Annotated in this window: 34 protein-coding genes; 9 read left to right on the top strand and 25 right to left on the bottom strand. The window is 44.5% G+C overall.

The features are described from left to right. Both QUB61_RS09735 and QUB61_RS09740 read right to left on the bottom strand, forming a co-directional pair. The coding region (locus QUB61_RS09735; protein WP_333189922.1) for a tetratricopeptide repeat protein at positions 1 to 458 on the bottom strand (458 nt) is incomplete at its 3' end. Between the two features lie 210 nt (positions 459 to 668). Further along, on the bottom strand, positions 669 to 1,553 hold the full coding sequence (locus QUB61_RS09740; protein ID WP_333127693.1) for a DUF4384 domain-containing protein: 885 nt from the start codon (positions 1,551 to 1,553) through the stop codon (positions 669 to 671). A 198-nt stretch (positions 1,554 to 1,751) separates the two neighbouring features. Here QUB61_RS09740 and QUB61_RS09745 point away from each other — a divergent pair, with 198 nt between their 5' ends. From QUB61_RS09745 to QUB61_RS09755, 3 genes are all read left to right on the top strand, one after another. After that, positions 1,752 to 1,904, top strand: a complete 153-nt coding sequence (locus QUB61_RS09745) for a hypothetical protein (protein ID WP_333127695.1) — start codon at positions 1,752 to 1,754, stop codon at positions 1,902 to 1,904. Positions 1,905 to 2,331: 427 nt separating this feature from the next. Then, entirely contained in the window at positions 2,332 to 3,324 is a 993-nt protein-coding gene (locus tag QUB61_RS09750; RefSeq protein WP_333127697.1) for a GTPase, read from the top strand. Positions 3,325 to 3,372: 48 nt separating this feature from the next. Then, positions 3,373 to 3,627 (top strand): hypothetical protein, encoded by a 255-nt coding sequence (locus QUB61_RS09755; RefSeq protein ID WP_333127699.1) that lies wholly within the window; start codon positions 3,373 to 3,375, stop codon positions 3,625 to 3,627. Between the two features lie 169 nt (positions 3,628 to 3,796). Here the strand turns inward: QUB61_RS09755 and holA are convergent, their stop codons facing one another. The 5 genes from holA to drmA all read right to left on the bottom strand — a co-directional run bounded on the left by holA (position 3,797) and on the right by drmA (position 13,632). After that, positions 3,797 to 4,771, bottom strand: coding sequence for a DNA polymerase III subunit delta (gene holA / locus QUB61_RS09760; RefSeq protein ID WP_333127701.1), 975 nt, complete (start codon positions 4,769 to 4,771; stop codon positions 3,797 to 3,799). Beyond that, complete coding sequence (dnaX, locus tag QUB61_RS09765; RefSeq protein WP_333127704.1) at positions 4,768 to 6,309, bottom strand: DNA polymerase III subunit gamma/tau; 1,542 nt, start codon at positions 6,307 to 6,309, stop codon at positions 4,768 to 4,770. The genes holA and dnaX overlap by 4 nt, the downstream gene beginning before the upstream one ends. Then, positions 6,309 to 7,739 carry a DNA polymerase III subunit beta gene (dnaN, locus tag QUB61_RS09770; protein ID WP_333127706.1) on the bottom strand — a complete coding sequence of 477 codons (1,431 nt, stop codon included), beginning with the start codon at positions 7,737 to 7,739 and terminating at the stop codon, positions 6,309 to 6,311. The genes dnaX and dnaN overlap by 1 nt, the downstream gene beginning before the upstream one ends. Before the next feature lie 95 nt (positions 7,740 to 7,834). After that, positions 7,835 to 9,700 (bottom strand): DUF1998 domain-containing protein, encoded by a 1,866-nt coding sequence (locus QUB61_RS09775; RefSeq protein WP_333127708.1) that lies wholly within the window; start codon positions 9,698 to 9,700, stop codon positions 7,835 to 7,837. A gap of 104 nt (positions 9,701 to 9,804) precedes the next feature. Further along, a complete protein-coding gene (gene drmA, locus QUB61_RS09780) occupies positions 9,805 to 13,632 on the bottom strand; it encodes a DISARM system helicase DrmA (protein ID WP_333189925.1) in 3,828 nt (1,275 codons plus the stop codon). A gap of 131 nt (positions 13,633 to 13,763) precedes the next feature. Between drmA and QUB61_RS09785 the strand changes: the two genes are divergently transcribed. Further along, positions 13,764 to 14,180, top strand: a complete 417-nt coding sequence (locus tag QUB61_RS09785) for an element excision factor XisH family protein (RefSeq protein WP_332968503.1) — start codon at positions 13,764 to 13,766, stop codon at positions 14,178 to 14,180. Then, positions 14,168 to 14,515, top strand: coding sequence for a XisI protein (locus QUB61_RS09790; RefSeq protein ID WP_015211713.1), 348 nt, complete (start codon positions 14,168 to 14,170; stop codon positions 14,513 to 14,515). The genes QUB61_RS09785 and QUB61_RS09790 overlap by 13 nt, the downstream gene beginning before the upstream one ends. 81 nt (positions 14,516 to 14,596) lie before the next feature. Here the strand turns inward: QUB61_RS09790 and QUB61_RS09795 are convergent, their stop codons facing one another. From QUB61_RS09795 to QUB61_RS09870, 16 genes are all read right to left on the bottom strand, one after another. After that, positions 14,597 to 18,643, bottom strand: a complete 4,047-nt coding sequence (locus tag QUB61_RS09795) for an Eco57I restriction-modification methylase domain-containing protein (RefSeq protein WP_333127713.1) — start codon at positions 18,641 to 18,643, stop codon at positions 14,597 to 14,599. Between the two features lie 80 nt (positions 18,644 to 18,723). Beyond that, positions 18,724 to 19,431 (bottom strand): hypothetical protein, encoded by a 708-nt coding sequence (locus QUB61_RS09800; RefSeq protein ID WP_333127714.1) that lies wholly within the window; start codon positions 19,429 to 19,431, stop codon positions 18,724 to 18,726. A gap of 81 nt (positions 19,432 to 19,512) precedes the next feature. Beyond that, positions 19,513 to 22,665 carry a DISARM system SNF2-like helicase DrmD gene (gene drmD, locus QUB61_RS09805; protein WP_333127716.1) on the bottom strand — a complete coding sequence of 1,051 codons (3,153 nt, stop codon included), beginning with the start codon at positions 22,663 to 22,665 and terminating at the stop codon, positions 19,513 to 19,515. A 344-nt stretch (positions 22,666 to 23,009) separates the two neighbouring features. Beyond that, positions 23,010 to 24,407 carry an AAA family ATPase gene (locus tag QUB61_RS09810; RefSeq protein WP_333127718.1) on the bottom strand — a complete coding sequence of 466 codons (1,398 nt, stop codon included), beginning with the start codon at positions 24,405 to 24,407 and terminating at the stop codon, positions 23,010 to 23,012. Positions 24,408 to 24,872: 465 nt separating this feature from the next. After that, positions 24,873 to 25,067: a hypothetical protein gene (locus QUB61_RS09815; RefSeq protein ID WP_015211718.1), complete on the bottom strand. Its 195-nt coding sequence runs from the start codon at positions 25,065 to 25,067 to the stop codon at positions 24,873 to 24,875. Between the two features lie 386 nt (positions 25,068 to 25,453). After that, entirely contained in the window at positions 25,454 to 25,768 is a 315-nt protein-coding gene (locus QUB61_RS09820) for a hypothetical protein (RefSeq protein ID WP_015211720.1), read from the bottom strand. After that, positions 25,740 to 26,087: a hypothetical protein gene (locus QUB61_RS09825; protein ID WP_333127720.1), complete on the bottom strand. Its 348-nt coding sequence runs from the start codon at positions 26,085 to 26,087 to the stop codon at positions 25,740 to 25,742. Before QUB61_RS09825 ends, QUB61_RS09820 begins: the two co-directional genes overlap by 29 nt. A gap of 100 nt (positions 26,088 to 26,187) precedes the next feature. Continuing rightward, a complete protein-coding gene (locus tag QUB61_RS09830) occupies positions 26,188 to 26,760 on the bottom strand; it encodes a hypothetical protein (protein WP_333127722.1) in 573 nt (190 codons plus the stop codon). Between the two features lie 104 nt (positions 26,761 to 26,864). Next, entirely contained in the window at positions 26,865 to 27,482 is a 618-nt protein-coding gene (locus QUB61_RS09835) for a hypothetical protein (protein ID WP_333127724.1), read from the bottom strand. 300 nt (positions 27,483 to 27,782) lie between these two features. Next, positions 27,783 to 27,911, bottom strand: a complete 129-nt coding sequence (locus QUB61_RS09840) for a hypothetical protein (protein ID WP_333127726.1) — start codon at positions 27,909 to 27,911, stop codon at positions 27,783 to 27,785. A 218-nt stretch (positions 27,912 to 28,129) separates the two neighbouring features. Next, positions 28,130 to 29,146, bottom strand: coding sequence for a transposase (locus QUB61_RS09845; protein ID WP_333127746.1), 1,017 nt, complete (start codon positions 29,144 to 29,146; stop codon positions 28,130 to 28,132). Between the two features lie 9 nt (positions 29,147 to 29,155). Further along, positions 29,156 to 29,449: a hypothetical protein gene (locus QUB61_RS09850; protein WP_333127728.1), complete on the bottom strand. Its 294-nt coding sequence runs from the start codon at positions 29,447 to 29,449 to the stop codon at positions 29,156 to 29,158. A gap of 838 nt (positions 29,450 to 30,287) precedes the next feature. Continuing rightward, complete coding sequence (locus tag QUB61_RS09855) at positions 30,288 to 30,833, bottom strand: tyrosine-type recombinase/integrase (protein WP_015211723.1); 546 nt, start codon at positions 30,831 to 30,833, stop codon at positions 30,288 to 30,290. Positions 30,834 to 31,328: 495 nt separating this feature from the next. Next, on the bottom strand, positions 31,329 to 31,574 hold the full coding sequence (locus QUB61_RS09860; RefSeq protein ID WP_333127730.1) for a hypothetical protein: 246 nt from the start codon (positions 31,572 to 31,574) through the stop codon (positions 31,329 to 31,331). Further along, positions 31,549 to 31,923, bottom strand: a complete 375-nt coding sequence (locus QUB61_RS09865) for a hypothetical protein (RefSeq protein ID WP_333127732.1) — start codon at positions 31,921 to 31,923, stop codon at positions 31,549 to 31,551. The genes QUB61_RS09860 and QUB61_RS09865 overlap by 26 nt, the downstream gene beginning before the upstream one ends. A gap of 606 nt (positions 31,924 to 32,529) precedes the next feature. After that, a complete protein-coding gene (locus tag QUB61_RS09870) occupies positions 32,530 to 36,306 on the bottom strand; it encodes a DUF3987 domain-containing protein (RefSeq protein ID WP_333127734.1) in 3,777 nt (1,258 codons plus the stop codon). Positions 36,307 to 37,116: 810 nt separating this feature from the next. On the opposite strand from QUB61_RS09870, the gene QUB61_RS09875 reads away from it, so the two are divergent. From QUB61_RS09875 to QUB61_RS09885, 3 genes are all read left to right on the top strand, one after another. Beyond that, positions 37,117 to 37,440, top strand: a complete 324-nt coding sequence (locus QUB61_RS09875; protein WP_333127736.1) for a helix-turn-helix transcriptional regulator — start codon at positions 37,117 to 37,119, stop codon at positions 37,438 to 37,440. Positions 37,441 to 37,592: 152 nt separating this feature from the next. After that, on the top strand, positions 37,593 to 37,868 hold the full coding sequence (locus tag QUB61_RS09880; protein WP_333127738.1) for a lipase: 276 nt from the start codon (positions 37,593 to 37,595) through the stop codon (positions 37,866 to 37,868). A gap of 305 nt (positions 37,869 to 38,173) precedes the next feature. Next, the gene (locus tag QUB61_RS09885; RefSeq protein WP_333127740.1) at positions 38,174 to 38,413 is read left to right on the top strand and encodes a hypothetical protein; all 240 of its coding nucleotides are present in this window, start codon (positions 38,174 to 38,176) and stop codon (positions 38,411 to 38,413) included. Between the two features lie 193 nt (positions 38,414 to 38,606). Here QUB61_RS09885 and QUB61_RS09890 read toward each other — a convergent pair whose 3' ends face one another. Both QUB61_RS09890 and QUB61_RS09895 read right to left on the bottom strand, forming a co-directional pair. Further along, positions 38,607 to 39,359 carry a hypothetical protein gene (locus tag QUB61_RS09890; RefSeq protein ID WP_333127742.1) on the bottom strand — a complete coding sequence of 251 codons (753 nt, stop codon included), beginning with the start codon at positions 39,357 to 39,359 and terminating at the stop codon, positions 38,607 to 38,609. Between the two features lie 126 nt (positions 39,360 to 39,485). Further along, on the bottom strand, positions 39,486 to 40,280 hold the full coding sequence (locus QUB61_RS09895; protein ID WP_333127744.1) for a hypothetical protein: 795 nt from the start codon (positions 40,278 to 40,280) through the stop codon (positions 39,486 to 39,488). Between the two features lie 304 nt (positions 40,281 to 40,584). On the opposite strand from QUB61_RS09895, the gene QUB61_RS09900 reads away from it, so the two are divergent. After that, positions 40,585 to 41,161 (top strand): transposase (locus QUB61_RS09900; RefSeq protein WP_333189927.1); only part of this gene is annotated, 577 nt, incomplete at its 3' end.

Raw genomic sequence — 41,161 nt, forward strand, 5'->3', positions numbered from 1 at the left:
AGATTATTTAAACTAGATGCTATCTCAATATGAGGACTAAAAAACAGACTTTTTCTCATCGCTAAAGCTTCTTGAAAGAGAGGTTCAGCTTCACTGTATTTGCCTAAACAATGGTAGATATTAGCTAGATTATTTAAACTAGATGCTATCTCAATATGAGGACTAAAAAACAGACTTTTTCTCATCGCTAAAGCTTCTTGAAAAAGAGGTTCAGCTTCGCTGTATTTCCCTTGAGCATGATATAAATAAGCTAGATTATTTAAGCTAGTAGCCACATTAGGATGTTCATCCCCCCAGATTCTTTTAGCTAAATATAAAGATTGTTTATTTAATTTAATAGCTATATCAAGTTTACCTTGTTCTTTTATTAGTGCCTCAATTCTTACTCTTAAATTATAATAAGTTAATTCGTCTCCTACAGTTGAAAAAAAATTACCTAACTTCTTTAAGAAATTCATTTTTTAGCTCCTTTTGTGTCATTTTTGATAAAGTGGTGAACACAGTCAAGTAGGATAGCTCAGACAAGATGGTTATAATTTTAATTATTTAGTGAAAATTCTGATGTACCCTAGAGGTTAATTCAAAGTGGCAAAAGCTTGTCATACTCGATCCACATCTAACCCTAAAATTCAATTCTCCGTTTTCATTGGCTATGATCTCCTAAATTTTTAGGATGTAATCAAATATTTGTATCGCATCACCTCACATTTGTTTTGATTGATATGATTTAGCAAATCTGCTAAATGCTCTGTTTGTAATTCTAACGGGTCATCCTCAGCTTGAGGTAGCCAATTGAGTTGAGGTTGATCTTGACTAAAAACAGCAAGGATTTCTTCATATCCCATAGGAGGTTGAACTGTAAAAACATCATTTTTAGGTAGAACCAATCTCCCCCAAGGCACCGGAAAAGCTGAACTTAACTTAGAAGGGGCAAGACAGTAAATTTCTCCAGATGCAAACTTTTCAGCCACAATTAAATAGCCTGGATTATTCAACTTCAACTGATACATGATTTGACTCCCAATCCGAAATGATGGCCAATCCGGTTGCAGATTCGGTTCAAATACTCCTATAACAGCTACTCCCAGATGGGGGATGTCATTTTTTGAGGAAGATTCTTCAATAGAAATATTACTATTATCCTCTGACTTTTCCCATAATTCTTGCCAAAGTTCAATGCTTGTTTGAGATTGAATCTTTTTTATGTATTCATGGAATATTTCCTCAAGCAACCATTTTCTTACACCCTCCCAACTTTTCTCATATTTTCCATTGGGATTATTATTTTTGTCTTTATAATCAAAACCATGTTTTTTTAAAACCGCATATATTTTAACCCAACAGTCTCTAAGGGTAACATTTGGTGCGGATGGGATATCACCTTTAACTCTAAAATATCCTTTAATTTCATCAGCTAATTGTTGATCGTTGAAATCAGAGTAGCAAAGTAATAGCCTATATTTAAAAGCAGTCTCGTCATTTCCAGAAAAACAAAACTTAATCACCATATCATTAAGAAATTGGCTTTCCCAGTCTTGATAAGATTTATTCATGGGTTTTAGTTTACTTAAATTAACTTGAAGTTAGCCTAACAAATTTACTAATTCAGTGTCAAGGAGGTTCTCCCAGAATTTAGATTTTCTTTATCTTTTTAATTCTACCAAATTCTCTGTACAGTCATTCAATCCTCTTGTTAATTTAAACATATACCAATTTACCCTAAACATTAATTCTTTTCCAAGGAGGGACTTATGGAATTTTTAGTGGGAGTCTGGATTTGTTGTGGGGTTTGCTGTGCGATTATTGCCGAAAAAAAATATCGAGATCAAACCTTATGGTTTTTCTTAGGTATTCTATTTGGTGTATTTGCTTTAATCGCGATCGCCTTATTACCCGCAGCTTAAGAATAACGGTCGGCTAGGCTTAGTCTAACACTGGTCATAAATTTTCTAGGTAGAGACGTTCTATAGAACATCTCTACTATTTTTATGAAACTTTAACTAAGCAGCAATTCGGTGAAACTTATTGTTGGTAATCATAGCAAAATTGCTAAGCTAATATCAAGGTATTTCTTCAAAAATCTATATTTTTCTATCTATCTAATTCTACATAATTCTCCTAATTATGTTTACAGTCATTCAATTAATTTGTTAACGTAAAAACATAGAGGTAGAACCATCTGGGAAATAGATGATATTTATTAGTGTTGATGAGGAGAGGAAAATTCTATTATTTTCTACAAGGCTCTACACAACATTAAATAAACCGATCTAGCATATAACCAGAGAAGAAAAATCTCTCCGAACCTTGAAAACTAAACAGGAGAAATCCATGCAAGCTTTGTCTCAGGAGCAAATTGAACGGCTCAAAAAAGAAGCGATTGAAAGCTTTATTAAGGCTGCCAATGCGCCCTTTATTGTCGCCGTCATTGGTCAAACTGGTGTTGGTAAAAGCTCGTTGATTAATGCGCTATTCAACACCAATTTAAAGACTGATCCAGTTAAGCCTTGTACGATGGCGATCGAAAAGGTTGTTGTTAAGGGAAATCAGGGTGAATTGTGGTTTTATGATTTACCCGGAATTGGTGAATCTGAGTCAGCGGATGCTCGGTATATTGAGGACTATAAACAAAAGCTTTTTGAAGCAGATGTTGTCCTCTGGTGTCTCCACTGTGATAGCCGTTCAGTGACTTTTGATGTTTCTGCCTTAAACAAGATTTTAGTTTCATTTAGTGCTGAAAAACAAGCACAATTAATGAGCAAAATCACATTTGTTTTGACCAAGGCTGATACACTCAGTCATCCGGCTTGGATTCTTGCCAAAATGGATAATACTTGGGGGATGTTTGCACCCAGTAAAGTCACTCGTGACATCTTGGACAAGAAAGCTCAGTATTATCAAGAAACCTTCTTATTTCCTTATCGTCATGGGATTGTTTCCCGTACCTATAACGATGGGAATTTCAAAATAGATGATCCTCGATTTTCTTGGGATACATATAGCATTGTCTTTCAAGGGTTTATGGACGAGCCAACTCTCTCTCAACTCAAAGGCAAATATCCCCACTACCAAGAGGTGTTTCAACGACTGTACCAAAACTATCAAGTTGTGCCTTGTTCATCTTCTTTTCGCTATAACTTAAACAAGTTAATGCTGGTGATTGTCAACAAAATGGGTAAGGAAGCGATCGCTCGTTTCAACAATTTCTTGAATGACCAATTAGATAAACTTCCTTTTGCAAAAGCGAAGGAATACTCCAATCTAATTGTCATCGATCCGAATAAAAATCGGAAGCTTTTTGACCTGACTGAAACTCGGATTTAACTAATCAAGGGTGGGCTTTGCCCACCCTACAAATTATGGAGGTTAACCATGAGCGAATTTGATGATATCTTCCAACAAATCAAGCAGAATAACCAAGAACGTGAACAGCTAAAGCACGCCGTGAAATCTGCAAACTTTGATGCTATCGGAGAGGTAATCTGGAAGGTGGCAGCGAAACTATTAGGTGAGCATATTTCTATTTTGAAAAAACGCCCCTGGTTGTGCTGGATCATTGAGGAGTTAGTGCCAGTGGTTTACCACTTTATGCGGGAGAATTGGACTGTTTTTTTCCCTTACTACTAGACTAGGCTTCTGACCGAAACAGGGCTGACGCAAATTATTGAGCTGAACAAGGGGTCTGTTCCCCCTTGTTTTTTAGCTTGAATAACATCAACTTGCGGAAGGTGAGAATATTTTTAAGCTAAGCCTTCGTTTAATTTTTTGAATTAGTTAAACGAAAGAGATGCGGCTCCTACTTTGTTAGCCTTGCTTTCTTAGGAGAAAACAGTTGGGCGATCGCCAGAATTGCAGGCAACATGGAATCCCCTTTACGCCCAAGCTTCAGCGAACCCTCTAAGTCAAGCAGCAGGGACATCGCAGCCGCAAGAGATGTTAGGGAAGCAGCAGCTACTTCTTTTCTCAGAAAGTACACTCGCTTTGGGTTGGCAATTTGACAAATCCGGGCAACTTCAGCATCTTGCTTAACTCCTCCAACTATCGCCGCTTTCACCCACAACCAAGTTCTAAATTGAGTAATCAGCGTTGCACAAATCGCCAGCGGGAAAGTTCCTATTGCCAAAAGTTCAAGCAGCAAATAAACTGCTCTCTTAGAGTTATTTTCCCTCAGCGCTTCGGCAAGCTGAAGGCTATTTTGAGTGGTTGAAGGAACCAGCGCTCGCACAGAGTTTAAAGTGAGGTTCGCGCCACTGCTGTAAGTCGCCAACTTGTGCAGTTCTGATTCAGCGCGAGCCGGATTGTTGCCGATCGCAACCGCCAAGTAATCAATAGCATTTGAGTTCAGCGACAGCCCTATTGCCAAAGCTTGAGTTCGGATCGATCGGGCAATGAGATCCGTTCGCCAGGGGGGAATAAGGTCGAACTCGAACAGCTTAGCTTGAGAAAGCAGGAATTTTGCCACCTTCAGGCGTTTGTCAATAGAAGGCGCTACAAAAACCAGGTGCGTCTTTTCCGGCACCTGCGGGAGCAACTGGAGAACCTCCAGCGCCTCTTCAGTAAACTGTTTGAAATTACACCCTTCTACCACCACTAACTTTGCTTTTTCCGTTCCCAAGGCGGGAGTTAAGGCGCAGTCAACCGCCTCATTCAATGCCGAAGCATCAAAGCGGTGATAATTGAAGCCTATCCAAGCGGGGTCGAGGTTCTTTTTAAAGGCAGAAAGCTTTTTGTGAATCGCGTGGAGGTCATCCCCTATCAGCAAGCTAATCATCCGTTCTTCTCCTCGAACGACACTTGATAGCGGACGCCCGTTGCAGCCAGAAATATCTTCTGCACCTTAGCCGCGTTCCGGTTGAACTTGTCCAGGTATTGGGCGGGCACGGCCAGCACCGCTTTCTTTTCCGTCAGTGCTACCAGGGAAGCGGCACAAAGTAAAGCGCGGTTCTTCTCAGAAGTTGCTGAGAGCACTTTTTCCCAAATGGCTCGCTCTTTGGAACGGGGCGATCGCAACTTGGAGGTACTGGGCAGCTTCTGGGTGCGATCGGGCTGCCTGGGGTTAGCAAGAGCGCCAAGAGCGACGTGGGGTTTTAATTGTGGCACCTTTGCCAATCCCAGCAAGCAGAGTTCCAGCCACAGCGTTGGGTGAGCGCTCTTGCTGAGCTGCCATTCCGAAGCCTGCAACTGTTCGAGGCCAGCAGCGATCGCATTGCAGTCCCAAGCAGAGGCAATTTCCATCAGGGCCGAGTGCGAAATGCCGCTAACTAGCATCAGCGAACAGTCCGGCACGCTCGTTGCAAGCAACAAGTCCCGGTAGCAGGCTAGCAGCGACGCCAGCAGCATTTTAGGGCTTTTCCCGCTGTCAATGAGTTCGCGGGACAGTTGCAGCAGCTTCAGCGCGTTGCCGGTGCGGGCCGATTTCAAAATTGCAACTAAATCCGACTCCGGTATCCGCCCCGACAGCTCCAATACGTGAGAGCTGGTAATTTCCTCTCCTAATAAGCTCAACTGGTCGAGCAACTGCAAGGCGTCCCTCATCCCGCCATTCGCGGCGCGGGCGATCGCAATTTTAGCTTCTTCGGCAATTGCAATTGACTCTTTCTGGGCTACCATTGTTAGCTGTTTGACAATGGCTGGGATTGGCAGCGATCGAAACAGAAACGTTTGGCAGCGGCTGTTAATTGTTGGCAGCACTTTGTGTTGCTCTGTTGTACACAAGATGAACACGAAGTGATGCGGAGGTTCTTCCAAACATTTTAGAAGAGCGTTAAAAGCTTGGGAACTCAGGCAGTGAACTTCATCTAAAATAAACACTCGGTAGCGGCTGATAACTGGTGCGAAGTGCGATCGCTCGATCGGGGCGCGAGCGTCATCCACGCCGTTGTGGGAAGCCGCGTCAATTTCAGCAACGTCTAAGCTGCTGCCTTTTTCAATCGAGCGGCAGGATTGGCACTTGCCGCACGGCTTTACTGTGGGTTTGTCTGCACTGGTGCAGTTGAGAGATTTAGCTAAAATGCGGGCCGTTGAAGTTTTGCCCGTTCCCCGTTCGCCGGCGAACAAGTAAGCCGGAGCAATTTTATTAGTTTTAACCGCATTGGAAAGTGTCCTTTGGATGTACTCCTGTCCTGCCAGTTCAGACAAGCTATGAGGGCGGTATTTTTGAGGCAATGCTGCGTACATGATTGAATGGTTAGGTGTAATTGTTTGCTGAGAATTAGAGTCATATTTGCGGAGTTTGCACTCAGAAGAAGAGAGAAGTAAAAAACTCAATATTTTTACTTCTGCCAAGCGAGCCTTTTTTGCAAAAGACATCAGTCTTTGAAAATCGGCATTAACAAGTATTTGGCATCCATTAGGATGTTGGGCTTGGAGCGGTTGCCAGCAGGAACTAAAATGGCGGGACCGTCGCGCTGAGTGAGGTGCATTTGGAGTTGGGAACTAGCGATCGCTTTTGCACCTTCCAACAGGTATTTTATGTTGAATGAAATTGACAAATTGCTGTCTGAGTTAACGTGCGCTGCCATCTGTTCCAAACCGTTTCCAAATTCTCTGAAAAGCGACAGTGACACTTGCTGTTCTTCGCTATTAATGCGGATGCTGAGCGTTTTTTCTTTCTGGTCGGCCAGCACAGCAATTCTCTCTATAGCTTTGATGAAAGGTGCTTTTTCCAGCGTTACCTGATGTTGGAAATCCTGCTGCAATAAATCGGGATAAGCTGGGTATGTGCCTTCTAAACAGCGCGTTACTAAGCGCTGCGCTCCCCACCGGAATTCTACCAGAGCGCTCTCAGTGCTGTAAGAAAGCTCTACTGGGTCAGCGGATGTCCTGCTCGATAAAATTCGCTCCAGTTCGGCAAGCGATTTAGCTGGGACTGTAAGCTCTAGAGGCTGTGTAATTTCCGCTTGTTTCTTCTTAGAAAAACCTTGAATTGAAGTATTGAGGACAACCAAACGGTGGCCGTCTGTGGCAGCAAATTCGAGGCTATCTTGACCGATTTTGAAGTAAACACCTGTTAGGATTTGCTTGCCTTCATCGGTAGCGGTGGCAAACAGTGACCCTTTCAGCCCTTCTTTCAAAGTTTCAGCGGGGATGCAAATTGTTTGCGCTGTTTTTACTTCAGGAATAGCAGGGAATTCTTCACTCGAAATCCCTCGAACTTGATAGCGACCGCAAGCAGCAATTAAGGTAGCAACTGGACTGTTGCTAACAGCCTCTGGCAAGGTGATGTTATTCCCGCTATCTTCGCTATCTTCACCTTCGCGATTCAAGGCTTCGCGACTGACTAAAGTGATATCTCCGGGCGAGAATTTCCCGACAATATCACTGAGAAGTCCGACTGGAATAGTCATGTCGCCGGGAGATTGAACGTTGGCCTCAAAGGAGGTTTGAATAGCCAATCTCATGTCGAAGACGGTAAGTTGGACTCGCTGCGTTTTTTTGCAAGCAACTAAGAGGACATTTCCTAACACGGGGTGGGTGGGTTTTGCTGGGACAGCTTTGCTAACAAGTTCGAGATGGTTGGCTAAATTGTCTTGGGTGCAAACTAGCTTAATTTCTGGTGATAAAAGCTGGGGAGAATCGCTATCGGGGGATTGGTGTTGGGATTTTTCTTCAACTTTTTGCTCATCTTTGACCAAAGGTTTGGTTCGTTCTAAGGTAACACTTGCCTTGGGTTTTATTTTGGATGAACCGTTTTCTTTATTTCGTCTTTTAGCTGTATCGGTGGGGGTTTTGGTCTGCATCTTTGTGCGTTAAAATAGCTGCTAAGCGGGGGCAGCGTTAGCTGCCTAGAGAATAGCTTGTATTAGCAGCTTGTCACTCAACTTTAGATATAGAATTACTCAAAAAAAGCTAATTCAGATAAATCAGCATTCATAGTAGGAATTAACAAAGTGCGATCGAGATATTTATTGCCTCGTTCGCAGGATGTTTCAGGACTAAACAAACAAGCATGACAAGCCGCCCAATGCAAAGAAGTTGTATTTTGTAAAGGGCTATGTTCTGCACATAAAGGGTCAGAAGCACATAAACCAATTTGTTCTAAAGCTTGATCGATATGACGGCCAAAAGTACCTGGTTCACCTAAACTGACTAATCCCCCTAGCGTACCTTCGCTGTCTGGTGCGGCTGTATAAATCAATACACCAGCCATTGGGCCATTATCTTCATTAGGATCTTTTGAGTAAATGCGTTCCCGCAAACTAGCAGCATTATAACCACATTCTATTACTAATTGCCGCATCAAAGCATGAGCGAAGGAATGAAGTAAAATATAACGAATACCGGGGAAATTAGTATCAGGATCTAAGGAACGCGCCCTGCGCCAACGACGATGGGCTTCTAAGCTTTGTTGTTCATAAGTTTTTAATCCAGGTGTACTGGATAACCATTTTTGTAGTTTTTCTTCTTGAAACTGCATAAAAATACCTTCGCCGCGCACTTCTGAAGCTGGAACCCATGTAGGTTCAGAACGACTCAAAGGAGCCCAGTATTCTTCGGGTAATTCTCCTATTTCAGCATAGTCACCAGGAGATTCAATTCGGGTAAAACCAACTAAAGCACGAACTTCTCGCAAGCGTTCTACTAAGACAATTTTTTCAAAATAAGCTTCGTAGCCATCAGGGGCGGCGACGGGTGTTAACCAAAAGTCAGCGCTATTTAAACTGGTATCGACATTAGAAAAAACTTGCCATTCTGGGGTTTTGATATCTTTCACGTCGAGGCATTCGGTTTCACCTGTTTCTTGATGTTTTTGTAAGATTTCTTTCCAGATTTCGGCATCTGAATATTTAGCAAATTCTTTGAGTAGACCGACTTGGCGCGAAAAAACTACCATGTCAATTGTAATAGCTTTTTCTAACACCGTCCAGTGTTTATCAACCAGTTGCCCCAGTTGATTAATAGTAGTGGGAATCGAGAGTACGGAAAGGGTGATAGGAAACCAGCTATTGGATGCACCGAGTAAGATACTTTTCATTTGTTTGGTACATCCATCTTCTGCAAAGTTGCGTAAATGGGGATGGCGACCGCGACATTGAGGCATATTCATTTTACCAAGTTCGCCAAAGGCATCGGACAGTCGGCGAGATTTACCGCAACTATCGCATTTTACTTCAATATCAGTAGCAGAACCAGAAATGCCATATTCATAGAGACGCAGAGAACCTTTGCAATTACTACTACCTCTATGAACGAAGTAGTGCCAGGGAAAATCATCTAAGTGTCCGTGTTGACAAGCTACTAAAAATCTGGCAGGAATAACTGTTGGAGAAAATGTGCGACAATTACTATGAATGTAGCGATTTTGGTCGGGTCGATGGCGATCGCGTTTTAACTCAAATAGTCCCGATTTTAAAGGTGCGAGTAATCGGCATTGGGGACAAACTACCCAGGTGGGAAAAGGCGAGACGGGAATGCCTACTTTGGCGCTTTCATCAAATAAGTTAGGGATGGTATTGTTTGATTCGGATATAGGCGGTGTTAGCAGCTTTTTGACTTGATTACCGATTTCTTTTTGCACTGCTGCTAGTAACCGCGCTTCTCCTAATTCTGAGGCGTGAGTGAGTTCCCAATCATCTAATCCCATTACCATTGTTGATAAGTTGGGTAAATCTACAATAGAACCAATGCCTGAAGAGAATAAGATTTGGCTGGGTCGCAGTTCGCCAACTTTGTTTTTAGAAGGGAATTGATTGGTGGTCATTGTATTAACTAATATATGGCGAACCAAATGATTTGTGCAAATATCTAGCGGTGGTGTCGGTGGCGCGTCCGCCCATCTGACAAGTCAATCGTGGGGGATTGCCCCTACAAGTCTAAATCAATTGGGGTAGTTTCACTCATTGATTGGGTTGGACGATCGTCATCATCGGGGATGCGATCGTCTAAAATTAATCCAATATTGGGTTCAACATTTCTCAATGAATTTAAACAAGTAAATGATTGCCAATTGCTTTGTCCTGGTTGTTCTAATAATCCCATTGTCACCCCATCTTTTTTAGTCTGATATCCTAATACTTTTCCTCCCGTTGTATCCGCTTCTGCTAACCAATAGTCTAATTTAGCTTCTAATTCCTGTTTTACTAAATCGCGGGTCTTAGTATCTCCTACTGCTAAAGCCCGATCGCAAATCGCATTCATAGCAGCTTCCACATAAGGATGATGGCGAGAAATCCTACCAGCTTTATCATTCGCGTTTAATTCGCTACCTGCCAAACGCACTAAGGAAACGAATAAAGCAGCTAATCCTCGGTCAAGGGCGCGGGGGGCAAAAGGAGTAATTGAGAGGGCTTCAACGTGCTGATAGAAGGTAGCATGATAATGTTCAAATTGCTCGTAATGGGATAAATCTCTCGGTCGCGCCCAGTTATAAACTGTGAATACTAAACCAGGAAAAGTTCGCCCTACCCGCGAGGTTGCTTGGATGTATTCAGCAGTGTTTTTGGGTTGACCGGTCACTACCATTACGCCTAAGCGTTTTACGTCTACGCCCACAGAAATCATATTAGTAGCTAGTAAAACATCTAAGGGTTTGCGCTTGTTACTTTTATTGGACTTCTCTGAAGAAAAAGGAGTTTCTAACCAATTTAATACAATGGGAATATCGGTAGAATTTTTGCGCGAGGTCAATTCTTCTACTTCGAGTCTCAGACGTTTTGCTAACCCTCGGCGGTCGGTTTTTCCTAAGCGAGATTGAATGTCATCATCCACTAAACGCCTGGTTCCTCCTAATTCCCGCATCGAGTTAAAATAACCCACTAAGGTCATCCAAGGGTCAACAGAATCGCCATATTTTTCAAACAAATATTGAGAGGCTGCCAATACTGCTGTATAAACGCGAATTAATGCTGCTTTTAATCGCCTTCCTGTGGCACAAATCCCCAAATATCGCCGACCGGGATAATCCTCTGAAGGCGGACGCTGACAGGAAAAGAAGTTATCTTCAATATCTAATCCTTGGGGGGGAAAAACTTGTACTTGGCGCAAAAATAGGTTATGTACTTGGTCGCGGGCTTGTCTAATTGTCGCAGTGGAAGCGATTACTTTGGGACGGACTATTTTACCGTTGACTTCCCACGATGCCAGTTGATCTACGGCGGTTTCATACAGTCCGACTAGGGTTCCCAAAGCGCCACTAATTAAGTGCAATTCATCTTGAATAATTAAATCTGGCGGCCTCAAGGCATTAGTCGAAATAGTTTTAGCAGTAGGGAGTCCGTATTTACTGGGGTGAGAGTTTGTATCTTCGATTTCAGGAGAACGAAAACCGTGACGGGTGCAATATCCCTCTACTTGTCCGAATAGCATTTGTACAGCACCATTCCAGGGCATTTGGGCAAATTTGTCAACAGTTGCTATCACTAATGTTGGCAAACGACGATAGATTTCTTCATCTACAACTACGATGGGTAAACCTTCGGTGGGAGATTGTTTTTGGGTAAATAAACATTTGCCTAAAGCATCACCACAGTAAATTAAAGTGCGTCCCGATCCTTTGGCAAAAGATTCTACTTTAATATGTTGTTTGCCGGGGTCAATTTGAGAACCACACCAAGGACAGTTAGTTAATTGATGGGGAGAACCGCTGCTAGTGGGTTGGTATTGTCCGAGTTTTTGTTTGAGAAATTCATTGCTTTGTTCGGTTCGGTTTGGTGTGGTTTTCATCCCTACCCATAACCCAATTCTAAACGGTTCTTTTCCCCATTTATTTTCATCTTGGCGGCGGATTTCTTCGCAGGCACAAATTAAGGTTGTGGCACGTTGAAATTGTTGTAATGTTAAGAGGCGGAGGGTGTAGCGCATGAGGACAGCAACCCCTGCTGCGCCGGAACGTCCGGCAATATTTCCTTGTAATCTTCTCAGTCCAATGGTGTAGGCTGTTAATCCTAAATAGGCTTCGGTTTTACCGCCGCCGGTGGGGAACCAAAGTAAATCTGCGATCGCATCTGTGGGATGACATCGATCTGGGTGGTCTAATTCGGTGATACTGGGAAGATTTAGCAGGATAAAAGCTAACTGAAACGGTCGCCAGGTGCGATTCTTGGGAATATCAATATTATCCCATTCGCTGGCTTCGCCGCGCCGTTTATTTTCTGCATAAATTGAGTGAATCCGCTGTTTCCACATGGCGAGATTCATAAATTGGAAGGCTTCAGCAGCCTGAGAATCTGTTTGTAATAACGTGATTCCTGCTTGAATACGATCGCAAGTTATTTGACAATTTGCCAAAGCCGATTTTGCCGCATCCTGATAATCGCCTAAATCGGCGGTGGAGTCGGCAATTTTCGCAGTTTGTTGGGTAATCCATTCACTATAAGCAATAGTTAAAGAACTTAAAGCAGTTGATAAATCGGGAATTTCTGCTAGTTCTTTCATATCTAAAATTAATCCCGCCAGTCCCGGTATTTCCTCAATAGTTGGCGGCGTAGTTTGGGGTATTTCGTAAGCGGGGACGACTTTAGTAGCAAGGCGGATAGCCCGATGCCTTTTGCTGGCTTCGCCATCGCACTTTCCGCCTAAAAGTTCCGCGTGTACGCCTGTCCCGTGTCCGACGGCAAATTCTATGCAGTCGCGGTACTGCATGGCCATTGCTTGTTCTTCGGCAAATAAGACGGGGTTGAGTTTACCGACTTGGCGTTTCAGCCGCCGTTTAATGAAAATATCGGGATATTTGGGGTCGGCAGATTCAACGCTTAATTCTGGTTGAAATAACCAAGCGCTATCGCGTCTAATTTTCGGTTCTTGTTGTCCGTTAACTAAGAAGAGAGTCACGATCCAATCTTGATGCTGTTGGCGAATTTGACCTTGAACAAATACTGCTTTTTCTGGATCGATTTGCCAAGGATTAATCGCGCCTACTTTTAAGATAATATCCGGTGAGGTTCCTCGAATCGGGTAGCGCCGCCACAAGGTTTTTGCTTCGCCAGTCAAAGTTTTGGCGCTTTCGCTTTTCTCTCTTTCGTATTGTCCCCACCCTGCTTTTACTTTAATTGCTTTGGCATTTCCATCAACACAAAAAGTCATGCCAATTGCGGAGGGAAACATTTTCTCGGCGGGGAGAATGTTACTTTCGGTTGTGCCTTCTTCTAAAGTACCGCTACCGGAAACGGCTAATTCATCCATTTGTTCGGGCGTTTCTTCGAGTTCTTCGGGTACAATATGACGATCGCTAGGTGCGATTAATCCGACGAGATAGCGATCGCTTACTCGCATTTCGTCTATTTCTTCATACTCTCCTCCCGCTGGGCCGAGTAAATCATCTAATATTGCTTGTTCTAATTCTGCCCGAATTTGATAATAAGTTGGCGTTTCTAAAAGAGAAGGATGATTATTTTTACTATTTTGATGGGTATTGTTTTCAATATTTGGATGGGTATTGAAATAATGTACAACTTTTTGAGCAATGTTATCGGACATGGTAGGATTTTCTAAGTCGATGACATCGCTATCATCTAAGCTAAGGCCATTTAATAAAACTGCTAAATGTTGTTCGTTGGCCGAAATGACGCTACTCCAATCTAGTTGGGCGGCGCGATTTTTTAACTGTTCGTTAATCGCTGCGAGGTCTAAGTTGCCTGGTAGTATAGCAGGGAGTTGGATAATATTCATAATATTGCAATATTTCGTAATATTCATAAATTAGCAATTTAGCATTTTAGCATAATACCACATTTAAATACATAGGGTGCGTCACGGCTACGCTTAACGCACCATCTTTCACTAAATGTGATAGTTTTAAATTGCACCTTTATATCAAATCGTCTATTGTGGCTAAGGATCGTTTTCATCAAGTTGTTAAAACTGCTCTTACTAAGGATGGGTGGAATGTTACTCACGATCCACTTAAAATTAAAGTGGGCGGTGTAGATATGGAAATTGACTTGGGGGCAGAACGATTACTGGCAGCAGAGCGAGGAAATGAGAAAATTGCGGTAGAAGTCAAAAGTTTTTTAGCTAGTGCATCGGCAATTTCTGAGTTTCATACAGCACTGGGGCAGTTTATTAACTATCGGGCTGCATTGCGTCGTGAAGAACCCGATCGCATTCTCTATTTAGCCATACCCGATTTAATCTATAACAGCTTCTTTCAACGTGATTTTCCAGCATCAATGCTGCAAGAAAATTCCGTAAAATTGATTATTTACGACATTGAACTGGAGCAAATTTCACAATGGAAAAACTAACGGATCAATTAACCAACTATCAGCAAATTGTACAGCAATTATTGATGGATTACGCAGAAATTAAGCCAGCTTATGGTGATATTGAAGTTGAAACTATCTTTGATACACAGCGAAATCACTATCAAATTGTGCATCTGGGTTGGCAGCATAAACGCTGGGTGCATGATTGTATAATACATCTTGATATTCGCAATGAGAAAATCTGGATTTTTTACAATTCAACAGAACATGATATTGCAGCAGATTTAGTCAATTTGGGTGTACCAAAACAAGATATTGTGTTAGGTTTTTATCCTCCTTTCATGCGGGAAATGAGTGATTATGCAGTGGGCTAAAAGTAGAATAAATTTCGTAGTAAGCACTTTAGTGCTAAAGGGACTGAAGTCCCTACTACGAACGTTGGTTTCATCTGCTAATCAAAACAAGCTTAACTGTCCTTCAGATGATACCTGTTTTTTAGCAGTTTTCCCCCCACTTTCCCCCTTTTTCTTGCCTTTGTCGTGCAACCCTTGGGCGACTTCTTCGGCGTAGCGTTCGTGATTCAGCAGCAAGAGTCTATCTAGCACTTCCCGCCGTGCGGTTTCGCTGATGGTGTAGCGCAATCCTTGTTTAGTTTCGTGGAAGTCATGCCCTAAGTCTATGTCTTGCCAACCGTAGGCGGCGGCAACGGCGTTATCCATTTCTACGTGCAATTCTCGCAGTTGTTGAATATCGGCGGCGGTTTCGTCGGCGTTGTGGAAGCGGTTGTAGGTTTTGGTTAATCCTTCTTGGCGAGAAAGCATGATGGATTGGCGGTGGGTGTAATAAATTTTGCCAGCTATCTCAAGGTTCTCTGAGAAGCAATTTGGTTCAGGCATTGGAAAAGTTAAAAATGTATCAGTATTTGAATAACTTAAATCTGCCTTCAAGGTTGAACTACTACGCCAAGCCCATTGATTATGTAAACTAGATTGAAGTGTTGCAAAAAATTTATAATCCTGATAAGCAAATACCTTTAATTTTTGTGATAGCACGGAATTGGGATTAACAAAAACTAGCGATAGATATTTAGAGATCCCAGAACATACGAGTACAGGTTTTGACCTGTCAAGCTGCTTAAAGAACTTTTCTCTCCTATCCCAGAAAAGCCAGTATCTTGATTCGTGAATTTGTCCTATCAAACTATCTCTGTATGGCTTCACCCGCTCTGTTACTAGATCAAACAGGTGGGTATATTTTACTGCTTGTTCGTAGTCCCAATTTTGAAAATTGATAACATATCGTGAAGTAGACTGTGTAGGGCTTTCCGTTATGTCTTCACCACCTAAATAGGGCTGAATTATATCAGAATATTTGAGTAAAGTTTTGATAAGCTTTTCTCGTTCTTGGGGTGTTATAATGAATCCATTTCCATGAATTTTTACACCTTCTGAAAGCATTCCTAGATTAGCGCTGAGCAGTTTTGCAGACATTCTTTTAGTTTCATCAAATAAACCACTTGAAATGTACTCAACTTTGCTTCCATCTAAAATACGCTCTCCAATCCAGCAACCTTTACAAAGCCAAATTAGACTTACATAAATCCCAGCAGCACCAATCCAAGGCAATGAAGAAAAAGCTCGGAATATTTCTGCTGAATCATGGGTTATTAAATAATTCAAGCCAACCTCTTTTGTATCTCCCTGAGCTATTGTATTTGTTGCAATTAATCCCAGATAACCTTGTTTATTAGATATCTCAAAAGATTTTCGTAAGAAGTAAGCGCATAAATCTGCCGCTCCTTTAGAAAATAAAAACCTGCTCTTTAGAGCATATTGATAATTCTCTCCAAGAACAGTTGCGATACGTTTGCCACCCAAAAATGGAGGATTACCTATGATTGCCGAAAATCCATTCGGTGTATCCTCCTGTGAAAACACCTCTGGAAACTCCAACTCCCAGTGAAACGGACGCAACTTCTCCAAATCTGGCAGCACCTGACGCACCTCATCAGAAACACTCGCCCCATCCCGGAAAACCGTTAACAGTGTTTGCCTTAACCCTTTTCGTTCCGCTTCAGACAAATCGTTAAAATAGCTAGCAACCAGCAAATCGCAGCCATCGCGCAAATCATTGGCAACAGCATTTGCCTTCGCCAACAAATAAGCCTTCTCCGTTTGGTCTTGCGCCGTCATCCCTGGTTTCGCTGCAATTTGCCGCCGCAACTCAATAACCTGTTCAACCTCCCGGCGAATCTTATCCGCAAACAAAGCAGGCGTACCAGTCGTGTCCAAATTCCAGTAGCGCAACTGTTCCAAATTCACCCCAACCAGCGAATCCCCCCACTTGAAGGCATGATCTAAAAACGTAAACGGACGCGCTTTTGCTAACGTAATCAACCACAGCGATAACTTCGCCATCTCCACCGCCAGAGGATTTTTATCTACTCCATAAAGACAGCGTTCCGCCACAATCCGCCGCGCCACCGTCAACCGTTCGTCACTATCTTTCGGAATCGGACATTCATCAGGACGAAACTTAGATAAAGTCCCCTCCGGCGCAATCACTACCTTCCCCGGATTTTCCCGTTCCAACCCTTCCCACGCCTCCACCAAGCGTTCCGCCAAATAGCGACAAGTCTGCACCAAAAACGCCCCACTCCCCATCGCCATATCGCAGACTTTGAGTTGCAGTAACTCCTTCGCTGACTTGAGCCGCCACTGTTCCTTCGGCTTCCCCTCTGCCACCCCTTCATAAACCAACGGTTCCAGGGTATATTGCACGATCGGTTCGGTTAAACTGCGCGGTGTATAATGCGTCCCCGTTTCCCGACGATTTGAACCTTTCGTGACGTAGACACTGCCCTCTGGAATCACCATTGGGTACTCCAGCGTGTCCAGGCGAATCAATCCAGCAAACGGCAAAACGCGCTGATACAATTCCCCATCATTATTGCAAGCCGCCCGCAACCGCTCCTGCACCCTTGGCAAAATCACCACTGAGAGAGCCTTACGCAGGGCAGCAGGGGACTTATTCGACTGCTCTTTGACAAATTTGACCAAATCCTCCTCGCCCTTGGCTTGCAGCCGCTCCAACTCCAAAAGCGCCACCTCTGGTTCCCGTTCCCGCGTCCCAATCAATCCTAAAACCGGAGACGTTGCCCTGACTGCCGTATGGTCGAGCAAGCCTTCATAGACATGACCGATTTGCTCAATATCCAGCGCCCGAAACGAAAGTCGGCGCGGTTCCAGCGTCCCACCCACTCTGATTTGCAAAATTTGCAACGCTTCCAACAAATGCAACACAATCCGATTGTTCACAGGGATAGGTTCAGCAGAAATCTCTTGCCAGCGACTTCCCCGCACTCGCCCCTCCAAAAACGGGAATCTGTCCGGGTCGAACAAACTGCCGCCATAGGCCGGAATATCCAGCAAATCGTGGCGAATTCCCCCATGCACAGCGCGAAACGTCGCCAACAACCGACACCAGGCATCGCTGCGGCGTTCCAACACCTCCTCACCAAACTTATCTGCATCGCTGCGCAACTTAGCGGAAATGGTAGAAACCGCATAATATTCGTGATAAAGCGCTTCTCCCCCCGCCGAAGGAATCAACTTGCGTTCCTCCGCTGAAAACAGAAACACCAGACGCATCATCACCGTCAGCGCCGCTTCGTAAAGCTGAGGTTCCGAAATATCTTGCAAGAGAGTGCGATTTCTATCTTGGTCAATGCGGTCTAATGCCTGTACCAGCACCTCCACCGCCCGCCGTACCTGATAACCCAATTGGTCAGTAACTTCTTGCTGGTCACTAATACTTTGAATTAGCAAAGTTTCCAGTATTTCCGAGTCATCCACCCCAAAAAACCGCCTCACCCCCAACAAACTGCGAAACGCCCGCAGCGTCAAATGTTCTTCCAACCACAGCGTCCCGTACCAAGAAATAAAACCCGTGGTTTCACCTCTAGGCGCATTGACTAACATCCAATGTTCGCCATTAGTTACTAACCCCAACCGCACATTAGCAGCGTGCAATAATTCCATCATCCGAGTCGCGGGACTTGCTTTCCAGCGTTGTCCTGCCAAAGGTTTCTCCAAATCCTGTTGGGCAGGTACAATCTGAACTAATAGCCGGGGTGTCCCTGCATTAGGTGTTTCTTGAGGATTAACAATTACCCAATCTGGCCGGAGAGTTTCGCCCTGTTCTGCAACAGTGGTTTGCAACCCAGGCGGAATGCGCTGCCCTTCTAACAATACCTCCTCCGGCAATTCCAAAGTCTGCCGCAAAACAAACTCCACCCAAGCGCGATGAATCGCTTTTTCAGGACGCGCCCCCAATTGATTATCTTGCCATTCTTCATAGGCTAACCGTAACAGCTTGAAATGTTCCGAGTCATGGGCATCTAACCCACTGGGAAACACTTTCAGCAATACCGGTAAACTTAAAAAAGGCCCGGAAGCTTCAACCAGAGATAACCATTCAGCGTGGTGACGTGCGGTAGACATGATGGGTAATGGGGAATAGGTTTTTATGGCTGTTGAATGGCGCTGACTAAGATATAGCCTTTCTCAGTAACATGAGGTGCTCATAGGGCATAGGGCATAGGGCATAGGGCATAGGGCATAGGGCATAGGACTCGCCCCCATACCTCACCACGCTTGAGAACCGCTATACCTAAAATTTTCTTGATATCCTTAATATAATATTCGCTTAGAGCGATCGAGATTACTTTATCCTGTAACTTTAAAAATTGCCAAATCGTGCCGATAGTGATTACTCCATAAATACTTTCAATTTCATTTTTTTGTTTTTCATTAAATAACTGTGCTGCTACCATTTCCGCAATACACTGCGCCAACCCCGATTTTAAGTTTTCATTCTTCGTCTCCATAAATTTATAGGACGGGCAAGATGCCCATCCCACAAGAAAAAATAACTCTTGTGGGATGGGCATCTTGCCCGTCCTAGTTATTTTTGCAAGAGGTCTAATAATAAAATCACAAAAGCCATTTAAACCTTGTTGGACATCAACCGTAAAGTCCACCCCCGAAAATAAGCTAATTTGACCCTTAAACTTGCGCCTAATCTCTAACAAAACTGGACTAATAATCATTTCTGAACGTGCTTTTTCCGTATTAATCGCCACCGCCAAATCAACATTCTCACCTAGAATTGTCACCAGTAAATCGCTACATTCTGCTTCCGGTACATCCGCAAACATTCCCGACGCTTCATTCACCGTCAAACCAAACCGTTGACTTACTTCATTTAACTTAAAATCGCTGTACGCCATTTGTTTTATCTCCATTTGCACTAAAGTGCTTACTACGAACTTGTTTGTAGTAGGCACTTCAGTGCCTTTATTGATATTAATTTACCTCACAAGTTTCTGCGGAACTAAATATGTCACCGCCAAAGGAAACAATCGCGGCGTTGGATTAGCAAATCTCGCCCTAATCAGATCCGTTTCCTGTTCAATCTCGCGAGGAATTTGCTCAATCCTCAACTTTAAACTATTGACATTTCGCTCAAATTGTGCTTTTTCCTCCGTATTAAATAACTCCAATTGCTTAAACTCCGGTTCAACAAACTCTTTTTCAATACTAAGCTTTAACTCAGTTAAAATAGCCGTAATATCCGCCACCTCTTTATCAGCCCGGTTCTGCAAATCCCGCTGTAAACTAGCAGTTCTATCACTCATTCGCGCCTGCAAAGTTTTCAGCAATTCATCGCCATAATTCGGCCAAAAATTTGCTAATTTTTGTTGAACGCTATCTGGCGCTGCGTCTGGTAAAACTGCATTTAACGCCCCTTGCAATTGCATCACTTTCAACCGGGTAAATTTCCCATCCTTCAAGATTCCCCCCGCCGTAATCACCTCTTCATGTAACCGTTGTTGGTCGGTTCCTAAAATCACCAATCTACCATAAGCAACCACCGCCGGAGTTTCCAACCCCGAACTAGCAGAAACTAACCTCGCCGTCACGCGATGCAAGCATTTTCTTTCCTCCCCAGACCACACCTCAGCCCGCAACAAGCGCAAACACATTTGTACTAACCGATGATTCAAATGTGCTAACACCACATTATCTTTACCCTGGGCTAATTCCGGGTCAAAAACAATGGGGCGAATCGCCTTGGTATGGGGATGGGCTAACCCTTCGCTACACATCGCCCAACTGCTTTTTAGGGCTGGTAAATAAAAAGCTTTTCCCTTTACACCTGCTATCTGAGTTTCTATCAGTGGCGGTTGTTCTGCTAACTCTAGCCCTATTTTTACTACTGATTCTATATTATCAGGAGTCAACCGTAAATTCTGGCGAGTTTCGTTTAATTGTTCCCGCAATTTATCAATCTGTTCTCTGACTTTGCGCTCAAACTTTAACATCCGTCGCACAGGTTCCGATTCCCGTTCAGATTTGCTAGTATCTAAAGTAGTCCGATATCCTAACATCGCTTCTTCTACTTGTTGGGCAATCACCATACCCACTTTACCCAAATCTTCTCTGATATTATTAACTTTTAAGGCCGCCCGCATTAAAAATTCTAAATCACCTTCTAAATCACCCGGTTTAGTTCCCGTTACCGAATTTTGTTTATAATCTTTGCCGACAAAATGATAAACTAAAACCTCCCGAGCTTTTTGTCCGTGACGGTCAATTCTGCCATTCCGCTGTTCCATCCGATTCGGATTCCAAGGAATTTCATAATGAATCAACTTAGAACAATAATTCTGTAAATCTAACCCTTCCGAAGCTGCATCAGTTGCGAGTAAAATCCGCACAGGGGAAATATCAGGGTCGGTTTGAAAAGCTGCTTTGACTTTTTCCCTATCTTCCGAAACCATGCCGCCATAAAGAGTCATCAATCTGTCTCCTTCGATTAATCTTTCGGCTGCTAATAAATTATACAACCATTTTTGAGTAGCGCGATATTCGGTGAAAATAATAACCCGTTGATTTGACCATTTCCCATTAGGTTTGATCTGAGTATGAATCCAATTCAATAACTCTTGAGCTTTGGCATCCGGTCGTTTGGCGGCATCTTCTGCCCATTGTCGCATTTCTTGTAATAATTGTTGTTCTGCTGCCGAAAGTGGGCGAAACAATCTGCTAGTATTAGTAATTGCTTCATCGGTTGCTTCTTCGTAAACCGCATCATCGGCAAATTCTTCTTCAACTTGCTCTAATTGACGGCGTAAAATTCCCTCACTTGGTCGTGATAAACTGGTAGCAGTCCGGCGACGGGCTGAAGTTAAAGATTTTTCGTGCTGGGCTAAGGTAATCGCAAAAGCTTCTGGTGAAGAAAACAAGCGTTTCTTTAACAGTTTTAAAACAAATTCAGTAGCATACTTTTCTGTATTATCTGCCACACCTTTACCGCGTAATTCGGTGTAATGTTTTAAAGCTGCGTGCGCCCTCCGTTCTCCGGCGGGATAATCTACTAAAATAGGTGCTAAATTCCGTACTGGAAATAAAGGCGAACCATCCCAGTTTTGCATCTCCTGTTTCAGTCGTCGCACCATGACAACTTGCAGTTGGTTTTTGTCAGGAGAAACACCCCTAGCAAATCTTTGGGAGTCTAACAATTCTAATAAAGCGGTGAAACTTTCGGGATAACCGTTATGGGGAGTTGCGGTTAAAAATAATTTGTGTTCAAAATGAGGAACTAATAATCTAATTGTAGTCGTTCGGAGCGAGTCAACTGCATATTTTCCGCCGCCGGATGGTGCGACGTTGTGCGCTTCATCGACAATCAGCAAGTCAAAACGGCGGGGATAGAGGGGTTCGCCTTCGGCGGGGAGGAGTTCGCGAAAAAGACGCAGGGGGCGATCGCGCTTGATAAAATCGATCGAGGTAATCAATCTGGGAAAATGCTGCCAAGGATTAACATGAATCCCGCGAGAACGCCGTAACTCCTTCATTAGATTACTATCCACAATCCGAAAATCTAAACCAAATTTATCCCGCATTTGGTCACGCCATTGAATTTGTAGCGCTGAAGGGCAGATAATCAAAATACGGCGGCAACGATGGCGAATTGTCAACTCCTGCGCGACTAATCCCGCCTCTATGGTTTTCCCTAATCCTACATCATCAGCAATTAGTAAGTTAACACGGGGCATTTGAATGGCACGCACAACGGGGTCAAGTTGATAATCTTCAATATCAATACCGCTGCGAAACGGAGATTGTATAGTACGAATATCAGCAGTTGAAGCGCCCCCCCAGCGTACCGCATCCAAAAAAGCGTCTAATTTAGCGGGTTCATCAAAACCTGTAGGTGGCGGTAGTTCCATCCGTTCGCGAATAAAAGCCCCCGGTTCTAATTCCCAGATTACCTGTAATTCTTCCCCCAAAGCATCATCTTCCACAGAGGAAAGCATCACCAGGTTTTGCAACTGCTGTAACCCTGGTAGCATGGGATTAACAGGTATGGCAGTTGGACGTATTTCGGTGACGACGTATTGGCGCGATCGCACTTTGACTAACTGACCCAGTTCTGGAATTGCTCTAGTTAAACTCATACCATCCTCTGGGAAACTTTGACACTACTTCCGTCTGTGTGGCACTGTTTTAAGTTGGTGCAACTTTTTTGGGTGAGATAAAGAGTGCGATCGCAACCTAACAATTTTCTCAGCTTTTAGTCCCGTATTGTTATTGTACCCGATGCTATCTTTATATAAACATTACTGTAATCGCCCTTGAGTACGATTAAAAAAGTAGCACATTTCAAGGGCGATCGTCTGGTCAGACTGCAAGCAAGTAGGAGTAGCTAGCGTTCGACGGTTTGCGCTCAGCCGGAACCGTCGAAGTCCGCAGGCATCGCCCTTAAACTCTAAAAGTGCCATTCAGCCAATATAAACTAGGCTTACTTAGTAACAAAAACCCGCTGCTTCGCACGACTACAACTCACGTACATAAGCTGATTGTGCGCTCGAATACTGTCGCGGTATTCTTTAACAAATTGAGGTTTTTTACAAGGGAAAACTTGAGCAAGATACAGCAATTTAGTAGCGACTTTCCTGCCGATATCACTGCTATCAATTCCCACCTCCGTGAAAGTAGAGCCTTGAGAATTATGTACAGTAATTGCCCAACAATTTCTCATATCTGCAAAGATTTCACAATGGTCGTACCATGCCTTCCATAAGCTCGGATTGCTTTTAGCATTTTGCAGCAACCTAGCATTGTCCTGTTGGAATCGGCGAGCGTCATTTTCGTGGAGGATATAGATTTGGCGTCGGTCGCCTGCATCGGTTTTAACCTGGAGATTCCAGGCTTTATAGCCACAGTACCTATCCTCTTGAAATTCGGCAATTTCCACTTCTGCTGATGTGGGCAGGATGACGGTTTTGCCGTCGGGAGCAATAACGGGAGCTTTAGCAATCAACCTCTCTCCAATAACAAATCTGGGAGCATTTTTCCCGTAGATTTTGGCTCGGATTTTGCTATTCCAGTAGGCGACGCGCTCGTTAGTGTAGCAGAGTATGCGAAAGCAATCAGGGTCTTGAAGGAAAGTTGAAGAGAACTTTTTTAAGGCGTATTTCAGCAGCGTTTTTTCTCTGACTAAGAAGGCTCCGTTTTTTTTATCAAAGCTGAATTTGGAGAAGGGTTTGAACGCCTCTTTGCTCTTGACAGACGTGCGGCAAGCTGTTACGAATTCTAGCAGGGGGCTGCCCGCACCTTGCCTGACGACCTCTGTTAAAACGGCTTTTTCAGGCACGCTGAAGGATTGAGATTTTTTCTCTTCTATTTCGCCATTATTAACAGGAGGCAATTGTGCGGGGTCGCCCATAACAATAAGCTGCCGATTGCTGCCGATGAGTAAAGCGCTAGCAATTCTTTCTTGAATAATATTCCACAGTTCTGCTGTAACCATACTGCACTCATCGAGAAAAATGGTGTCGTACAGGTGAAGGAAAGAAGGAGAAACTTGTTTGAGGATTTTATTTTGCCCCTGTTTGACTGGAGCTAACCCCAATAGCTGGTGGATGGTCATAAAGTCTACTCCTCTCAGTCCTTTTTCAGCAGCCATCCGTCGCAATACGCCTACAGCTTTATTGGTGGGAGCGGTGAAAGCGACTCTCTTTCCGGCGCTGACTAATTGTTCTGCTACCAGGTTGACAAGGGTTGATTTTCCCGTACCTGCATATCCAAATAGCCCGAATACCCGTTTAGAACTTGCTACAAATTGTTCGAGGAGTTGGAGGGCGTTGTTTTGTTGAGAAGTTAATTGAAAATTCGGTTTTACCAGTGTTTGAATCATAGGGTTGGTTTCTTCTACTATCTTTCAAACACTAATCAGCGGTAGCTGAAATTTACACAATAATTAATTCAGGACTTACGCAAGAACAACGTATTTCTGTCATTACGAGGGTCGCGAAGTAATCGCAAAGCCTTGTTACACCGTTACAATGCGTAAGTCCTATAATTGATGGAGACGATAATAATAACTCTAACAGGACTTACGCATAACCTCTATATGTAGGGTGAGCCCTAAGCACCTTACCGCTACCAAGAGTGTATTTAAACACTTGGGGCGTAAGTCTTGTATAATTTGTTCTGTTGATTTGACTGCTACTCAAATTTTACATAGTTAGGACTTATGCACCCATCAAAAACTCTCCCAGTTATCAGTTGGATTGATAACTAGGAGAAATTGTGGAGAAGCGGAGTTATTAATCTAATGCAGGTACTTTGACTAATTCGACTTCAAAATAAGCTTGACCCATCAATCTTGAGGCAAAACTGGCTGTTCTTGACTATCAAAAATAATCACAAATGTGCGATGTTTAACCAACCGTTGCAAAACCCGCAGATGCTCATCTGCATCGTTTCTCTTGCGGAATCGCGCCACAACAATACGCTGGCAATTAGGAAGTAAGCGAATTAAGCACCACGGGTGCAACTTCTCAAAATAGGTCATTTTAACCTCCTGATAACAGTAACAAATTGTGTTTGTGTTTGATTACCTGCCATTACCTTAATTGAAACAATATTGTCAAAGACAGGTCACGGTGATATTGACAATTGACTATATTTGTGCTGAAACCAGCTCAAATTATCTTTTGATGCTGAAAAGGCTTGATGTGTATAAAATCAAAAACAATAGTGGCGCGTCTATTTGGAAATGAGGCATTAGAAATCTCCTCAGAAACTCGCAGGGAAGAAGGGGAGAAGGGGAGAGGGGGGAGAAAGAGTTTCTTTGCTCCATAACGGGTGCTGGGCCTCCGTGAAACGCTTTGAAGTTTATCAATTTGAGAAAACACGGGCAATTGTTCAATGCACTAATTTCAAGCAGACGCGCCACTACTAATGCACGCTATTATCTTCAGAAAGCCGACATAGCAAGGTTGCCAGTGCCTCTGGAATTTCCTCAAAATGTTCCAGCAGAAAGTCCATTACTGCCAGATGACGCAAATCGACAGGAGTAGGAAATCTTCGATTTTTTCCCTTTTTAAACCAACCCCGCACTGTAGAATTAGAACGGGAACAAATAAAAGCGATTTCCTCGTAACTCACCGCCCACTTGCCATAAAACTGCTTCGGCGTCATTCCCAATTGGCATTGGCTGTAAGCTGCAATTAAATTACGCTCTCTATCGGTCAAAGTCTGTGGCTTTTTCATCCTCAAACCCCTCCAAATCTTCCTCTCGCGCCGTATCAAACTGACACCAAGCTGCGCTCTTGGAATTAGCAGCCAGCCAAATTATGTAGCACCACATCCAACAGTACCGGCGCGGTTCGCAGTTGTAAAATTTGCCAATAACTATCCCCCAATCAGCTTCTTCGCCAACACCCGTCCAGCGCACCATCTCGCCGCACTCAAAGCGCGGCGTGTGAATTTTTGCAAAATTAGCAGGCAATTCGATTGAAGGTGGCATCCCCTTCAAATCTCTTAGCGGCAGCGCCGAAATCAAATCTCGACTTCCTTTTAAGATTGACATAAGTTCATAGCTGTGAATCGATTGCACCTGACTTTTTTTGACAGGTTTTCAGGCAAATTTCTTGATAAAGAAATTGCAGCGCGATATTCCCCTAAATCAATCAACTGAAATCAAGCTGTGTAAATTCCTTTCTCCGGCATAATTGCCCTGTTTTGAAGTTAAATGCTAACCCGTGACCCGGGCAGGTTCCTAAATTAGGGTGCTTGGTATTTGGCAAAAGTTTATAACCTTTGTGGGGGCAAATATTACCAGGCAGCAAGGAGCAATTCGAGTAAGCTTCCTCCAAGCGTGGCAAGAAGTTGTAGTCTGCTGAAAGGATTGGTATATTGCGGTAGCACAAGCGCACCACTTGTTTTATTTCGATAACTTCACAAGCTAATTGAACTCGTGCTTGCCAATCTTCAGCAGTTTCCCCATCTGTGAAGAATAAGTTGATAAGTCGGTCATGCCAAAAGCGAAAGTCAAAGTGATAGTGGAGCGGTTCAAACTTGAGAATCTCTGCATCAGAGTGCGGTCGCTCAGGAAGTATAGGAATCCAGAAAGGGATGATTTTCCCTGGAAATCTTGATTCCAAACTGGGAGGACAACAGCTTTTAACGCATTGTACAAGCGCTCTTTCTCCAATGGCTACTACTTGATTCTGTATTTTAAAATTTGTAACGGAGATAGGCATAGTTTTTGGCAATTAATTAGTGTTGCTAGGAATTGGCACTAATACCAATCTCTCTCATAGGTACAAGGAAAGATTGCGTTCGCTTAATGGTAATGATTCTGTTGTCAAAAAATTTTATGGATGCGTTGCAAAAATCTTTGCAGTACAGAAATCGCTGTCCAATTACCTTTATTAGCAGCTTCGAGATATCGCCGGATCGAATCTTCAGTTAGTTGTTGGTCAAGCCAATGCCCCAATTCCACTAGCTCCTGCTTTTGTTGTTGATTGTGCCCTGCCAACAACTCAAACATCCCCAACTTCTGGAAAGTGGAAATGTCAAAGTTTGCCAGTTCTTCCTCAATCCTTTGCCGTTGCTGTTCAACTTCTTCGGGTGACAGAGTGGGCAGCGGCGGGTGCTGGATGTTGAGAAATTTCTCTACTTCTGGGTAATCTCCGACGTACATCTTTCCTTCCAAGCGATCGCACACAATTGCATGGGTGGGAAATTCATCATCGGAACCGAGGTGGTATGGTTCCAGATCGAGGGCGAGAGCGGGATGTTCAGTAAGTGGCTCGTACACGGCATAATAACTGAAGGTCCCTAACCCTCTACCATCAGTCCAAGTAGCTTTGCTGCCCATATAAAACATGGCGAAGTATCGGGAATCACCAACGATACCCACCATTTCTGGCAGCATGGGCGGTAGTGGTACTGGCAGTAAATTCAAGTTGTGTCCGTTCATGGTGAGATAGCATCCCTCTTTGAATTTTGTGTGGTTAATTGAAAGGGAGCCAGTTAACTGAAATAGAAGTCAATCATAATTCTTCACAGCTAACTGGCTTTTTTGAGGGCGATCGCCCGTGATGAAGACTTTCCTATGAATGTGAGAGTCCCTGCAAGTTGCTTCTGCAAGGTAAGTTCTTTTAAAGTGCGGGCGATCGCATAAGCTAATTGCAGTAAAGCTGAATATTGCTTTCGCGGTTCCGCTGCAAGCTGCTGCCTGGTTGGACAATTAGCCGTTGTAGAAGTTTCGTTAGCCCTTTCAAACGCTTGCTGGCGAAAGAGTGAGAATTGTTTGTGCTGCTGAGATTAATGCAGCGAAGGTTGCCATCTGTTCTTGTGCCTCATCCATGAAGGCAATAGCTGGATTTTGGGCAGAAGTGTCCATCATCAACCGCTTTTAAGAAAATAGGTGAATGCGTTCGTTATTGTTAAGAATGGACGCAACTTAAATGAGCAGGTCACTCCCAATAGCGGCGATAGCCGCTCTTTGACAAGGCCAAACCTGTCTTGTACTGTTGACACTCCCCGGTCTAAAGACACGCGGATTCTTAAGACATTTCGGTCTTAATATCCCTATTACTAGGGTTCCCAAACTCACCACAAAAGCTATTTGAGTGTGGTGATACATTTTGGGCGTTTAGGTGCTCTTGCACCAGGTTTCGTGGAGTCCCCACGTACCACGAGCAATGCTCTATCTCGAATCGTTTTTGCAGCTCCGATATCGGCGTGTTGGTAATAGCCGCATTCCACACAGATGAATTTTTCTCCATCTCTATTCGAGCGCTCTATATGACCGCAATTTCTGCATTCTGTGCTGGAGTGTTTGGGATTGACTTTAATGGTGACTTTTCCTTGCTTTGCAGCCAGATACTCAATCTTTAAAATCAATTCACCCCAACTTGCGTCTGATATCGAACGATTTAAACCTTTCTTTCTCGATTGTCCGTTTTTGAGGAACCTCCCTGTCTTTTCGTCAATTTTTACGCGACAGCGACGCCTCATCCCTGAAATATTTAAGTTTTCTAGGGCGATCGCATCTACGTTGCGAGATACTATCTTTTTGGCTACTTTCCATTGATAAGCGTGACGCCGTTCACTAATCTTTTGATGCAGTCTACCTAATCTTTTAGCTGCTTTTTGGCGGTTTTTGCTACCTTTAACTTTACGGCTGACCCTTCTTTGTCTGATTTTTAGGGTGCGTTTAGCTTTTTTGTTAGTTGCAAATTTCGGGTTGTCTATCTGGCAGCCATCTGATAAATGAACTAATTTAGTAATTCCCATGTCGCAGCCAATTATTTTGACAATTTCTGACTCTTGTTTAGCTTTGTAGTCGGGAACTGACTTATCTTCAATTCTGATGGATGCGTACCAACCATTTTGCCGTTTTCTCACTGTACAGGCTTTGATGGTAAAACCGTCAGGGATGGGACGCGAGTTGTGGAATCGCATCCATCCTAATTTAGGGAGATAGATCTTGTTGCTTTGTATTTTTACACCCATGACAAAAGTGAAAGATGTAAAATTACTGCGGTTTTTGAATTGAGGAAATCCTCGGCCTTCAAAGAAGTTCTTGTAGGCAGTGTCTAGCCGTTTAACATTCTGTTGTAAAACTGTTGAGTCGATCTCTTTGTATCAAGGGCGAGATTTTTTTAAATCTGGTAGTGCCACGATCTGAATCTCGCCTGCACTGCGACGAGGATTTTTGATTTGGGATTCTCGATCGGACTCACGTGAGTTTAACTTAGAATCTTTCCACGGGTTGCCCGTTGCACCATTTTTACTGACACAGCAGGTTAAGGGAGCAGCTTCACTGTGAGTTCTTATATCGCAGTAATTGCCGAGTATGAACTGTTGATTGTATTGGGCGATTCGATCGTTGAGACACCAATTATAGTGGTTGCGAAGCATATCGACCCAGTTCGACATTTTTGCATCTTGCGTTTGATTGGGGCGTAGCTTGTAAACGTAGTTGGAAAACATCGTTTAAATCACCTCCTAATTGGTTGAACTGTCTTTATTTTAAATTTTTTGACTGCAGCAAGTCAAGTAACCTATTATGTTACTTATTATCCGTTTTATCCGCTGCACTTCGTTGAAGTGTTTGTGTGCCTGCCTCGATAAAAGCCGTCGGAGAACGACGGGGTTTTCCACCCAATTTTTTGATAATTTTGTCAGTTCACTTTTCCGACTCTAAGTGAATATCCCTAGATTTTTACAAGGGTTTTTCACCAGAAAATAGCTTAATTTTTTTAGCTGTCTTTTAAATAAAATAGTAGTCGCTACCAACAATATTTACCCCAAACCTCTAACTTTTTAGGGGTAAATATTGGCGGTTTGTGGGTGTAATGACAATCATGATTCCGGTGTATTTACTGCTGGTGTCGCACTGATAAGTACCTTCGGTTTGTTGATTGGTGGAGCATTTTTAATGATTTGGGCATTTCCTAGCATTTGCAGCAGTAAGTATATATCTATCTGCCCTTTGACTGGTTCTGTAAGATAGTTTTTATGGAGTTATGGGGATTACGTCAATTACAACTCAAGAGTCAGGAAAGCTTATTCACACCTCACTCTTGAGCAGGCGGCTCAAACCAGTCAGGATTGTCGCGGATAGCAGTTGCCTTTGTTTTAGCTAAAATACATCCGGCAAGAAATGGGTAGCCATCGCGAGCCTTGCGTCCAAATATCGCCTCAATTCAAAGAAGACTTACGGGAGAGCCCTTCAACTGTTGAAACAATCTGGCGAACCAAAGTCGCGATAGCTTCACTTCAGAATCCCGAGCGCCTTGACAAGCTGTTCCGGCTGCACTTCTAAATAGCGCTGGAGGCTCGACAAATTTTTGTGACCTGATATCTCCATAATTACCCGCAGTGGCACCCCAGCATTGCTCAAGTTCGTCAGTGCTGTCCGCCTCATCGAATGTGTGGAAGCTCCCTTAATTCTTACCCGTTTGCAAGCTTCTTTAAAAATCAAGTCTGCCTGAGAGCGTGTCAAAGGCTTCGTACCCTCTCGCCCCGGAAACAAAAAACCCGCATCTGGATTGTAAGCCAATAAAAACTTAGCCAACATGGGATGTAGCGGCAGCGTTCGCGTTGCTGACTTGCCCTTAGTTGTCGCTTTCCGCAGCGTCACCACACCGCCAACAATGTCCTGAGTTGTTAAAGCTAACGCCTCTGAAATACGACAGGCACAATAAAAAGTCACAGCAAACAAAAGCCTATCCCTTGCTGTAACAAAACCCCGGTCGAACAGCCTAGATATTTCGGCGGGCGTCAAAATCTTAGCACGCCCGTTGCCTTGAACCTTCACGGCGCAGCCCTCCAAAATGGAAGCTCCCTTATTATTGGACGAAAGTGTCCTTTCGTCAAGTCTGCCGAAAAGCTTTTATCGCTTGATGGGCCACTTGCGGGGCGCTGCGCCTCCGATGCCGGAGCCCGCGTCCTTTATTGCAGTTAGATTGGCTTTTATTGCTACTCAACTGACTTAAATTCTCAGGAAAGTTGATAATTGGCAAGGTGGCGATCGCGTCTATGAGGTCTCGGAAGGTAACAGGTTTAATTGCCGCCATAACAGTACGCTCAAATAGAAGTGGCGCTTGTAATAATTTGATTATACTATTTTTTGATTCACTTTGCAAGTTGTTTTGCTAGTTTTGTTCCCCTTTAATAAAAAATTAGGATTTTATTGGAAAATCGCTTATTCTGGTCAAAAGAACTGCCCAAGCCTTACGAAGGCTTGGGCATTGTTATAAGTTTCGGAGGGTAAACGAGTACGCTGGTTGGTTGAGAAACTTTTCGTTCGCTGCTAGGACACTGAACGCGCACTTTCACCTAGTTCGGAAGTAGCAGATGCTAGGGTATTTGCAATCACCGCTTTGGGAGCAAGCTTGAGGATGATAGGCATCACAATTAGGGGAGAATTTTCCAGCCGATTTTTGATTTGAGCCTGCAACCATTCAATAGAGGAATCAGAGCCGTTAACTTTTTGCTTGAACCCCAGTTCTGGCGCAGCAGCTTTGATGGCGCTAGCAATTTTGCGAGCAAGCCTCAAGTGAAATCAGCGAAGTATTAACGGCAGGAAGTGAGGTTGTGCTTGCGCCTGAATGTGCGGCAAAATCAATTGGTTTTGCTGGTTTGTTTGGTGTTTTTTTGCCTGTGGTCTGATGGCGAGTGTGATGGGAGCTGGCTGGTTTCTCAATTTCAATTGTTGCTCCATTTACCTCGCTGTTGGCACTGTCAGATTGCGCTGCGGCTGTTGCCACATTTACTTCAGTTCGATTGTTTGTGAGTTCTTCCGATTGGACTGCTTCAGGCTCGTGCAGGAATGCTGAGGCTAAGCAAAAAAGGGTGGTAAAAAGGAAAGGCGGAAATAGTACATCGTTAATAGTTTCGATAGTCATCTGAACAAAAAACTCCCAATCAAATTTTTCGCGGTAAGCATTGCTAACCTTTTTTAGATTGCAACAGTTGACAACATGGTGCAGCATGGCTACACGGGCTGAAGAACCGGAGAATTAACTTCATCCTTTTGGATGATTAACTGAGGAGAAATCCACCTAATCTGATAATTTATTCAACGATCCCGGCCTGCTATACAAGGATCTAAGCGGTTTCAGGAAAGCGAAAAGTTGTGTTTTCTTTCTTTGCTCACGCCTCGCGCGTGACGGGCGCCAATGCGAACGGGACATTGGCGGATGAGCATTCAGTCATCACAATTAGCACTCTCTGCGGAGAGTGGTTTCAGTAGCTGACTTTTTTAGCTGCTCCGCGACGGTAGGCGCGGAGGTTAATCAAAAATTAATCGGACATTACCGATTTTACGGAGTGGTGCGTCCGTGAGAAAGGCAATGGAAAATTTTCCATCATCGACAAGCTGACAGGAGGCGCGCGATCGCGCGGCCTTCCATCCCACAGAAATGGAGTTCAACTTGGACAGTCACGTTGTCTAACACGATCCGCAAATTGCCTTTCGGCGTCATTATTCCGTTTTTCGGCTACGCAAGTCGTTACGGGGAACTCGCCTCACTTTCGCCCAGGGTTGGGCGTTCGGTCAGTTCAACAGTGGGGCAAGGTTGGTCAGCAGGTGTTGTGGAAGTCTGCGGCTCGATGGGTAGAATAGCGGGATTGGGCAGAAGATCGGGGCTATCGCTCACTGTGGCAGCCTCCTTGTCACTATTGCCTCGGACGCTAGACGCGCCTGGAGGTGCTAGTTCCATAGTGCCAATGCGGTCGGGCGGTGCAGTCGGTTTTGGCACGCGATCACCGTATAGCGGGTCGCTATCCAAGTCTGAATCGTCACCTGGATCTAACTCACCCTCCAATTTACTGTTGGCATCGTCACTTGGAGCTAACTCACCCTTCCATTCGCTGTTGGTATCGTCACTTGGATCTAACTCACCCTTCCATTCACTATTGGCATCGTCTCCTTCACCGCCTAACTCGTCGGAAATTCCGACTTCGTTCCGACCATTTTCCGACAGATTTTCATTGCCTACAATTGGCTCTGGCTCAACTTCTGAAACCTCATCGATGTCAGAATTCCGACAATTCCGACACATTTGAGCAGGTGGCGAATCATCTTCTATTTCTGATTCGCTCATCGTCGGCATTGCAGTAGCAGGTGGCGAATCCTCTTCTATTTTCAATTCGCTTGCTGTCGGCATTGCAGTAGCAGGTGGCGAATCCTCTTCTATTTCCAATTCGCTCGCTGTCGGCATCGCAGTAGCAGCTTCCGATACCGAGGCGCACATGGATGATGCCGGACTCACCCATTCATCTTGTAAATTGCCGTCGCGTCGCGCTGGAGTGTCGGAATTGCCGGAATAGCGGGGGAAAGGGGGTTCAACGTTAACCATGGCAAGTGCTTGGGCCATTTCTGGGATGCCGGAACTTTTGCCGGAATCTGTCGGAATTCCGACGCGAGTTTTAGATAATGGAAGCGCTCGAATGCGGAGGTCTTTTCCCTTGCCAGAGAGAAGTGCATACCCGTTTTCTGTGAGAACGGCGAAGTTGGAGCGAATTTCAGCTAATGTGGGTTTGCGCTTGCACCGTTTGAAGACGCTGTTCTGGATTTGAGCGGCTGAAACCTCCTCCCCCTTCCGCAGGGCATAGGTGTAAATTAAGGAGAGATGGGCTCCGGCCGAATCGGAGGCGTGGTTATTCGTTTGCAAGATGCGGAATTGCCCGATGCTGAACTTAGCCGCCGCGATCGCCCGCTCTAAGGTATCGAGGCCGACGCGCAGCGGGTCTGGCTTTTCTTCGTACTTCAATTCCATGCAGTGCAGCAGGAGGGCTAACCTCAAGGTTTGAGACAGCATTTTGCCCAAATAGGCATAAAATGCTGGGTCTTCAAATTCCACTGCTTGTTGGTTGCGCCTGACTTCTTCCCACCACCGCTTCCACCGCAGATGAGCCTCGGTCGTAAACGACAGCAGGACGGGGGGCAATTCTCCACCTTCACTCGCGGCAGACAACCCCGCTAGCTCTCGAAGATCGCCGTGGAGCGATCGCAGGTGGTCGTACAATTCTTGCAATTCCCCGGAGATCGCAACTTGCGAGTCTGACCAAACTGCAAAGTTATCAGGAGTTGACGGCACCGCTATTAAAAAGCGGCTGATTAGCCCGTCGCCGTCATCGGGGTCGCTAAACAATTGTTGGACTTTGGATAATTGAGTAGCCCCTGTCAAATTCAAGCACAAATCTTTAAGTTCAAAGGCATCTTTATCGTCAGCCCGTTCAAATTCAATATCTGCAGGCGAGTTCCACATTTGTAGCAGGATTTGCCGAGTATCTCCCCCCTTGTCTTTATACTGATCCAGCTTCAACAACCGCACCAATTCGTCGAAAACCCAAGCGCTACCAGTCCTGACCGGGAGTTCGCTCATCCGCCGCAGAACACCTTCGGGACTTCCTGCTTCAATAAGTTGCTTGGGCACGGGGGGAGGCATTGAAGCTTTAAAGACTGCGGGATTTGACGGGCTATTTTTGAGTTTTTCTTTCTCTTGAGTAGATTTTTGTGGCCACGCTTCTTCCAGCTTTTTTAAGTTTTCTTTGAGCCGATTGTATGCGGATTTGGCTTGCTTGTAACGCTGTTTGACACTACCAAAAACTGAGCGCATTGTCTGGCTTTTGCCAGCAGAAGCTAAAGCAACTACCATTGTCCAGAAGATAGGATACTCTACCCAACTGTCGGCTATTGTTGCACCTTCTTTGCCAATCATTCCAATATGCCCCCCCATTTGGCTACCGCAAGCGGAGAGGAGGTACTGGTAAATGTAAATGGGGTCGATGCGGTCAGAAGCGGCTTTAGTCAAAATTGAAGCGGCTAGAGGAGCGGGCAGAATTTGAGCGATGTCTAGTTGCTGTTGGCGGTAATTGAGGATTTTTTTGAGTTTTTGAACTTCTTGTGCGTGAGTTTCTCCGTAGCTAATATGAGTTTCTACTTCGGTGGCTAAATCTTTGACTCCTTTCAAAGGAAACCTTTCACGGGCGGATAGTTCAATTAAAGCCGCTGTCTGTTGGGGCGGGTTGATTTCACTGTTAATAATGTCAGTGACGCGATTGTACAAGTAGTGATCGTTGTTGGATCTGTTGACACCGGAGCCGTTGGAAGAGGAACCAGGATTAGGTTCGCTGCCGCCCGTGCGATCGCCCTCTTCAGAGTTTTGGTTAGCAAGATTTAGTTCGCTCGTATTGCTAATGTCTTGGGAATTTTGAGTTGCTTTCTGCTGTCCATTTTTTTGAATGTCGGCTGCACTGTGCCTCTTAAATGGTGAAGTCCACCCATCCTGTTGAGCCCAGTAAGCTAGCGTGCCGATGCCCACCCCACTGCTTTTGAAACTCCTCCATTTTTTGTCGCATTCTCCCGGCTTGTATTTGGGGGATTGGCGGCTCCACTTGTCCCATTCATAGAGGAGAGAATCATCGATGGAGTTGAGAACCATCCCCACGCCGCACCATTCGTCGTAGTTATCGGCGCGGCCGGGAGACAGAGCAGCTAGGTAGGATAGCGCCCAATCGATATCAGTCCACTCCGGTTCTGGGCGGTGAGTGCGGTGTAGGTGTCGCTGGCGGGGGGCGGGAGCGGTAGAATTGGCTTCAGCTTCTTCTAGAGCTTTTTCTAGAGGGAGGTGTTCAGAATTTTCTGATTCCCCCAGCGGTTCGGTCAGCATTTGTTCAACGATCCACTGCGGGGCTAATGCCACACTCGTTTCATCGGGAGCGCAGCCTTTGAGCCAGACGTACTCGCCAGTAGTCGGGTGGACGCTATTCGGCAGGCAAGATTGCAACCCCGCCCAGCGGAGTTCGAGCTGTTCGCCTTTGCCGTCGTCTCCGATAGCGTCTGTGGGGAATTTTTTGGTGCGGATAGCTCCGGCGTATTGTTCTGGGACTAGGAATAGGTATTGGCAGCGGCCGGGCCGATTGGAGGTAAATGCGACGGTGTGGGGTAATTCTTCGCCATCGGACAGTTCAAGGATTTTCGCTCTAGCACTAGCTCCGTCTTGGTCTACTGCCATTAAATAGTAGGTGCTCCCGTTGGCAGCGATCGCAGTTCCAGTGATCAGCCCATATCCTTTGGGGTAGCAGCGGTATTGAGTGCCGTCGGCTCTATCTACCATTTGTCCAAGAGTTACAGCTTCTTTCATTTGGGCGGGACTGAGCGGTTTTTGCTGCCAGCCCGTGCCTTGAGGGACTTTCCTGCCGTCGAGCAGGCAGAGTTGCCAGTCTTGAGGAATCCGCGACAAGCCCTGGTACAGGCGGGTGCTTAGGTCGTTGTAGTGCATTTTGGCTCCTATTCCAAAGGGTAGAGGAAGCCGAATGTTGGAGCAGCAAATGTCTTAAATACTAGAAATTCTAAGACACGCCTATTGATTCAGTGCTTCTAATGGTTTAATATGGAAAAACCATCAAAAGCTGGCTTCAACAAGTCGGCCAGAGATGTACCACCATCAAAAGCTGGCTTCAACAAGTCGGCCAGAGATGTACCACCATCAAAAGTTGGCTTCAACAAGTCGGCCAGAGATGTACCACCATCAAGAGTCGGCTCCAACAATTCGACCGATAGATGTGATGTACCGCCATCAAAAGTCGGTTAAGTCCGACCGATGGAAGCACAGTCAAGAGTCTGCCCGATCTGGCAGTTAACTCTAAGTCAGATGACAACTTCAGTAGTTCCGGTGGCGATCGCTGTCAAACAGCCGTCGGTGTTTAATGTCTGGGAAGAGTTCAGTTCAGAAAAAAATCAGAATGGGGATTCTAAGGTTGTTTTTCTGTACAACTGTATCTCTTCCACTGGTAGAATAGCCTCACTTGCGATTCAGACTAGGATTAGGGTGAGGCCAAATTTTTAGAGGGTGTGATAAAAGTATTTATCATTTAACCAGCATATAGCCAAGTTTAACTTTTATCAAGTAAAGAATTGTTACGTTTTGGGTCAAAGTATTAGTGGCTATCATTATCCCCTCTAAGGCTAGCGATTGGAATTTAGATTAAGTTAGGCGAATCATACTATTGACTGTAAAACGAGTTATTCTGGTATAATACAGGCGAGACAATTATGCCTGCGGCAACTCCTTAGCTATTAGAAAACAGGAATGTCAACGAAAGTAGAGGAAAATTTAGCGTTCGATAGTGGAATCCAGAAACGTCTCGGTCAGTTAATAGAGGCGTTGGTGGAGGATGAGCGCGTTGGTAGTTCTAGGGAACTAGGAAGGATTACAGGAGTTTCATTCAACACGCTGGTGAACTGGAGCGAGGGCAAAGCCGATCCCAGATTGCAAAAGTTAGTCCAGTTTGCCTATGCGATCGGTTGGTCTATGACAGAGTTGATGCAATATGCGGAAGGGGATGAAGATCCGTATGAGGCGATCACTCGTAAAAAAAAAGCACGACAGCAGAAGTATCGGAAAGCGTCTTAACAAGAGAAAAAGATCCATTTATTCAATATTTCAATGCCACGGTAACTGCCGAACAAATTCAGAAGCGCGACTTATTTTTACAACGTATTAAAGCTGATTTATTACCGGATATAACATCCCGCAAAAGGCTTTATGTCTTGTTAATAGACAGCATGGCAGTTAAGGGTATTTCAGAATTAGATATCTTTGAAAAAACTTCCATTACAGAAAAATTACTGTCGAAGATTCGGAATCTCGACATGGAATTTCAGTTCGGTCGTTCCTACTTAGAACAGTTGGCGCCCTATCTTTTTCAAGTGAAGGATTGGGAAGAGTTAAGACCTGTTTTTAAGGTGCCATACATCTCTTATCAGGGGTGGGTTGATAATCTGATTGAAGACTTACAAGTGGCTGAACCCCTATCTATAGCTATAGCTTCAATGAGATAGTTCCTAAAAAATGACCGATAAATTTGAGATGGGAAAGTAGGAACTGAGGTCAAACTTAGAGTAAAATAACCAAGTTTGGCGTTGCTGAATTGGGGTATGGTTTAGCAATCGCGTGCGGTGAGTAATGCTCGATAGGAATAATTAATTGAATATGGAACGGGAACATCATTTCAGCCAGGCCCAAAATTCATACATTTGAGCATCTCAGCAAGCATCTTGTCCTTGTAGTTCAAGATTGCCTGATTGATTATATGCAACGTGAATTTTATTTTCAACATATTCAAGAGGCACGTCTTGGAGAGCCCATGCAGTTTCACTCTTACGAACTGTTAGCAGAAACAGGGAGCTATGGCATCCAACTTAATAAGCGTTCGAGTACGGATGCCAATAGAATTGTACAGTGTCTCGGTCTACAAACCAGTCCAAGAGTAGAGCTTGAGGCAATGTTAAGGCAGATAGAAAATAAGTTACCGCAAAGCGCTTTGTTGTCTGTAGGGCTGCCATTAGCAGTTTCTACACATGAAGACGTTACCGATGACAGCTAACGTTCTCGATCGACACTTCGGACAGTTTTAGAGTGTCAACCATAGAATGCGGGTTTTAGCCCGAGCTCAAAGCAAAACTACCAACAAAAAATCAAGGATTTCAGGCTTTGAGCTAAAAACTGTCCGGACTATTGCTTGATACGAAGTTGAAATTTTTGGTTGAGCAAACGGATTTAATTTCCTGGAGTTCGAGTTAAAAGGAGAGCTTATGAGATGGCGTTTTTGGAATTTCATACAAAGGTTCGCGGCTCAACCCTAACTGCCCTAGTGAAATAACAACAGACATTGATAGATTAGTTTTCTCAGCAGCTTTAGCAATAGCTGTGCCATTTCGAGCTAGAGCAATGAACTCTCGAACTTTGAAGACAACGGGGTCATTGGGAGGCGTGTAACCTCTTTGGATGGCAATGTCTAATCCCCCTTCGATGTCCCTGAGCGCCGCCGTTCGATTGTCTGCTAAAGTTACGCTTGGCTCCTGCCCGGGTACTACCGTAGAGATGGCAATGCCATTATTAGTAGGTTGCCCGTCCCGGTGAACGACATTAAAGGTATAAAGGCGTTCAATTCCTTCTGGAGAGCGAGTTTTAATGAACAGGTTAGTAATGTTTGCTGTTGTAGCGCCAGGGAATTGTAAGGGTTGAATCGGTTGGACAAATATGGTTCTAGCTTGGTTAGTTTTTAATTCAGCATCAGTGTTAAAGACAGCCCTGGACGGATCTGCCAACCGGATGTACGTAATGACTTCACCAGTCTGGCTAAAGTCAATAACGCTGGAACGGCCAGACCATACTTGAAGGTTGGTAGTTGCATTTGTTGCTGCATCTCTTCCTACAATTTTTAGCGCCGATGTTTGAGCTTGCCCAATATTGACATTGCTGAATGCAGTGGCAATTAGTAAGGCAGGAGAAAGTAAAGCCAGACGAATTTTCCGAGTGAGTTTTTTCATGGTTATATTACCTCCAAGATTTTTGTATAAAGCCCGGTCTGAGTAAGCCGAGTCATGGAAAGAGGAAGTCCAAGAAGTGATTCTTGGAATTTCCGTTCTTTTAGGGCGGGGAAGATGTCAACTCCGTTATCTCTGCACTGTGACAAAGGCATTGACGAATACTGAAACTTTAGTTCCTTCTGGTACGATCGCCACGTTGCCTCGCTTCAAAAGTTCTTGCGCGTCGCGATCCGCTCTTTCTCGCAGCCGTTGGGCAGTAGGTGTAAAGAATCCCTCTAAAGCGGCTGCTAAAATGTTAGGTTCAGACGAGGTTGTTGTTTTAACAGCCGTACTTCCAAAAAAGCCGCTCTGCTGGCTGAAAGTTTCTTGGGCTGGTCGATTAATTATTTCTCCTACCCGCCCTAAGCTACCGAGAATTCCTACTAAAATATCAGCCTTGGCTATTTCAGAACCTCTGTCAAATAAACTGTCGGCAATGAGAGGTTGGTTATCGATTCCGCGAATGATTAAGTATCCGGGAGGAATGGGTACTTGTTGGATGCGGCCAGCAGAATCGGGGTAAACAAGCGCCACCACGCTTTGAGAAACCAGTCGATTTCCGCGCGTGACATTTTCTACTTGAGTAATTAAGACGGTGCCAGATGGTAAGGCGATCGCCCCATCAGTTGCCATTATGTCCTCGGTCAATTGGACGGCAAACCTTCCGGCTGTCGGGCTTTGACCTGCTTCGTCCCAAATCATCGGCACGATTACCTTGGCAAGAGCAGATGACCCGATGGGTATCTCTCTTATTGCTGTGCTGCCTTCACTGTTTTCGCCGGCGGTCGTGCGGTTGAGGATTCCAGCTTCTCCAGGGCTCATGACCTTGGCGTTTACAGCCGAGCCAGCAGCTCCAATTGCGATCGCGGGTATCTCTTGCATTGGTGCAGCCGATTGTGGGCTTTTTGGCGAACTGACTAGAGCGCCAGTCCAGTAAAAAAGGTTGACAAAAAGCAGGAAGTATGATGGGCTAGAAAAACTAGCCCAGTAAGTGTGTGTGATCGATGTGGAAAGTACGCTCGTAGGGGTTGTTCGCGATCGAGAGATGTTGTGGATTGCCCCAAGTGCGTGAGTTAAAAGCAGAGCGATCGCCCGTAGCGGATTGTTGATATTTGAAGGTCAATTTCTGAGGCGCACGATCGGGTTAGATAAAAAAAACTATGGTGAACTACCCAAAAACCAAACAATGCGCCCACCAACATGGAATCCCCCGATTGAGTTGTCCGCACAAGAACAAAAGGTAGCCAAACGCATCCGCTCGGCTAAACTGTTCTTATTCTTAAGAAAAATTCGCCACCAACTATTCGATCGGGAATTTCAAGAAGAACTATCAAGTCTGTTTAAAGACTCTACAGTAGGAAAATGTCCGAGCGTACCAGGACAAATAGCTTTAGCAATCATTCTGCAAGCTTATACAGGAGTTTCAGATGACGAAGCAATCGAAGCAATGCAAATGGACAGAAGATGGCAATTAGTGTTGGATTGTCAAGATTGCGAACAAACTCCATTTGGCAAAGGTACTTTAGTCAGGTTTCGCGCAGCATTAATAGCGAACGGTGGCGCTCGGCGACTCGTAGAAAAAACAATTGAAATCGCCAAACAGACTCAAGGATATAGTGAACGTTCCTTAAGAGCTGCCCTAGATTCAAGCCCTTTATGGGGAGCAGCAAGAGTAGAAGATACTTATAATTTATTAGGTCATGCACTCAGAAAATCCTTGGAAATAATTGCCAAAAACACACAGCAAGATTTAGCATCGATCG

It is taken from the genome of Microcoleus sp. C2D2 (assembly GCF_036702495.1).
Taxonomy (GTDB): Bacteria; Cyanobacteriota; Cyanobacteriia; order Cyanobacteriales; family Microcoleaceae; genus Microcoleus.

Bases quoted from the DNA above. Each gene is read 5' to 3' on its own strand.
- QUB61_RS09740 (WP_333127693.1), bottom strand. From the start codon at position 1,553: ATGAATAAATCTTATCAAGACTGGGAAAGCCAATTTCTTAATGATATG.
- QUB61_RS09790 (WP_015211713.1), top strand. From the start codon at position 14,168: ATGGAAAAACTAACGGATCAATTAACCAACTATCAGCAAATTGTACAG.
- QUB61_RS09885 (WP_333127740.1), top strand. From the start codon at position 38,174: ATGCAGTTTCACTCTTACGAACTGTTAGCAGAAACAGGGAGCTATGGC.
- QUB61_RS09870 (WP_333127734.1), bottom strand. From the start codon at position 36,306: ATGCACTACAACGACCTAAGCACCCGCCTGTACCAGGGCTTGTCGCGG.
- QUB61_RS09840 (WP_333127726.1), bottom strand. From the start codon at position 27,911: ATGATGGACACTTCTGCCCAAAATCCAGCTATTGCCTTCATGGATGAG.
- QUB61_RS09880 (WP_333127738.1), top strand. From the start codon at position 37,593: ATGGCAGTTAAGGGTATTTCAGAATTAGATATCTTTGAAAAAACTTCC.
- QUB61_RS09745 (WP_333127695.1), top strand. From the start codon at position 1,752: ATGGAATTTTTAGTGGGAGTCTGGATTTGTTGTGGGGTTTGCTGTGCG.
- QUB61_RS09820 (WP_015211720.1), bottom strand. From the start codon at position 25,768: ATGAAAAAGCCACAGACTTTGACCGATAGAGAGCGTAATTTAATTGCA.
- QUB61_RS09895 (WP_333127744.1), bottom strand. From the start codon at position 40,280: ATGCAAGAGATACCCGCGATCGCAATTGGAGCTGCTGGCTCGGCTGTA.
- QUB61_RS09800 (WP_333127714.1), bottom strand. From the start codon at position 19,431: ATGGCGTACAGCGATTTTAAGTTAAATGAAGTAAGTCAACGGTTTGGT.
- QUB61_RS09875 (WP_333127736.1), top strand. From the start codon at position 37,117: ATGTCAACGAAAGTAGAGGAAAATTTAGCGTTCGATAGTGGAATCCAG.
- drmA (WP_333189925.1), bottom strand. From the start codon at position 13,632: ATGAATATTACGAAATATTGCAATATTATGAATATTATCCAACTCCCT.
- QUB61_RS09835 (WP_333127724.1), bottom strand. From the start codon at position 27,482: ATGAACGGACACAACTTGAATTTACTGCCAGTACCACTACCGCCCATG.
- QUB61_RS09825 (WP_333127720.1), bottom strand. From the start codon at position 26,087: ATGTCAATCTTAAAAGGAAGTCGAGATTTGATTTCGGCGCTGCCGCTA.
- QUB61_RS09815 (WP_015211718.1), bottom strand. From the start codon at position 25,067: ATGACCTATTTTGAGAAGTTGCACCCGTGGTGCTTAATTCGCTTACTT.
- holA (WP_333127701.1), bottom strand. From the start codon at position 4,771: ATGATTAGCTTGCTGATAGGGGATGACCTCCACGCGATTCACAAAAAG.
- QUB61_RS09890 (WP_333127742.1), bottom strand. From the start codon at position 39,359: ATGAAAAAACTCACTCGGAAAATTCGTCTGGCTTTACTTTCTCCTGCC.
- QUB61_RS09750 (WP_333127697.1), top strand. From the start codon at position 2,332: ATGCAAGCTTTGTCTCAGGAGCAAATTGAACGGCTCAAAAAAGAAGCG.
- QUB61_RS09795 (WP_333127713.1), bottom strand. From the start codon at position 18,643: ATGTCTACCGCACGTCACCACGCTGAATGGTTATCTCTGGTTGAAGCT.
- dnaX (WP_333127704.1), bottom strand. From the start codon at position 6,309: ATGTCTTTTGCAAAAAAGGCTCGCTTGGCAGAAGTAAAAATATTGAGT.
- drmD (WP_333127716.1), bottom strand. From the start codon at position 22,665: ATGAGTTTAACTAGAGCAATTCCAGAACTGGGTCAGTTAGTCAAAGTG.
- QUB61_RS09865 (WP_333127732.1), bottom strand. From the start codon at position 31,923: ATGACTATCGAAACTATTAACGATGTACTATTTCCGCCTTTCCTTTTT.
- QUB61_RS09830 (WP_333127722.1), bottom strand. From the start codon at position 26,760: ATGCCTATCTCCGTTACAAATTTTAAAATACAGAATCAAGTAGTAGCC.
- dnaN (WP_333127706.1), bottom strand. From the start codon at position 7,739: ATGCAGACCAAAACCCCCACCGATACAGCTAAAAGACGAAATAAAGAA.
- QUB61_RS09775 (WP_333127708.1), bottom strand. From the start codon at position 9,700: ATGACCACCAATCAATTCCCTTCTAAAAACAAAGTTGGCGAACTGCGA.
- QUB61_RS09755 (WP_333127699.1), top strand. From the start codon at position 3,373: ATGAGCGAATTTGATGATATCTTCCAACAAATCAAGCAGAATAACCAA.
- QUB61_RS09810 (WP_333127718.1), bottom strand. From the start codon at position 24,407: ATGATTCAAACACTGGTAAAACCGAATTTTCAATTAACTTCTCAACAA.
- QUB61_RS09850 (WP_333127728.1), bottom strand. From the start codon at position 29,449: ATGTCGAACTGGGTCGATATGCTTCGCAACCACTATAATTGGTGTCTC.